At 55.7% G+C, this 57671-nt stretch carries 60 protein-coding genes (2 of these 60 cut by a window edge); 28 read left to right on the plus strand and 32 right to left on the minus strand.

Going from position 1 to position 57671, the window contains the following annotated elements:
* From JW885_10850 to JW885_10860, 3 genes are all read right to left on the minus strand, one after another.
* On the minus strand, positions 1-28 hold the start of the coding sequence (locus tag JW885_10850) for a Glu/Leu/Phe/Val dehydrogenase (GenBank protein MBN1882662.1). It extends 1112 nt beyond the left edge of the window; only the first 28 of its 1140 coding nucleotides appear in the window; the start codon lies at positions 26-28; the stop codon falls past the left edge of the window.
* A 95-nt stretch (positions 29-123) separates the two neighbouring features.
* Positions 124-1647 (minus strand): YifB family Mg chelatase-like AAA ATPase, encoded by a 1524-nt coding sequence (locus tag JW885_10855; GenBank protein ID MBN1882663.1) that lies wholly within the window; start codon positions 1645-1647, stop codon positions 124-126.
* Between the two features lie 15 nt (positions 1648-1662).
* Positions 1663-2124, minus strand: coding sequence for a cyclic nucleotide-binding domain-containing protein (locus tag JW885_10860; GenBank protein ID MBN1882664.1), 462 nt, complete (start codon positions 2122-2124; stop codon positions 1663-1665).
* 157 nt (positions 2125-2281) lie between these two features.
* Between JW885_10860 and JW885_10865 the strand changes: the two genes are divergently transcribed.
* Positions 2282-2827 carry a hypothetical protein gene (locus JW885_10865; protein MBN1882665.1) on the plus strand — a complete coding sequence of 182 codons (546 nt, stop codon included), beginning with the start codon at positions 2282-2284 and terminating at the stop codon, positions 2825-2827.
* A 200-nt stretch (positions 2828-3027) separates the two neighbouring features.
* Here the strand turns inward: JW885_10865 and JW885_10870 are convergent, their stop codons facing one another.
* The 3 genes from JW885_10870 to JW885_10880 form a co-directional block, all read right to left on the minus strand.
* The gene (locus tag JW885_10870) at positions 3028-4161 is read right to left on the minus strand and encodes a glycosyltransferase (protein ID MBN1882666.1); all 1134 of its coding nucleotides are present in this window, start codon (positions 4159-4161) and stop codon (positions 3028-3030) included.
* 86 nt (positions 4162-4247) lie between these two features.
* On the minus strand, positions 4248-5681 hold the full coding sequence (locus JW885_10875; protein ID MBN1882667.1) for an aromatic ring hydroxylase: 1434 nt from the start codon (positions 5679-5681) through the stop codon (positions 4248-4250).
* Positions 5682-5692: 11 nt separating this feature from the next.
* Positions 5693-6622, minus strand: coding sequence for an amidohydrolase (locus JW885_10880; GenBank protein MBN1882668.1), 930 nt, complete (start codon positions 6620-6622; stop codon positions 5693-5695).
* A 450-nt stretch (positions 6623-7072) separates the two neighbouring features.
* Between JW885_10880 and JW885_10885 the strand changes: the two genes are divergently transcribed.
* From JW885_10885 to JW885_10900, 4 genes are all read left to right on the plus strand, one after another.
* Positions 7073-7978, plus strand: coding sequence for an ABC transporter ATP-binding protein (locus tag JW885_10885; GenBank protein ID MBN1882669.1), 906 nt, complete (start codon positions 7073-7075; stop codon positions 7976-7978).
* 1 nt (position 7979) lies between these two features.
* Complete coding sequence (locus tag JW885_10890) at positions 7980-8783, plus strand: ABC transporter permease subunit (protein MBN1882670.1); 804 nt, start codon at positions 7980-7982, stop codon at positions 8781-8783.
* Between the two features lie 320 nt (positions 8784-9103).
* A complete protein-coding gene (locus JW885_10895; protein ID MBN1882671.1) occupies positions 9104-10663 on the plus strand; it encodes a DnaJ domain-containing protein in 1560 nt (519 codons plus the stop codon).
* Positions 10664-10875: 212 nt separating this feature from the next.
* The gene (locus JW885_10900; GenBank protein MBN1882672.1) at positions 10876-11763 is read left to right on the plus strand and encodes an MBL fold metallo-hydrolase; all 888 of its coding nucleotides are present in this window, start codon (positions 10876-10878) and stop codon (positions 11761-11763) included.
* 128 nt (positions 11764-11891) lie between these two features.
* On the opposite strand, the gene JW885_10905 is transcribed toward JW885_10900, so the two are convergent.
* Together JW885_10905 and JW885_10910 are read right to left on the minus strand one after the other, a co-directional pair.
* Positions 11892-12302: a DUF1178 family protein gene (locus tag JW885_10905; GenBank protein ID MBN1882673.1), complete on the minus strand. Its 411-nt coding sequence runs from the start codon at positions 12300-12302 to the stop codon at positions 11892-11894.
* A gap of 71 nt (positions 12303-12373) precedes the next feature.
* Complete coding sequence (locus JW885_10910; GenBank protein ID MBN1882674.1) at positions 12374-13330, minus strand: diguanylate cyclase; 957 nt, start codon at positions 13328-13330, stop codon at positions 12374-12376.
* A 365-nt stretch (positions 13331-13695) separates the two neighbouring features.
* Between JW885_10910 and rplU the strand changes: the two genes are divergently transcribed.
* The 10 genes from rplU (at position 13696) to JW885_10960 (ending at position 24163) form a co-directional block, all read left to right on the plus strand.
* Positions 13696-14010: a 50S ribosomal protein L21 gene (gene rplU / locus JW885_10915; GenBank protein MBN1882675.1), complete on the plus strand. Its 315-nt coding sequence runs from the start codon at positions 13696-13698 to the stop codon at positions 14008-14010.
* A 14-nt stretch (positions 14011-14024) separates the two neighbouring features.
* Positions 14025-14282: a 50S ribosomal protein L27 gene (gene rpmA, locus JW885_10920; GenBank protein MBN1882676.1), complete on the plus strand. Its 258-nt coding sequence runs from the start codon at positions 14025-14027 to the stop codon at positions 14280-14282.
* Positions 14283-14525: 243 nt separating this feature from the next.
* Complete coding sequence (gene obgE, locus JW885_10925; protein MBN1882677.1) at positions 14526-15545, plus strand: GTPase ObgE; 1020 nt, start codon at positions 14526-14528, stop codon at positions 15543-15545.
* 2 nt (positions 15546-15547) lie between these two features.
* On the plus strand, positions 15548-16693 hold the full coding sequence (gene proB / locus JW885_10930; protein MBN1882678.1) for a glutamate 5-kinase: 1146 nt from the start codon (positions 15548-15550) through the stop codon (positions 16691-16693).
* 104 nt (positions 16694-16797) lie between these two features.
* Entirely contained in the window at positions 16798-18063 is a 1266-nt protein-coding gene (locus tag JW885_10935; protein ID MBN1882679.1) for a glutamate-5-semialdehyde dehydrogenase, read from the plus strand.
* A 21-nt stretch (positions 18064-18084) separates the two neighbouring features.
* The gene (gene nadD / locus JW885_10940) at positions 18085-18744 is read left to right on the plus strand and encodes a nicotinate (nicotinamide) nucleotide adenylyltransferase (protein MBN1882680.1); all 660 of its coding nucleotides are present in this window, start codon (positions 18085-18087) and stop codon (positions 18742-18744) included.
* Complete coding sequence (gene rsfS / locus JW885_10945) at positions 18675-19118, plus strand: ribosome silencing factor (protein MBN1882681.1); 444 nt, start codon at positions 18675-18677, stop codon at positions 19116-19118. The genes nadD and rsfS overlap by 70 nt, the downstream gene beginning before the upstream one ends.
* A gap of 54 nt (positions 19119-19172) precedes the next feature.
* Entirely contained in the window at positions 19173-19916 is a 744-nt protein-coding gene (locus JW885_10950) for a DUF2652 domain-containing protein (protein ID MBN1882682.1), read from the plus strand.
* A 240-nt stretch (positions 19917-20156) separates the two neighbouring features.
* The gene (locus JW885_10955) at positions 20157-21707 is read left to right on the plus strand and encodes a 2,3-bisphosphoglycerate-independent phosphoglycerate mutase (GenBank protein MBN1882683.1); all 1551 of its coding nucleotides are present in this window, start codon (positions 20157-20159) and stop codon (positions 21705-21707) included.
* A 20-nt stretch (positions 21708-21727) separates the two neighbouring features.
* The gene (locus JW885_10960; GenBank protein MBN1882684.1) at positions 21728-24163 is read left to right on the plus strand and encodes a PAS domain S-box protein; all 2436 of its coding nucleotides are present in this window, start codon (positions 21728-21730) and stop codon (positions 24161-24163) included.
* A 111-nt stretch (positions 24164-24274) separates the two neighbouring features.
* Here JW885_10960 and JW885_10965 read toward each other — a convergent pair whose 3' ends face one another.
* The 3 genes from JW885_10965 to JW885_10975 all read right to left on the minus strand — a co-directional run bounded on the left by JW885_10965 (position 24275) and on the right by JW885_10975 (position 26262).
* On the minus strand, positions 24275-24970 hold the full coding sequence (locus tag JW885_10965; GenBank protein MBN1882685.1) for an MBL fold metallo-hydrolase: 696 nt from the start codon (positions 24968-24970) through the stop codon (positions 24275-24277).
* A gap of 41 nt (positions 24971-25011) precedes the next feature.
* Complete coding sequence (locus tag JW885_10970) at positions 25012-25482, minus strand: hypothetical protein (GenBank protein MBN1882686.1); 471 nt, start codon at positions 25480-25482, stop codon at positions 25012-25014.
* 129 nt (positions 25483-25611) lie between these two features.
* The gene (locus tag JW885_10975) at positions 25612-26262 is read right to left on the minus strand and encodes a DUF4013 domain-containing protein (GenBank protein MBN1882687.1); all 651 of its coding nucleotides are present in this window, start codon (positions 26260-26262) and stop codon (positions 25612-25614) included.
* 173 nt (positions 26263-26435) lie between these two features.
* Between JW885_10975 and tmk the strand changes: the two genes are divergently transcribed.
* Positions 26436-27068, plus strand: a complete 633-nt coding sequence (gene tmk / locus JW885_10980; GenBank protein MBN1882688.1) for a dTMP kinase — start codon at positions 26436-26438, stop codon at positions 27066-27068.
* 159 nt (positions 27069-27227) lie between these two features.
* On the opposite strand, the gene JW885_10985 is transcribed toward tmk, so the two are convergent.
* The 8 genes from JW885_10985 to ndk form a co-directional block, all read right to left on the minus strand.
* The gene (locus tag JW885_10985; GenBank protein MBN1882689.1) at positions 27228-27896 is read right to left on the minus strand and encodes a DUF4013 domain-containing protein; all 669 of its coding nucleotides are present in this window, start codon (positions 27894-27896) and stop codon (positions 27228-27230) included.
* A gap of 333 nt (positions 27897-28229) precedes the next feature.
* Entirely contained in the window at positions 28230-28898 is a 669-nt protein-coding gene (locus JW885_10990) for a DUF4013 domain-containing protein (protein ID MBN1882690.1), read from the minus strand.
* A gap of 120 nt (positions 28899-29018) precedes the next feature.
* Positions 29019-30563: an AMP-binding protein gene (locus tag JW885_10995; protein ID MBN1882691.1), complete on the minus strand. Its 1545-nt coding sequence runs from the start codon at positions 30561-30563 to the stop codon at positions 29019-29021.
* Between the two features lie 215 nt (positions 30564-30778).
* A complete protein-coding gene (locus tag JW885_11000) occupies positions 30779-32257 on the minus strand; it encodes a DegQ family serine endoprotease (GenBank protein ID MBN1882692.1) in 1479 nt (492 codons plus the stop codon).
* 106 nt (positions 32258-32363) lie between these two features.
* Positions 32364-33788, minus strand: a complete 1425-nt coding sequence (locus tag JW885_11005; GenBank protein ID MBN1882693.1) for a heavy metal sensor histidine kinase — start codon at positions 33786-33788, stop codon at positions 32364-32366.
* A gap of 3 nt (positions 33789-33791) precedes the next feature.
* A complete protein-coding gene (locus JW885_11010) occupies positions 33792-34460 on the minus strand; it encodes a response regulator transcription factor (protein MBN1882694.1) in 669 nt (222 codons plus the stop codon).
* A gap of 99 nt (positions 34461-34559) precedes the next feature.
* Positions 34560-35621, minus strand: a complete 1062-nt coding sequence (rlmN, locus tag JW885_11015) for a 23S rRNA (adenine(2503)-C(2))-methyltransferase RlmN (GenBank protein ID MBN1882695.1) — start codon at positions 35619-35621, stop codon at positions 34560-34562.
* A 14-nt stretch (positions 35622-35635) separates the two neighbouring features.
* Positions 35636-36070: a nucleoside-diphosphate kinase gene (gene ndk, locus JW885_11020; protein MBN1882696.1), complete on the minus strand. Its 435-nt coding sequence runs from the start codon at positions 36068-36070 to the stop codon at positions 35636-35638.
* A 602-nt stretch (positions 36071-36672) separates the two neighbouring features.
* Here ndk and JW885_11025 point away from each other — a divergent pair.
* Positions 36673-37482 carry a response regulator gene (locus tag JW885_11025; protein MBN1882697.1) on the plus strand — a complete coding sequence of 270 codons (810 nt, stop codon included), beginning with the start codon at positions 36673-36675 and terminating at the stop codon, positions 37480-37482.
* A 233-nt stretch (positions 37483-37715) separates the two neighbouring features.
* Here the strand turns inward: JW885_11025 and JW885_11030 are convergent, their stop codons facing one another.
* Positions 37716-38921: an alcohol dehydrogenase catalytic domain-containing protein gene (locus JW885_11030; protein ID MBN1882698.1), complete on the minus strand. Its 1206-nt coding sequence runs from the start codon at positions 38919-38921 to the stop codon at positions 37716-37718.
* A 169-nt stretch (positions 38922-39090) separates the two neighbouring features.
* Here JW885_11030 and JW885_11035 point away from each other — a divergent pair, with 169 nt between their 5' ends.
* Complete coding sequence (locus JW885_11035) at positions 39091-39693, plus strand: PHP domain-containing protein (protein MBN1882699.1); 603 nt, start codon at positions 39091-39093, stop codon at positions 39691-39693.
* 150 nt (positions 39694-39843) lie between these two features.
* On the opposite strand, the gene JW885_11040 is transcribed toward JW885_11035, so the two are convergent.
* The 5 genes from JW885_11040 to JW885_11060 all read right to left on the minus strand — a co-directional run bounded on the left by JW885_11040 (position 39844) and on the right by JW885_11060 (position 44019).
* Entirely contained in the window at positions 39844-40434 is a 591-nt protein-coding gene (locus JW885_11040; protein MBN1882700.1) for a hypothetical protein, read from the minus strand.
* Between the two features lie 246 nt (positions 40435-40680).
* Entirely contained in the window at positions 40681-41163 is a 483-nt protein-coding gene (locus JW885_11045; GenBank protein ID MBN1882701.1) for an OB-fold domain-containing protein, read from the minus strand.
* Positions 41164-41178: 15 nt separating this feature from the next.
* A complete protein-coding gene (locus JW885_11050) occupies positions 41179-41661 on the minus strand; it encodes a hypothetical protein (protein MBN1882702.1) in 483 nt (160 codons plus the stop codon).
* Positions 41662-41677: 16 nt separating this feature from the next.
* Positions 41678-42847, minus strand: a complete 1170-nt coding sequence (locus tag JW885_11055; GenBank protein ID MBN1882703.1) for a thiolase family protein — start codon at positions 42845-42847, stop codon at positions 41678-41680.
* Complete coding sequence (locus JW885_11060; protein MBN1882704.1) at positions 42847-44019, minus strand: thiolase family protein; 1173 nt, start codon at positions 44017-44019, stop codon at positions 42847-42849. Before JW885_11060 ends, JW885_11055 begins: the two co-directional genes overlap by 1 nt.
* Positions 44020-44477: 458 nt before the next feature.
* Here JW885_11060 and JW885_11065 point away from each other — a divergent pair, with 458 nt between their 5' ends.
* Positions 44478-44768, plus strand: a complete 291-nt coding sequence (locus JW885_11065; protein ID MBN1882705.1) for a hypothetical protein — start codon at positions 44478-44480, stop codon at positions 44766-44768.
* Between the two features lie 183 nt (positions 44769-44951).
* Here JW885_11065 and JW885_11070 read toward each other — a convergent pair whose 3' ends face one another.
* Entirely contained in the window at positions 44952-45146 is a 195-nt protein-coding gene (locus JW885_11070) for a hypothetical protein (GenBank protein MBN1882706.1), read from the minus strand.
* A 30-nt stretch (positions 45147-45176) separates the two neighbouring features.
* On the opposite strand from JW885_11070, the gene JW885_11075 reads away from it, so the two are divergent.
* Genes JW885_11075 through atpE form a run of 4 tightly spaced genes read left to right on the plus strand, consistent with a single transcriptional unit; the run spans position 45177 to position 46985 of the window.
* Positions 45177-45452, plus strand: coding sequence for an AtpZ/AtpI family protein (locus JW885_11075; GenBank protein MBN1882707.1), 276 nt, complete (start codon positions 45177-45179; stop codon positions 45450-45452).
* 16 nt (positions 45453-45468) lie between these two features.
* Positions 45469-45867, plus strand: a complete 399-nt coding sequence (locus tag JW885_11080; GenBank protein MBN1882708.1) for an ATP synthase subunit I — start codon at positions 45469-45471, stop codon at positions 45865-45867.
* A 2-nt stretch (positions 45868-45869) separates the two neighbouring features.
* Positions 45870-46541 carry a F0F1 ATP synthase subunit A gene (gene atpB, locus JW885_11085; protein ID MBN1882709.1) on the plus strand — a complete coding sequence of 224 codons (672 nt, stop codon included), beginning with the start codon at positions 45870-45872 and terminating at the stop codon, positions 46539-46541.
* Positions 46542-46598: 57 nt separating this feature from the next.
* Positions 46599-46985: an ATP synthase F0 subunit C gene (gene atpE, locus JW885_11090; GenBank protein MBN1882710.1), complete on the plus strand. Its 387-nt coding sequence runs from the start codon at positions 46599-46601 to the stop codon at positions 46983-46985.
* A 396-nt stretch (positions 46986-47381) separates the two neighbouring features.
* Here the strand turns inward: atpE and JW885_11095 are convergent, their stop codons facing one another.
* Genes JW885_11095 through JW885_11105 form a run of 3 tightly spaced genes read right to left on the minus strand, consistent with a single transcriptional unit; the run spans position 47382 to position 48866 of the window.
* On the minus strand, positions 47382-47804 hold the full coding sequence (locus tag JW885_11095) for a polymer-forming cytoskeletal protein (GenBank protein ID MBN1882711.1): 423 nt from the start codon (positions 47802-47804) through the stop codon (positions 47382-47384).
* Positions 47801-48163 (minus strand): RNA polymerase-binding protein DksA, encoded by a 363-nt coding sequence (gene dksA, locus JW885_11100; GenBank protein ID MBN1882712.1) that lies wholly within the window; start codon positions 48161-48163, stop codon positions 47801-47803. Before dksA ends, JW885_11095 begins: the two co-directional genes overlap by 4 nt.
* 43 nt (positions 48164-48206) lie before the next feature.
* Positions 48207-48866, minus strand: a complete 660-nt coding sequence (locus JW885_11105) for a hypothetical protein (GenBank protein MBN1882713.1) — start codon at positions 48864-48866, stop codon at positions 48207-48209.
* A 320-nt stretch (positions 48867-49186) separates the two neighbouring features.
* On the opposite strand from JW885_11105, the gene JW885_11110 reads away from it, so the two are divergent.
* Together JW885_11110 and hemL are read left to right on the plus strand one after the other, a co-directional pair.
* Positions 49187-49654: an Lrp/AsnC family transcriptional regulator gene (locus tag JW885_11110; GenBank protein ID MBN1882714.1), complete on the plus strand. Its 468-nt coding sequence runs from the start codon at positions 49187-49189 to the stop codon at positions 49652-49654.
* 121 nt (positions 49655-49775) lie between these two features.
* Positions 49776-51077 carry a glutamate-1-semialdehyde 2,1-aminomutase gene (hemL, locus tag JW885_11115; protein ID MBN1882715.1) on the plus strand — a complete coding sequence of 434 codons (1302 nt, stop codon included), beginning with the start codon at positions 49776-49778 and terminating at the stop codon, positions 51075-51077.
* Positions 51078-51113: 36 nt separating this feature from the next.
* Here the strand turns inward: hemL and JW885_11120 are convergent, their stop codons facing one another.
* The 3 genes from JW885_11120 to JW885_11130 are packed head-to-tail and all read right to left on the minus strand — an operon-like array spanning position 51114 to position 53202.
* The gene (locus tag JW885_11120; protein ID MBN1882716.1) at positions 51114-51872 is read right to left on the minus strand and encodes a hypothetical protein; all 759 of its coding nucleotides are present in this window, start codon (positions 51870-51872) and stop codon (positions 51114-51116) included.
* A gap of 32 nt (positions 51873-51904) precedes the next feature.
* Positions 51905-52831, minus strand: coding sequence for an amidohydrolase (locus tag JW885_11125; GenBank protein ID MBN1882717.1), 927 nt, complete (start codon positions 52829-52831; stop codon positions 51905-51907).
* Positions 52798-53202, minus strand: a complete 405-nt coding sequence (locus JW885_11130) for a hypothetical protein (protein MBN1882718.1) — start codon at positions 53200-53202, stop codon at positions 52798-52800. The genes JW885_11125 and JW885_11130 overlap by 34 nt, the downstream gene beginning before the upstream one ends.
* Positions 53203-53625: 423 nt before the next feature.
* Between JW885_11130 and dnaA the strand changes: the two genes are divergently transcribed.
* From dnaA to gyrB, 3 genes are all read left to right on the plus strand, one after another.
* The gene (gene dnaA, locus JW885_11135) at positions 53626-54987 is read left to right on the plus strand and encodes a chromosomal replication initiator protein DnaA (protein MBN1882719.1); all 1362 of its coding nucleotides are present in this window, start codon (positions 53626-53628) and stop codon (positions 54985-54987) included.
* Between the two features lie 228 nt (positions 54988-55215).
* Positions 55216-56337: a DNA polymerase III subunit beta gene (gene dnaN / locus JW885_11140; protein MBN1882720.1), complete on the plus strand. Its 1122-nt coding sequence runs from the start codon at positions 55216-55218 to the stop codon at positions 56335-56337.
* 82 nt (positions 56338-56419) lie between these two features.
* Positions 56420-57671, plus strand: partial view of a DNA topoisomerase (ATP-hydrolyzing) subunit B gene (gene gyrB, locus JW885_11145; protein MBN1882721.1) — the 5' portion only. It continues 1163 nt past the right edge of the window; 1252 of the gene's 2415 nt are visible here — the first part of the coding sequence; its start codon is at positions 56420-56422; the stop codon falls past the right edge of the window.

Consider the following 57671-nt stretch of genomic DNA (forward strand, 5'->3'; position numbering starts at 1 on the left):
GATGCACGTACGTATCTTCCTGTTTCATTATTTTCTCCTCGATCTCCCTGACAATTTCCGAAAATCCTTCGGTTCAAAGCGGAATGAGACGACACACCCTTTTTCTTCTTTCCCGTCCGCTGTTTACATCCCCTCCCGGTCCAGCGAGCGGTACTGGACCGCCTCCGCCAGATGCCGGGGGAGTATCTGCTCTCCTCCCTCGAGATCGGCGATGGTCCTTGCCACCTTTATGATCCGGGTGTATGCCCTGGCGGAGAGCTTTAACGACTGCATGACCCGCTCCAGGAGCTTCTCTCCCTCCTTTGTGACGGGGGCGAATATCGCCAGGTCCTTCTGGGACATTCCCGCGTTGAAAAAGTAGTCCCGCTCACGAAACCTGTGATACTGTATATCCCGTGCGGCGTTCACCCGCTTCCTGATGGCCGTAGACCCCTCTGATTCCCTCTCCTTCAACTCCCGATATTTCAAGGCCGGCACCTCGATATGAATATCGATCCGATCAAGCATGGGGCCCGACAGTCTCGATCGATATTTGCGTATCTGATATATCGAACAGGTACAGTCGTTGTTCGGATCGTCCAGATATCCGCAAGGACACGGGTTCATGGCCGCAACCAGCATGACCCTGGCCGGATACGTGATGCTCATCAGCGCCCGGGAGATGGTGACGGAGCCGTCCTCGAGGGGCTGCCTCATGACCTCCAGGGTGTTTTTGTTGAATTCCGGTATCTCGTCCAGAAACAGCACCCCGTTGTGTGCGAGGCTCACCTCCCCGGGAGAGGGAATCTGTCCCCCGCCGATGAGGCCTGCGTCCGAGATGGTATGGTGGGGCGATCGAAAGGGCCGTGTGGCGATGAGGGGCCTTCCGTCCATCTTGCCGGCGACGCTGTGTATCTTCGTCGTCTCAAGCGCCTCCTCGAAGCTCATCTCCGGCAGAATCGTCGGAATTCTCTTTGCCAGCATGGTCTTTCCCGAACCGGGAGGACCGATCATGATCGCATTGTGGCCTCCGGCCGTGGCCACTTCCAGGGCGCGCTTTGCGTGCGCCTGACCCCTGACGTCGGAAAAGTCGTTGTCGTACCTGTTATGGCTCCGAAACATCTCCCGGCGGTCCACGACGACGGGAGGGATCTCCTCTTCTCCCCGTAAACAACCCACCGCCTCGGGCAGAGAGCGAATCGGCACCACCGATACGCCGTCCACGACCGCCGCCTCCCGGGCGTTTTCGGCGGGCACCAGGAGCCGCTCGAATCGATTGTCCCGAGCCGCAACGGCCAGGGGCAGCACCCCCTTGACGGGCTTGAGGCTTCCGTCCAGGGAAAGCTCTCCGACCATACAGGTGTTTTCCAGTGACTGTTTCGTAATGATTCCCGAGGCGCTCAGTATCGCCACGGCGATGGGGAGATCGAAGGCGGACCCTTCCTTCTTGATGTCCGCGGGGGCCAGGTTTACGGTGATTTTTTGAATCGGAAAGTCATAGCCCGAGTTCTTTACGGCGGCCCTGACCCGATCCTTGCTCTCCTTGACCGCGGCATCCGGCAGGCCCACTGTGGAAAAATGCGGCAGACCCTGGGCAAGGTCCACTTCCACATCGACTATGTAGGCGTCGATACCCAATACCGCGCCGCTTTTCACCAATGAGAGCATACCATTGAACGCCGATCAGAAATTTCCGGCCATCTGGAGGAAGGCCTTCAGTTTGTCGTTTGTCTCCCTGAGTCGAGAAGAAAGGGTGCGCACGAATGCCCAGAGCATTTTGTATGCGATGTCTTTATCGAAGAATAACAGGTTATCAAAGTCTTTTTTGTAAATGGCAAAAAGCTCGGTTTCCGCATGTATAATTGCGTCGGCAGATCGGGGAGCGTCGTCGATGAGGGCCATTTCGCCGAAATAGGTTCCCTCTTCAAGAATGGTCAGGGCTTCCTCCCCGGTTCCGGCGATGTTCTGGCTGATCCGTACCGCTCCTTTTCGGATGATATAGAACCGATCGCCCTTGTCACCCTCTTTGAATAACATGTGTCCTTCGGGAAAGGTTTCCGATACCACTATCTCAGAAACCTTCTTTATTTCCTCCTGGGAGAGGTCTTCGAAGAGATAAATATTCTTGAGCAGCGCAGGATCCATGTAAAATCCTCATATTTGTGGTATCTAATATATAACAAATGGCGGGTGAAAACACAACGAAAATCAGGCTGTGCGGATCTCACCCGATCAACATGCAAACTCCTTTACAACAAATTCCCGCTCTGATATATTAGGTAACATGGATATCTCTCAAAAGATGGCTCTGCTGGAAAAGAAACTCAACGAGCTCAAGACCGGGTATGATAAATATTTCACGGGCGTCGAGCGCATTGAGCCGGTCCGTCTTCGGGAAGAGGTCCAGCGGATGATCCGCCAGGCCGGCACATGGCACATCACCAATACCGGCCTGAAATTCAAGCGCGATAACATCGTCGCCCAGTTCAATTCCTATACCCAGTACTGGAACCGCATCCTGCGGCGCATCGAGGACGGCACCTACGAGCGGGATGTGTTTAAAATGAAGCTCAAGGAACGAGCCGGCTCCATGAACCAGACAAAACCGGCCGCATCCGGGTCCCCGAATAAACAATCGGGCGACGGGTACGACTCGGTGTATAACGACCTGATGAACGCCCGTAAAAAGGCGGGCATCCCCACAAATTCCATGGATCGCAGCGCCTTCGAGGAAAATCTCAGACGCCAATCCGAAACCATCAAGAAAAAATACGGCGCGTCCCGGGTGGATTTCGTGGTGGGAGAAAAAGACGGCAAGCCTGTCGTCAAGGCGGTACCGAAGAAATGAGGCATCCCGTGCCGCCCCTCCCGCGGCCTTGAGACCAGATATCACACCATACCGGCACCATCGACATCTGACGTGCGGCGAAATGCGAGCCGTATCCGAATCGCCGGAGGGTATTCCGTCAACAGTGTCTCCCGTTCATCGTTATGACCCTCCCTTTTTATTATGTTTCCTTCTGCGACGACTCCATCCAGCCGGACCGCCTAAGGCTTTACGGTCCTTCCCTTCCACTGAATGGTGCCCGTGCCGGACACTTTTCCGATCGCTCGAAATATTGTCACGATCCACGCCAGCGCCGCCAGGGGCACAAGGAGCGCCCGACCGAGGGTGAGACCGTATCGTCCCGTCGCCGTCAAGTACATCACGGCCCCCAGCAACACGTTGGCGATCGGCACCATGACGCCGAAGAGGGTGTGCACGTCTCCCATGAGATACGATACAAGCTGCAGCCACGGCAGAACGAAGAGAACAAAAGAAATCGCCGCGAACGATATCGACAACATCGCCGAGCGGGACGCCGTCGATACGTGGTGCCGTATCAACCCGTCCCACAGGTTCGGCGGCGGGCCGTAGGGCCTGACCCGGCATAACGACTCCCCCGAGAGCAATCCGATCTTCCCGCCCTTCGCCTTCACCTCCCGTGCCATCACCTGGGCCTCACGTATGGTTTCGCTGGCTTTGCTGTGGCCGCCGATTCTCTTATACATCTCCCTCTCCAGCAGAAAGCAGCGATTATGTGCGTGGGCCACCAGCGGTTCCCAGGGCCAGTTCATGGCATACGCGGGGAACAACAGATAGAGGTGAAAATAGATGAACGGCGTGACGAGGTTTTCCCAGAAGCTGTCCGTGGAGAGCGCCGGGAGCATCGAAACGATGCCCGCCCCACGCTGCGTGGCGGCGGCCAGGAGCATGGCCAGGGCCCTCCGGGTCAGGATCACGTCCGCGTCCAGAAACAGGAGGTATTTCCCCTTCGCGTTCTTCAGCGCCTCGTACTGGGCGTATGGTTTCCCGAACCAGTGGGGGGGGAGCTCCCTGCCCCTGATAAGCGTGACGCTCGGCTCCGTCAAGGCGATATCCGAAACCACCTGGGCGGTGTTGTCCGTGGAGCCGTCGTCCACGACGATGATTTCGAATTTATCGAAGCTCTGGGCAAGGATTGATTTGACGCAGGCGCCGATGGTCCTGGCTTCATTTCTCGCCGGTATGATAACCGATACCGTGGGGAGAAAATCCTTCGGGATGGCCACCGTCGGCTCCCTGATGGACATGCGGTTTGCAACGACCTGCACCAGAAACACCATCATGATGACAAAAAGTATCAAGTCTACGGGATTCATGCTGTCTTTCGCTCAAATGGTTTGAATGATACGGTTTGTTATCTTACATCGTATGCACACAACCGGTCAATCTCTTTTCGCGGTCGCTATTCGTTCTCTATTCCCGCAAGCTTCTTGACCAGTCTCTTTTTTTCCTCGATGTCATAGGTCCCCATAATGGCGATGTTCTCCATCACCGGTGAGCCGCCGCCGTGCACGCCGGCATACTGAAGGACGCCCCCCAGGGCGGAAACCGTCATGTCCGATATCGCCCGAAAACAGCGATACTGGTCCTCGGACGAAATATCATCCACACGCTTGAGGTATTTTTTCAGCAGATCCCCCACCTCCGGACTTATAAATTCCGTATCATAGGGGAGCGTCGCCGGCAACCCCCCGGCCAGATCGCACAGAATCTCGTATTCATGGTAGATATTCATCCCGGCGTGGCGCCGTCCCGCATTGCAGTAGACCACATTCGGGATGCACGTTCCCGACGGGTGCGCGGTGCTTTCAACGGCCGCGGCCACTCCCGCGGCGAAGGTCAGCTCCGCCACGCTGACCATCTCCGCCAGCTTGTCCCGCACGTGGGTCGATTTCTCGATGCCGTTATATTCCGACACCAGGGCCGCGGCCCCCATCATGATGTCCGTGATCGCCGGCTTGCATCCGGTATAGCTGTGTCGGTGGAAGAGGGCGAAGAGCAGCGCCAGCTGTCCCCCGTATTCGGTTTCGCCGCAGAGAAACACCCTTTCTGAGGGAATGAATACATCGTCGAAGACGGTCATCGAGTCTGCGCCGCCGAAGAGCGTCATCGGCGCGTCCAGCTGGGGCACCCGCTCCCGCACCGTGGTGGTCCTGGTCAAAAGCTTGACGCCCTTCGTATCCGCAGGGATCGCGAAGGCCACCGCCCAGTCCCCCTCCTCGCTTGTCAGGAAACGGGTCGGTATGGCGATAATCTCCTCGGCATAGGGAGCCATGGTGTTGTGCGCCTTGGCGCCCCGTACCACGATGCCGTCCTTTTTCCTCTCGACGATCCTGAGGTAGAGATCCGGGTCGGTCTGCTGGTGGGGTCGTTTTCGCCTGTCCCCCTTCACGTCGCTCTGGGCGCAGCAGCCGACGGTGTTGTTCTCCTGAAACTCCCTTAAAAACGCCTCGAAGCGCTGATGATAATCGGTTCCTCGATCCTGGTCGCACGCGTAGGTGACGGCGGAGAGTGCGTTCACGGCGTCGATGCCCATACACCGCTGGATGCATCCGCCGCAGCGCTGGCAGAGGATCCGCGTCATTTTCTGTTTTTTCAAAAGATCGTCGGCGTTTCGGTGGATATGCGTGAAGCGATTGACGGGTTCCCCGCTCAGGTGCGATTGGGCGAACATCAGGTCGGCGATATCTTGATCCATCTGGGCGTCGAATGTGATGCTGACGGTGTTCATTCCGGGATATAGTTTCGGATCGTCCCTCCCCACCACGTCCCCCCCCAGGTAGATATTTTTCTTCATGCCGTACAGGCTTTCAAAATAGTCTTCCCGTGTCCTCATGATCTTTCTCCTTATAGATTGAATAAGGTCCGGGCGTTCCCGCCCAGTATCATGTCGATCTCTTCTGCCGTCAGGCGGTGATGCGGGTCCGGTTTCGTCTCCAGGTCGCGAATCGCCTGGACGTAGTCCGGCTCCGGCAGCACCGGCCAGAGGTATGGATTGTCGGTACCGAACAGGACCCGCTCGGGACCGAAGTGCGCCACGGCGTCCTTCACCGCGTGGGCGAATTCATGATATCGATCCCTGGCGGTGGTCTGCCACGCGGCGAGGTCGACATACAGATTCGGGCGGTTCATGCCCAGGGCGAAGAGCTGGTATCGGTGTCCGTATCCCATGTGGGCGGCGATGACCGGCACCTCCGGAAAGCGAAGGAGCATCTCGTCCAGATAGATCGGATCGCAGTACTTGCTCTTCGTGGGCGGGATGCTGGCTCCGGTGTGGCTCAGGATGGGAACGGAATGCTTCGCCGCCAGCTCCGCCAGCGCCAATGTCTCCTTCTCCTCGGGATTGAAGCCGCTCCCGGGGTGTATTTTTATCCCCCTGGCTCCGTGGTCCGTAAGGCCGGTGGCGACCAGCTCTTTTGCGTTTTTTCTCCGGGGATCCACGGAGACGAAGGGGATGATTCTCTCCGGATATTTTTCCGCCATCCGATACACGATGGCGTTCTGTTCCTCGATGTTTTTCCTCCCCTCCCCGGCGATCAGCCCCGTATCGAACAGCAGCATCACGGTCTTGTCGATACCCGCTTCGTCCATCGCCGCGATGTGACGCATACCATCGGCATCAAAATATGCGGGCATGATCGAATCGACCACCATGTCTATATCCGCCTCCACCCCCATGCGCCGGAGTATGGGCAGCGCCATCCGGGCGAAGCTTCTCCAGTAGCGGTCGGAAAAAAAATCTCTGTCAATAATATGCCTGTGAACATCAATAATCATGGTTCCTCCTTGCAAAAGGAAAAGCAGACGCGTCCCTCCCGGTGTCGGGGGATAAAATTCGCGCAGTCGATGGTGAAACACTAATCGGAATGCCCGGGCAATTGATTGAAGAGAAGAGGTGTCAATAGTGGGGAATGCATGTGTGAAGCCGCCGGGCATTATGTACCGGACGCTTCCATGCCAGTGTAAAAGACCGACTCTTCGTTGTCAAGGATTCAGCTCTTGTATGATGAAATACGCACCCTCGTATTTTTCTTGAAAACTATACATTTCTTTATTATACTTATTTAATTATGCTGTAACAATGTGACGGCGGTCATGGCCCATGTGGTCCCGGCGGTGGTATGGTTGTCGTGATATGATTGATTGACGCCGATACAGCTCCCGCTGTTTTGGGTTGTCTGCCGTTTGGCTGTTTTACCGAAATTTAGAAATGTCAGGAATAAATCTATGGGTATTATCAGTGCTCACAACCTGATCAAGGATTACGCCCGGGTCAGAGCCCTGGCCGGCGTCACCCTTGATGTACAGGACGGCGAAATCTTCGGTTTTCTCGGCCCCAACGGCGCGGGAAAAACCACCTTCGTCAAGACCATGCTCGGCTTCATCGGGATCACCGGTGGCTCCGTGAATGTGTTCGACAAACCCGCCGGCGACCGTGAGGTTCGCCGTCGGGTCGGCTACCTGCCGGAAAACATGCGCCTGCACGGCTTCCTGAAGGGGAGGGAGTTTCTGGACTTCGCCGGCAGGCTCTACGGCATGCCGAAAGACAAAAGAAAGAAACGGACCATGGAATGCCTGGACGCCCTGAACATGCTTGACGCAGCCGATCGTCCCCTCAGGGAATACTCCAAGGGGATGCTCCAGCGCATCGGCATCGCCCAGGCCCTGATCCACGATCCGGACCTGCTTCTCCTGGATGAGCCGACCTCCGGCCTCGATCCCATCGGTACGAAGGAAGTCCGGGACATTATCCTGGGCGAGAAGAAAAAAGGGAAGACCGTCTTTATAAATTCCCACCTGCTGTCCGAGATCGAGCGTACGTGCGACCGTGTGGCGATCCTGAACAAGGGAATGATCGTGAAAAAGGGTCACCTGGACGAGCTGTCATCCAAAACCCCGTCGGTGCGGGTGGAGGTGGCCAAGACCAGCAAGGCCACCGTGAAGGCCCTCGGAGAAGTGGCAAAGGATGTAAAGGTCGACGGTAATGTCTACGTTATCATCCCCAAAAATGATGAGGCCAAGGGGCGCATCCCGGAAATCCTGATACAGAGCGGCGATAAGATGATGTCCATGACCGAATCCCGGGAATCCCTCGAGGATATCTTTTACCGAATCATCAAGGAGGAGGGGTAACGTGAGAGCCATCCTTGCCATATGCGGAAATACCATTAAGGAAGGGCTCAGAAACAAGCTCTTCTATATCCTTTTGATTATCGGCCTGCTGTTCATCCTGATGGGAAGAATGTGCATGCAGGGCGATGTATCTTTCAATAGCCAGTCCCTTTCTCCCCAACAGGTCGTCGCCCTGGCGACGACGATAAGCTTTCACATCATCATCTTCTGGGGACTGACCCTTGCGGGGCTTCTCTCCATGGGCGCCGTGCTGGGAGATATTGAAACCGGTGTGATCACCGTTTTCATCGCCAAGCCTATTTCCCGTTTCGAATACCTGCTGGGTAAATTCTTCGGCGTCATGGGAGTGGTGCTGCTGAACGTCATCGTCCTGGGATGCGGCTTTTTCCTCCTGGCGTACCTCAAGACAGACATCTGGCCGTTCAAGATTTTTCTCTCCCTGGCGGTGTTCATCCTGAACCTGATGCTCCTGGTTTCCGTCGTCATGTTGGTATCGCTCATCTCCTCCCGGATCGTTGCGATGCTGATGGGAATCGTCGGCTACCTGTTCAGTGTCGGTATAGACATCCCCGTCTATTTCGACGCCCTCCGGGCGCAGATGGTCGAGAAACCGGCGGTCCTGATTCTGTCAAAGATCATATACTTCGCGTTCCCTCAGTGGGGGTCCACGCAGTTTTACGCCGCCTCGTTTCTCAGCGATATGTTTGCCCAGAAGATGTCTTTCTGGCCCACGATTCATACCGCCGGGTACATCGTGCTCGTGTGGTTGGGTATGATGCTGCTGTTTAACAAGAAGGAGCTGTAATTCGCCTTTTAAGGAGTTTCCCGCGACCGAAAGTTACAGCGTGTTCCCACATACCCGTCTCATGGGACCGCTGCAATCGTATATGTCAATGACTCTCTGATGTCCTTGGAGGTGCGTTACTCATCGGTTTTTGGTTTTCGTGTGAATCTCGACGGTATCTCCGGAATATTTTCCCGGTAATAGATAGAAAGATATTCTTGTATCTATCCACAGGATGAGTTCTGTGAGCACTCCTTCGACACTGAAGGAAGGGATTCACCAAACGATACCGACGAAAACGGTGATACTCTCATCCAGGCCGCCTCTCTCTCGGTGTTGTTATGTCCGAACATACAGTATTATTTGTGGGTAATCTCTCCGAAACGCCCTTTCCCAAGCTTCTCAGCGAGATCAACAGCATGGGGATCACGGGTCGGCTTTCTTTCGAACGGGGCAAGATAAACAAGCAGGTTTTTTTCAAGAACGGCAGACCGTTTCTTGTCACATCCAATATCCTGCAGGAAGTACTCGGACGGTTCCTCGTCAGTACCGGAAAAATCACCGAGGAACAGTATAAACGTTCTCTTGTCACGGCCAAGGAGTTCGGCAAGCTGCACGGCCAGGTCATGATTCAGGAGAAGTTTCTGACTTCCGAGGAATTGAACGAAGCGTTGCGGGAGCAGTCCAGGTTTCGGCTCTTTTCCCTTTTCAAGTGGAACGACTGCGATTACAAGTTCTTCAGAGAGGATTTTTTCCAGGAACGGGACGAATATGCGGACCTCACGATCACCGATATTATTCTCAACGGCATCAGGCAGTCCCATTCCCTCGACCGCCTGATCTCTCTCTTGGAACCCTATCGAAATCTCTACCTTTTCCCCGGCGCGGAAAACTCGCGCCTGGATGCAGACTCAACGTTCGATGAACATCAGCGCTGGCTTTTAAATCTGTGCGACGGCACCCATACCGTGGGCGACACCTTGGATCTTTCGCCGCTGGATTTCATTGAGACCCACAGAACCATTTACGCGGCCATCATTCTGAATATCATCACCATAAAGAAAGACTCCGCCTCCGAGATACAAAAGAGAGAGGCGCCGACCCCCCCCCGGCCCGAGGGCGTTCCCCTCGAAAAGGAAGCGCCGCCACCGAAAAAGCCCGACGAGGAATTCAAAGAGCTTCATACAAAGCTGATGGCCATATATCACCAGATGCGCACGAAGAGCTACTTCGACATCCTCAGGGTACAACAAGACTCTCCGGACGCGGAAATCAAGAAATCATACATCAAGATGGCAAAGAAGTTTCATCCCGATTCTTTTTCTCCCGAAGAAATCGTGGTTGTGGAAAAGACCGTCAACAAGATTTTCGACATCGTCACCCAGGCCTATCGGGTGCTGAGCGATGAAAAAAAGCGAAAGGAATATATCGCCTCCCTCGTCTCTCCGAAAGAGGGAAAAGATGCGAAACAAACCCACGATATCATGACCGCGGAGCTCCAGTTCCAGAAGGGAATGGTTTTCCTGAAAAAACGGGATTACAGAAATGCGTTCGAGTCCTTCGCCTGGGCCGTAAAGCTCATGCCCGACGAGGGCGAGTACCTTGCATATCTGGGATGGTCGATTTTCCTGTTTTCCTCGGACAAAACGGGGCCGAACTCGGTACAGGCCATCAAGCATCTCAAGAAAGCGGCGACCCTCAACCCATCCATTGAAACACCGTTTCTCTTTCTTGGAACGATATACAAGGTACAGGGGCTCAAGGACGTCTCGATCCTTAATTTTAAAAAAGCCCTCGATATCAATCCGGATTCTCTGGAGGCGAGGCGGGAGCTCACCGCCCTGGGGGTCAAACAGAAGGGTGATGAACAGAGAAGGGGTCTTTTCGGGAAGAAAAAATAGCTTACCTCTCGAACCGATGACCCACAAGGCCGAGAAGCGACACAGGGCTCTCACTCACAGTCACCCGTCACGACGCCCCGTGAAGTCATGGACACACACAAACGGCCCCCGTCTTCGTCACAACCGAAGGCGGCCCATATCGAATCAAGCCTTCCGGGCGACACGAGAGTCAGGACACTCCGCCTCCCCTCTCCATCTACACGTGAGGATGTATGAAAGAAACCCGCTTCGGTCGGATTGTCTTCATACCGGGACAAAACGACGGGAAATATCCATTCTGCAATTCCCTCTATCTCGAGGGAGACCAAAAGGTCATAATCGATCCGGGATCGAATGACGCGCGCCTCTTCTCCCTCAAGGAAGACCCGGGCGTCGATCTCGTCTGGCTTTCCCATTTTCATGAGGACCACTTCATGTTCCTCGGTCTCTTCTCCGACCGGGAACTGTGGATGCCCGGGCACGACGCCCAGGCTATGTTGTCGATGGAGCATATCCTCGATCTCTACGGCATCGACGACGCCGAAGAGAGGAAACAGTGGGCCTCCTTCATGACCGAACATTTCAATTATTCGCCCAGGGAGGTGAACAGGACCTTCGATGGGGAGGAAACCATCGATTTGGGAGGTCTTTCTGTCGTGACGATACCGGCGCCGGGACACACCGCAGGCAACACCGCGTTTTACGTTCCGGACGAGGGGCTTCTCTTCATCGGCGATTACGATCTTCTCCCCTTCGGCCCCTGGTACGGCGATCGCGATTCCGATATCGACCTGCTCATCGCGTCGGCCCGTAAGCTTCGGGAGATCCCCGCAAAGGTCTGGGTCACCTCCCACGCCGCGGGTTTTTTCACCGACGACCCAAGAGAGCTCTGGGATCGTTACCTTGCCGTGATCGACCGCCGGGAGCAGATGCTGATTGACTTCCTCTCCATACCCCGTACCATCCATCAGATCATCGACGCCCGTATCGTCTACAAAAAAAAGAAGGAGCCAGCACTCTTTTTCGATTTCGGCGAGCAGGCGCTGATGATGAAACACCTGCATCGATTGATGAAGAACGGGGTTGTGGTGATGGAGGAGGAGAGATACCGTCTTGCGTAGGAATCGGGCGCTTCTGTGCGGCTTTTAGGCCTTCATATGAAACAGCCGGGAAGAGAACCTCTCCCGGCCGTGCATCGTGTTTTTTGATTTCGCGGGGTGGGACCAGCGACGGTTTCCCCAATCATGGGTCAGCTGTCGAACCGTCGCATGGGTATTTTCATGAACGTCACTCCCTCTTCCTGAAGCTCCTGTTCTTCCTGTGGCGTGGTGGTTCCCCGGATGCTCCGCTCTTCTGTTTCTCCGTAGTGTATCTTCAGGGCTTCCTCTGCGAATTGCGGTCCCACGTCTTGGAAGTTTTTCTCCAGAAATTCCGTCATCTGTTGGAAAAAACTCTCCGGATTTATATTCCCATACGTCGTTTCAGTCTTCTGGGCGCGACCCCCGATGCCGAACGTGGATGGAGCCACGTCCACCCGCACCGTACCGCAGATCGGACAATCTATGAGGTTGCTTCTTTTCTGTTCCTCAAACGCCTGCCGATCCTCGAACCAACCCTCGAAAATGTGACCGTTTTCGCACCGAATATCATAGACTATCATGGGTATTTTGCGGCAAATTACATACAGTGACGTACCATTCACTGTCAGTATAACATAACGATCGTGTGATGTCAGTCTTTTTGCTGGGCGACCTCCAGCTTCACATCGGCATCGTTTGCCACAACGGTCTTTCCCTTGCCCGTCTCCTTCGCACGGTACAGCGCATGATCCGCCCATTCGAACATGGCGATGGCCCGACGCATTTCTTCCGGCGTGTTCTCTCCCAGTGTCGCCACGCCCGCGCTGACGGACAGGGAAAACGATTTTTTCTCTTCCGTGAATACTTCCGACTCTATGGCACCGCGGATTTTTTCGACCATCCCGAACGCCTCTTCTTCGTCGGTGTCCACCAGCACGACCACGAATTCTTCACCGCCGTATCGCGCCACCAGGTCATACTGGCGGACGTTCCTTCTGAGAATATCCGCCACCTTTACAAGCACTCGATCCCCTGCGAGATGACCAAAGGCATCGTTGATGTTTTTGAAATCATCCACATCGAGAATTACGATCGACAGCGGTTTTCTGATCCGGTTGAACTTAGTGACTTCCCGGCTGAAGTATTCCCAGAAGAATCCCGCGTTTTTCAGACCCGTCAGATCATCCGTCGTTGTAATCTCGCTCAGCTTCGCTTTTAAAATAGATATCTGATCCTTGAACTCCTTGATTTTGATCGCCGAACCGACCCGGGCAAGAAACTCCACCTCGTCAAACGGCTTCTTGACATAGTCAACGGCGCCCGCCTCCATCCCCATTTTGACGTCGGACAACGTGGTCCGAGAGGTGAGAATGATAACAGGAATGTCCTGAGTCTCCGCTCCCGACGTCAGCATGCGGCAGGCTTCCATGCCGTCGATGTGTGGCAGTACCACATCCAGTATTATCAGATCCGGCTTCTCTTCATTCGCCTTGCGGAGCCCCTCAAGCCCGTCGGCGGCCTCTATCACCTCATATCCTCTCTTGGAGAGAATCCTATTGACGAGTCCCCGTGTGAGCTCATGGTCCTCAATAATAAGGATTTTCTTCAACGATCTTCCGAAATGTATTGAAAAATTTTTATATTTAATTTAATCTTATAATACGTATCGCCGGTGGTCAACATTTTTTGACGTTTTTTGGTTTAAACATTCTGTATCTTCCCATGTGTTGGGTTACGCATTCCCCGAGTACCCGTGTAACGACATCGAACATCTGCTCACTCCGGTCCCTCGAACGAGAAAACACCGTTCTTTTTCGCCTCTCTTTTCTATAAATTCTCTTGACAATGATTGTGGTTAAAAGGTAAAATGCCAATTTACGCGTTGTGCCGTATGTGGTAAAAAGACATATACCTCCCCGGCGTCTTCCGCGTATGAGAGAGTAAAAACAGGCATGGGGGTAAAGGATTTTTCTGATGTACGCGATAATACAAACCGGAGGCAAACAGTATCGAGTGTCTCCGGGTGACAGTGTAAAAGTTGAGAAGCTCGACGGCAACGTGGGCGATACGGTGACGTTCGATAACGTGCTTATGATCGGCGGAGACAAGGACCCGATCGTCGGGACGCCCGTCGTCAAGGGCGCCTCGGTAACCGGCACCATTACCGAACAGGACAAGGCAAAGAAAGTCACCATCCTCAAGTTCAAACGCCGCAAGGGCTATCGGAAAAAGATGGGACATCGTCAGCCGTTCACCCGTCTTCGCATCGAAAAGATCACCAATTCATAAACGGAGCGACCATCATGGCACATAAAAAGGGACAGGGCAGTTCGAAAAACGGTCGCGACAGCGCCGGTCGCCGTCTGGGTGTGAAACGCTACGGCGGCGAAAACGTGACGGCCGGAAACATCATCATCCGCCAGCGCGGCACGAAAATTCACCCCGGCAAGGGCGTGGGCCTGGGCAGAGACCACACCATCTTCGCCCTGATCGACGGAGTGGTGAAATTCGAGACAAAAGCAGGCGATCGGAAATACGTCAGCGTGATCTCCTCCTCGTAACGGTTTTTAGCGAGGACGCACTCGCCGTCGTTTTTGCGTCGCATCGACGACCTGTTGCGGGTATGAATTCGACCTCTGACTGTGCCCCTCTTTATCCAAAAATGAAGAGGGTTTTCTTTTATCGACACGGATGGACAGGCCCCGACGCTTTTATCGGTTATATCCCGTGGTCGGTCGGTCTTTCAGAGATGCGAGACCGGTCTTTTATTCGCTCCCTGTTACCTCACATGGAGAAAACGGACGATGCATTTTGTCGACGAGGCCGTGATTGAAGTCAAGTCCGGCGGCGGCGGCAGGGGGTGTGTCAGCTTTCGCCGGGAAAAATACGTCCCCAGGGGCGGTCCCGACGGCGGCGACGGGGGCGACGGCGGCGACGTATACGTCATCGGTAATCCGCATATGTCCACACTGCTGGACTTCAAGTACCGCCAGCACTGGTCCGCCAAGCGCGGCGTCCACGGGAGCGGGAAAAACAAACATGGGAGAAACGGTGAGGACCTCGTCATCCCCGTGCCGCTGGGCACGGAGATCATCGACGAGGAAGGCGGCGATCTCATCGTCGACGTCACCTGTGCGGGCGAGAAAATCCTCATCCTGACCGGGGGGCGGGGAGGCCGGGGAAACGCCCGGTTCGTCACCTCCACCCACCAGGTGCCGAGGGAATACGACGAGGGAGATCCGCCGAAGACGGCCCGCATCAGGCTCGTTCTCAAGGTAATCGCGGATGTGGGCATCATCGGTTTTCCCAACGCCGGGAAATCGACCCTCATCAGCGTCATCTCACACGCGAAACCGAAGATCGCCGATTATCCCTTTACCACCCTCACCCCCAACCTGGGCATCGTCCGCCTCGACGAGGAGCGTAGTTTCGTCGCCGCTGATATCCCCGGCATCATAGAGGGGGCATCGGAAGGGACGGGGCTCGGGACCAGATTCCTCCGCCATGTCGAGCGAACGAAGGTGCTGATACACATGATCGATATGAACCCGGACACCGGGAGGAATCCCGTGGACGATTATCATACCCTCAACCGGGAGCTTCTTTCCTTCAGCCCGCTGCTTGCCGAAAAGCCCCAGGTGATCGCGGCCGGTAAAATGGACCTGACCGGGGCGGAGGAAAGATATGCCGAGCTTCAGGCGGAGTTAGCTGTTGACATTTTTCCCGTTTCTGCTATGAATGGAACTGGCATCAGGGAGCTTCTGAATCACGTGTTTCTCCGCCTTGAGAGGCTCCGGGCGGACGAAACGGACGATGTGTTGTGACAATGACCGAAGAGACCAACATCAGGGAATCGCACACCGCCGACGTCGGTCGGGTTGTGGTGAAGATCGGCAGCGGCGTGCTGACCGCCCGTCACGGCCTGAACATCGACGCCCTCGAGGGGATCGTATCCGATATTGCATCACTCTGTAAACGGGGGATCGAGTGTATCGTCGTCTCCTCCGGCGCCATAGCCGCGGGGCTTCCCCGGATGGGTATAACCGTTCGTCCGAGGGCCATTTCCATGCTCCAGGCGGCGGCGTCTGTGGGACAGACGTCCCTGATGCGGGCGTACGAGCGGGCGTTCGACCGTCACGACATCGTCGTCGGTCAGATCCTCCTGACTCACGAGGACTTGAAAAACAGGCATCGGTTCATAAACGCCAGAAATACCATTCTGGCCCTCATCGATCAGGGTATTATACCGATCATCAACGAAAACGACACCGTGGCGGTGTCGGAAATCAGGCTGGGGGACAACGATTACCTCGCCTCCCAGACCATCAACCTTGCGGGCGCCGACCTGTTGATTCTCCTGACCGACACCGACGGCTTTTTCGATAAGGACCCGCATCTTTATTCCGATGCCTCCCTTATCAGCGTTGTTCACAGCATCATAGACGAAATAAAACACCTTGCGTCGGACACGTCCACGGCGGTCGGTCGCGGGGGGATGAAGTCCAAGGTGGAAGCGGCGGACATGGCCACGGCGATCGGGATCCCCGCGATCATCGCAAACGGCCTGACCAATGGGATTCTTCTCGATATCCTCGAGGGAAAAAACGTGGGAACCCTCTTCATTCCCCGGTCCGAGGGTCTGAACAGCCGGAAACACTGGATCGCCTATACCCTCAGGGCGAAGGGGTCGCTGACGGTGGATCAGGGGGCGGCGGACGCCATCGCCGACGGCGGGAAGAGCCTGTTGCCCAAGGGAATCGTCTCCCTCTCGGGCAGCTTCAGCCCGGGGGATCTGTTGTCCATCATGGACCCCCAGGGTCGTGAATTCGCCCGGGGCCTGGTCAACTACAACTCCAAGGAGATTTCCCGCATCAAGGGGCTGAATTCCGGGGAGATCGAGGCGACGCTCGGATACAAATACTCCGACGAGATCATTCATCGGGACAACCTGGTGCTGATGAACGGCCGATGACGCGTGTGGCTGGCGTCCCTTTTCATGAAAGGAGACCTGCGGCGTACCACGGATTGAATAGAGACATACACTTTTCTTCTCAGAAAACAGTAAGGAATCGATTCATGGCTGACAGCTCGGTAAAAGGGGCGGTACGGGATGTGGCGAAACGGGCCAGGAAGGCGGGCACGACACTCGCCAAGACGAACACCCGGACAAAAAACGACGCGCTCTTGATCATGGCCGACGAACTGGAGGGACACAAGGCACACCTCAAGGGGGAAAACGAAAAGGACCTGGCGGCGGCGAGGGAAAAGGGAATCTCCGGCGCCATGCTCGATCGCCTGACCCTCTCGGATAATGTCATCGCATCCATGTCCGAAAGCCTCCGGGAGGTGGCGGCCCTTCCCGATCCGGTGGGAGAGGTCACCAAGATGTGGCGGCGTCCCAACGGCCTGTTGGTGGGGAGGCAGCGCATCCCCCTGGGTGTTATCGGCATCATCTATGAATCTCGGCCCAACGTCACCGCCGACGCCGCGGGGCTCTGCATCAAGAGCGGGAACGCCGTCGTGCTCAGGGGCGGGTCCGAGGCCATTCATTCCAACGTCGCCATCGCCGACGTCCTCAGGCAATCCTGCAAGAAAGCGGGCATTCCCGAAGACTCCGTCGGCATGATTTCGACGACGGACCGAAGCGCCGTCGACGAGATGCTCTCCCTGGAGGAATACATCGACGTGATCATTCCCCGAGGCGGCGAGGCGCTCATAAAAAAAGTGGTCGAGACTTCCATGATTCCGGTCATCAAGCATTACAAGGGGGTCTGCCACGTGTTTGTCGATGTGTCCGCGGACCTGGATATGGCCGTCTCCATCGCGGTGAACGCCAAGGCCCAGCGCCCCGGCGTCTGCAACGCCATGGAGACCCTGCTCGTGCATGAAGGCATCGCCGATTCCTTTCTGCCCCGGGCGGCGTCGGAGCTTGCACAGAAGGGGGTCGAGCTTCGGGGGTGCCCCGAAACACGGAAGATCCTACCGGACAGCACGCCCGCCACCGAGGACGACTGGTATGAGGAATACCTGGACCTGATCCTCGCGGTCCGGGTTGTAAAAGACATGGACGAGGCGATCGAGCACATCGAGAAATACGGGTCGCTTCATACCGAATCCATCGTCACCAGGGATTACGAAAACGCCCGGCGGTTTTTAGACGAAGTCAATTCGTCATGTGTGTTCGTCAACGCCACCACCCGCTTCTCCGACGGATTCGAACTGGGCCTCGGCGCGGAAATCGGCATATCCACCACGAAGCTCCACGCATTCGGCCCGATGGGCCTGGAGGAGCTGACGACGACGAAATTTATCATTCACGGCGACGGCCAGATACGGACGTAACCACGATACGGGATTGGGCCTGTGCAGGAGCGTTTCCAGGGCAAAATCGGCATCATGGGGGGGAGCTTCAACCCGATACACATCGGCCACCTCAGGAGCGCCGAGGAAGTGCGGGAGGCCTTCGGTCTCTCCCGGGTGATCTTCATCCCCTCGGCCGAACCGCCCCACAAGGGAAAAAGGGGAATGCTTGACATATACGACCGCCTTGAGCTGGTCACCGAGGCCGTGCGAGACAATCCCTTTTTCTCCGCGTCGGACATCGAGGCCCGACGGGACGGGAAGTCCTACACCGTTGACACCCTGAAGGAGATGAGGGGTCGCCTCGAAAGCGGCGGAGAGCTGTTTTTCATTCTGGGACTGGACGCGTTTCTGGAAATAGAAACCTGGTATTCCTTCCGGGATCTGTTCTTGCTTTCTCATTTCATCGTTACCGACAGGCCGACGTCCACATCTTCCAATCCCCCTCTCGTCCTCCCCGACACCCTGGCATCACTGTTCGAGGAGATCGACGGTCGGACGCTCCGCCACCCCTCGGGAAATTTGGTATACTATCACAACATCAGCGCCCTGGATATCTCCGCCACAGAAATACGGCGCCTGGTCGGCGAGCGATTATCCATACGCTACCTGGTCCCCGATCGGGTCAACGATATTATTACACAGAAAGGTCATTACCTCTGAAAGACAAAGAATCCCTCACCCCAGAACTGATCGTCGGTATCGTATCGGAGCGAAAGGTCACGGACCTGGTCGTCATCGACGTGGCCGGCGCGTCCGGATTCGCCGACTATATCATTATCATGAGCGGCTCCTCGGATCGTCAGGTCATATCCACGGCGAAGCATATCGATGAATCCCTCTCCAAGCGGCATATCCATCCCTTGGGGATAGAGGGCATGAACGAGGGCCGCTGGGTGCTGATGGACTTCGGGGATATCGTGATCCACGTATTCCTGGATGCGGCCCGGAGCTTCTTCGATCTGGAGGGTATCTGGGCGGATGCGCCCCGGACCTGGTATGATGAAACGGGAAAGGCCGTCACGGAAAAACAGTAGCCCGCGATATCGTACACCATATGAAAAACACGTAAGAAAAACCGAGAGGGCAGGATGGAAGATCACATCGAACGTGACGTTGTTCTGATGATCGCGGATATCAGCGGCTATACCAAGTTCCTTGTGACCAACCGGATGGAACTCGACCACGCCCAGATTATTATCATCGAGCTGATACAAACCATCATTAATGAGGTGAAAATCCCTCTGAAGATCTCGAAGCTCGAGGGGGACGCGGTCTTCTTCTTCGCCGTGAAAGACGGCGATTCGTCACAATGGGAGGGGACCCGACGGCATATCGGCCGGAAACTGCTTTTTTTCTTCGAGAAGTTCTCCGACAAGCTCTACGAGCTGAAGGAATCCAACACGTGCGAATGCAGCGTTTGCTCCAACGTCGATGTCCTCAATCTGAAGGTCATCGTTCACAGCGGTCGTGCGCTGTTCTATCGGCTGGACAGGTTCACGGAGCTTTCCGGCATCGATGTGATCATCGCGCACAGGCTTCTCAAAAACACCCTGAAGTCGGACAGCTATATTCTCATGACCGAGCAGGCCCATCGGGATATCCCGATCCCGCAAGACCTTGCCGTTAAAAAACACCGGGAGGAATATGAAACTATAGGAAACATCAACAGCGTGATCTTCTATCCCCACACCGCCGACGATTACTTCCATAACTATTCCTCCCTCTCAATAAAGGCGAAATATATGATAAAAAAGATGCTCACGCCGCTTCTTTTCAGGATGAAGCTCAGAAAGTCTCCTGTTTTTACCAATCTTCCCGACGTTACCCCGTAGCTTCCAAAAGACCGTTTTTCTCATCCGATCTTTCGGATATCGATATTCCCAAAAGGAGCTCTCCGATATGCTCTCTCCTGGATTATCTTCTTGCATTCTTGTCAATCCATCTATTATAATAATATGTAATTCATAGACTTTCCTCGCCACGATCGGAGAACTTCCGCCGGTATGTGGTATTTTTTGTATTTTTCTTTCTGAAGCTGTGTGACCGTCTCTCGATTCTCAAAGCGTGCACATATGAACACAAAACCGACTCTGCTGATAATACTGGATGGGTGGGGAATCAGAAAAGAGACCGATTTCAACGCAATCGCCCGGGCGGAGACACCCGTATTCGACCGTCTTATCTCGACCTATCCCTCGTCTCTGTTGGGAGCGAGCGGCCGCTCTGTGGGGCTGCCGGACGGACAAATGGGCAACAGTGAAGTGGGACACCTCAACCTGGGCGCCGGTCGCATCGTCTACCAGGACTATACCCGCATAAATCTCGCCGTCGATGACGGCTCCTTTGCCGAAAATAAGGCCCTCTCAGACCTTTTTTCCACCATCAAATCCGCCGGCGGCGCCCTGCATCTTATCGGGCTTTTGTCGGACGGCGGGGTCCACAGTCATATCACCCACATCTTCGCCGTGATACAGGCCGCTCGATCCGCCGGCATCGATCGGTTATTCATCCATCCTCTCATGGACGGGCGGGACACGCCGCCCACCAGCGGTATCGAGTATATGAAGATGCTGGTCGACTTTTTATCCTCCCACGATTACGGCAGAATCGCCTCGGTGGCGGGGCGTTTTTTCGGCATGGATCGGGACAACCGCTGGGACCGGGTACAGAAGTCCTATGACGTAATGGTCCTCGGCCGGGGCAGACGGGCGACGGACCCGGTACAGGCGATGCGGGAATCCTACGACGCGGGCGAGACCGATGAGTTCATCACCCCCACCGTCATCGTCGACGACGCCGGTCCCGTGGGGACGATTTCCGATAATGATGGGGTGTTTTTCATCAATTTTCGCGCGGACAGGGCCAGAGAGATGACCAGAGCGCTCGCCCCGTCCGACCTCGTCCCACCCTTTGATCAGTTCCCGCGTGAGATCCACCCGAAGCTATCCGGGTATCTCACCATGACCCGCTATGACGACGACTTTAATCTGCCGATGGCGTTTCCTCCCATCTCCCTGGAGCGCATTCTGGGGGGAATCGTCAGCGACGCGGGGCTTTCTCAGCTTCGGATCGCCGAGACGGAAAAGTACGCCCACGTCACGTTCTTTTTCTCCGGTGGTGAGGAACGGCTTTTTCCGCTTGAGGATCGGGAGCTCATTCCCTCGCCCCAGGATGTCCCCACATACGACCTGAAGCCGAGGATGAGCGCGGACCTGGTGGCGAGCCGGGCGGTGTCCCTCATACAGGAGCGGGACTACGGGCTGATCGTCCTCAATTTCGCCAACCCGGATATGGTGGGACATACCGGCGTGATGGAAGCGGCGGTCGATGCGGTGGAGGCGGTGGACGAGTGCCTCGGCCGTGTGGTGGATGCCGCTCAAACCCGGGGCATGTGTATCCTCATCACGGCCGACCACGGCAACGCCGAGGAAATGTGGGATTATGAAAACAACGAGCCGCACACCGCTCATACGACAAATCCTGTTCCCCTGATTCTTGTGGACGATGATCTGAAACACAGGACGTTGAAAAACGGCATTCTTGCGGATGTGGCTCCCACCATACTTACCATTATGGACGTTACCATTCCGGATCAGATAACCGGCTCTTCGCTGCTGGAATAACGCCCATCACGGTGTGGGATATGAAAGACACGGGCAGGGAAAAAAAACCGAAACGAAAAAAGTCTCCCGACTCTCTTGAGTCCGCCGACCTGAACGTCGCGGGAAGCGGGCCTCCCGGGCCCGGCGATATCGGTGCGGAAATCGGCTCCCTCATAAACCCGCAGTCGAAAACATCCTTTTCAGATATCGAGCGTCGATATCGATACCTGGTGGAACACCTCAATGAAGCGATCTTCTCCCTCGATCGAGACGGCATCGTGACCTACCTCAGTCCGGCCGTCGAAAGAATATCGAACCTCCATGTCGAAGAACTGATCGATTCGCCGTTTGACCGTTTCGTACACCCGGAAGACACTTACATCGTTCATGAACACTTTTCGGTCGCCGTTTCCGGTCGTCCCTCCTTTCTCGATTTTCGCATTATTGACAATAACGGCGACGTTCGACACATCCATGCCTCCATAACCCCGGATATTCAAAACGGCGAGGTCGTCGGCGTCCTGGGAGTATTCTCCGATATCACCGTGGAAAAAGAATCCCAGGAGGCCCTGAAAGAGAACGAAGAGCGCTGGCGGAGCCTGTTTGAAAATTCCATTGAGGGCGTCTTCACCGTCGACCTGGAGGGCAACCTGACCGCGCTAAACGACGCGTTTGTCGAACTGATCGGCGTAAGCCGGGAAGAGTCGATCGGGGCGAACTTTCGTGATTTCATGGATGCCGAAGAGGCGGGCGCCGTCTACCGGGCATACAAGAACCTGTATACCACCGGGGAGCCGATCAGGAACCTCACCTACACCATCAGGAGAAACGATGGAGAGGTGCGGAAGCTTGAGAGCTATGTCAATACCATACGACGGGGAGATCGTATCATCGGCTTTCAGGGAACCATCCGGGACGCCACCGAGAGAATCAACGCACAGACGGCCCTCGCCGAGGAAAAGGAATGGCTGACGGTCACCCTCAGGAGCATCGGTGACGGAGTTATCACCACCGATATGAAGGGGCGGATCGTTCTGCTCAATCGGGTATCCGAAGAGCTGACCGGATGGACCCAGGAAGAAGCGTGCGGAAAGCCGTTGACGGAGGTTTTCACCATTCTCGATAAAAACACGAGGCTCCCTCAGAGAAATCCGGTGGAGCGGGTACTGGAAAAAAGCCTGTCGACGGAGCTTGAACAGGAAACGATCCTCGTCTCCCGGGACGGTACCGAGCGCGTCATCGCCGATTCCGCCGCCCCTATCAAGGACGCGGACAGCAATACCATCGGAGTGGTGTTGGTATTTCGAGACGTCACCGAAAAGCTTCTGATGGAAGAGGAGCTCCTGAAGGCCCAGAAGCTTGAATCCATCGGCACCCTGGCGGGCGGCATCGCCCATGATTACAACAACCTGCTCACGGCTATTCTCGCGAATATCTCTCTGATGAAGCTGTACGTGGATGAAAGCACCAAGCTCTATCAGCGCATCGCCAAGGCGGAGCGGGCGACCCTCAACGCCCGAGATCTGACCCTGCAGCTTCTCACCTTTTCTCGGGGCGGCGCCCCGTTGAAAAAGCCGGTCCTGATCGAGCATGTCGTCAGAGACGCCGTCGACCTCGCCCTCAGGGGTACGAAGACCCGATCCGTCTTTAAATTTCCCGAAAAACTGGACCCGGTATTCGCCGACGAGGGTCAGGTCGGCCAGGCCGTCAACAATATCACCGTCAACGCCGATCAGGCCATGCCCGACGGCGGAACAGTCACCATCTCGGGGAAAAACCGCGTTGTCACCCCCGACGACGTCCTGCCCCTGGAACCGGGCGAATACGTCCACATCTCAATTCGAGACGAGGGGACGGGCATCGATTCAGAGGATCTCTCCAAGATTTTCGATCCCTATTTTTCCAATAAACAGGGGCACAGCGGGCTGGGCCTCTCCATCGCGTATTCCATCGTGAAAAATCACGACGGCCACATCTCCGTGGACTCCGAATCGGGTGGGGGGACCACCCTCTCCATATATCTTCCCACGGCCGCAGAGCAGCCGCTGACCGAGGTTCCCGAATACTACGGCCCCATCGGGGGTAAGGGGCGCATTCTCGTGATGGATGATGAAGAATACGTGCGGGATGCGTCGTCGCAGATGCTCATCGGCCTGGGATACAAGGCCGTAACCGCCCGGGACGGACGGGAGGCCATTAGTCTCTATGAAGAGGCGGCGGCCGCCGGGACGCCCTTCGATATCGTCATCATGGATCTGACGGTGAAGGGGGGCATGGGGGGAAAGGAAGCGGCAAGGCTGCTGCTCAAAAAGGACCCGGACGCACGGATCGTCGTCTCCAGCGGATATTCCAACGATCCGATCATGTCGGAATATGATTCTTACGGCTTCTGCAACGTCATCGCAAAACCGTATCGAATAGACGACCTGGGTCGGAAGCTGAAAGAAATACTCGCACCCACAGAGGACGATTCCTGACGATTCGCACGCATCCGGGATGCGACCACCCGTCGTCCTCTCGACGGCACATCACCCTCCCGGTTCTCTCTTCCCGGAAAACGCCTCCGCATCGGACAATTATTTCCCCCTTCAATACCGCGCGTATCTGTCGAGATATCCAGTAATATACGCCCGGGCTCTCTTACCCGGTCGATAGATGCCGAAGTGTCCCTCGCACAGGATATCCGGCTGCAGATCAAGAAGCTTCTCCATGGATTCCCGCCACAGGTAGATATCCGAACCGAAGGCGGGTAGAAAGGGCCCGTGGACGTCCTGGGCGAATAGAATGGTCGTGCCCTCATACACGACGTAGGGCGAGATAGAGCCGGGGGTGTGTCCCGGCGTGTGAAGCAGCACCAGCTCGACGTCGCCGCTGTTAACGGTATCCGTATCCCCGCTGAAGGTTCGATCCACCGGAGTGGGGGGGAAATCCACCCCGTACATGGTCGCCGCGGTGGCGCTGTTGTCTCCGTTTCTTACGGCATCGGCGTCCAGCTCGTGCATGACGATGGATGCGCCCAGGCGCTCTTTCAGGACCGGGACGCCGCCGATGTGGTCTATATGGTTATGGGTCAGGACGATGATGTTGATGCGCGTAGGCTCCACGCCGACGGACGCGATGTTCTCGATGATTTTCTCCGCCGACCGTCCCGCCCCGGTATCTATCAGAATCGGATCGGGCAGCGCCAGAAGAAACGCCGATGCGTCTTCTCCGTTTGTGACGCCGTCGCCCGCCACCTGGTAGACGAAGCCCTCGATGTGCATCCGTTCTCTTTTTGTGCTCATCGCTCCCTCATTTGAAAAGCGCCGTCCCAAAGAAAACCCGATTAATGCGTCTCTCGGTCCACAACCGGATATTCACGGAGAATCTCCTCAATGCCCCGGACAAACTCCTCCACCGCGTCCATGGTCACGTCCATCTCCACGGTCATGCCGGCCTGGGCCTGTTCCGTCAGGACGTTTATCTCCACCTGGGCGGCGATAACGTCTCCGCCCGGCTCCATGATCTGCATGTTGAGGTACAAAATCGGCTCGGTGAAGTCGGTTTCGATTCCCATGACGTGCTCCTGGGATAAATTCTTCAACTCCTCGAGAAAATCCTCCAGCTCGTCGGTGCGGATGCAGGGGTCTATGAAATCAATGTGCACGCCGGGCATGGTGAATACGAGGTGAATCATCATCCAGTTCCCGTCCCAGTATTCTTGCACTTCGGGGAACTCCCGTCCGGCGACCTTCATGACGAGAGAGATCGTATCGTCGCCGTTGGCAAGCCGCGCCTGGGGTACATGCTGTTTCATAACAGGTTCCCGGGATGTCATTACAATCCACCTCCGTATCGCTCATATACACCGAGGGGGGCCTTGGAGCCCCCCTCGAATGATATGGTTACGGTTTTTGATACGCCTCCCCACATGGGGCGTAATGCGTTACGCCACCTCGTAGGCCTTTTGAATCGCCATGGCAAGCAGGGTGTACATAACCACCGACACGTAGAAAATCGCCAGAATACCGACAATCCATCCCAGAATCGGTATAATGCCGATAATACCCAGGACGAAGAAGATGCCGATCATGACCACGATGGCCAGCAGGTAATCGCCGACGGCCTTGAAAAAGTTACCGATGATATCGCCGAACTTGAAGATCGCGCCGAACTCCTCGTTGTTCTTGGCGTAATGGGCCAGGGCGAAGGGAACCAGCAGTGCGACAACGAGATAGAGCAGACCGCCGATAAACATCACGAATCCGCCCAGTCCGGTCAGGGCGCCCGATTCATTGCTCGCACCAGCGGACATGATTCCAACGCCGATCATCATTATAATCCACGGAACAATTATGTAAACCAACATGATAAGGAAGACCATAAGCCCCCTGACGAACAGATCACCCCAACCTTCCCACTCGGCCAGAACCGGCTCTTCCTTGTTTAGGACTTTCTTGAAGATGTTGTACACATACCCAATGGGAATAAAGTTGACAATGGGGATAATCATCAGCACCGTGCCGATGAGAACCTTGACGATCCAGTTCTCGTCATTAAGCGGGAATTTTAACGCTTTTCCAATGTCCAAAGCCATTGTTGCCTCCTCAATATGTAAAGAATCTTTGCCTCTTTATTTTATCTATCTTATCAATTATACAATATCAGCACGGTTTTTTAAAGAACTTTTTTACTTGCCCGCGGACAATCCTGTTGCACGCCGTTGAAACCCATGATATACCTGTTCGAGCCGATGGAGCGGACGAGAAGATGAGTCACATAAAACACACCCGGGGTGTCTTGATTTGTTTTGAGGGCATAGACGGCTCCGGCAAGAGCCTTCAGGCGAAGCGCCTTGCGTCGTATCTGAAAGACGCAGGTCACGACGTCGTCTCTCTGACGGAGCCGACAAACGGAAAGTGGGGAGGAAAAATTCGCGATCAGGCGAATCGGGGCGTCCGGGAGGCCCCGGAGGAGGAATATCTCCTGTTCATGCGGGACCGACGGGAAAACGTCGCCGACAACATCATCCCGATTATTGAGAGGGGTGGCGTTGTCGTGCTGGATCGATACTACTTTTCCACCATCGCCTACCAGGGCGCCCGGGGGCTGGAGATCGAGCGTATCCGGTCGGAAAATGAGGCCTTCGCGCCGACGCCGGATCTGCTTCTGTTTCTCGACGTGCCGGTCGCCACGGGTCTTGATCGCATCTCGAAAAACCGCCGCGGCGTCACCGCCTTTGAAACAAGGGGCTATCTCACGCGTGTCAGGGAGATATTCCTCGATACCGTATCGTCCCTCGAATACGCCGTCGTCATCGACGGGACCCTGCCGCCGGACCAGGTGTTTGAAGCCTGCCTGTCCGCGGTGCGGCGAAAATTATCCCTTTTCCCCCACGACTGATACCGACCGCGGTATCCGTGCTCCGTCTTCTATCGAGGTTTTTCCCGCCTTCCATGCTTACGGACGACTTTTCATCGCCCATCGAAGGGGCTTTCACGCACGCCCGTGCCGGCCCTTTTTCATTCGCCGCGCACCCGACGCCGGTGACGCTGCGGGTATCTATTCGGCCCCGTCAAAGGCCCCAGCGCACACCGAGCCGAACAGACCGAAATAGAACAGATAGGAGAGATAGAACGTCGATACGATTGAGACAAAAAATCCGAGAAGGGGTATCATGCTGCATACCATGATGATAAAAACCATGGCGATTACAATCAGGATCGCGAGGGCGAAATCCCCCATCACCGATGTTATGCGGGAGATGATCTCTCCCAGGCGAAACGCCTCCCCGAAATTCTCGTCGTTCCTGGCGAACAGGGCCAGGGCCATGGGAGACAGCACCAGCGCCGCGAGGTACAAGAGCCCCCCCAAAAGAAAGAGGAATAATCCGATGACCACCAGCTGCTCGACGGCGGTACCCTCCTCATACAGGAAAAACGATACGATCCACAGCGCCCCCGCGGAGAATATCAACAGCATCGGGATAAAAAAGTAACAGAGGACAACGACGAACACCTTAAAACCGTTTACGAAGAGATCCCGCCAGTCGTCCCATTCCGGCATATACAGCTCTTCTTTTCTTAACGCCGCCTTGAATATCTGGTAGGCGTACCCTATCGCGAAGAAGTTGACGATCGGAACCAGGGACAGGGCGATGCCGATGAGAATCTTCAACGCCCACTGCTCGTCCTTGAACGGATACGTTATCACCTTTTGCAGCTCGATCATAGACTGTCTCCTTAACGCTCTGTTTTTACGGGTGTTATTCTTTCAGCCGTCCCTCTCGTTTTTCCGGGGTGGTACGGTTCCCCGGCAAAAAGGAGGGTCCGCGTCGATACGCACCGCCCGCTTTCAGCCGATCTCAAAATCCCGATGCCGGAACATCTCCCGCAGGAGTTCTTTCAATACACCCCCTTTATCTTTTTTTGAAATCGCCTCAAACGTCTCAAGAATCCGAGAGGGGATTACACCCGGTGATTTTCAATTCCAGAAACCCCTTCAATGCCTATCTCTCAGACGGCTCAGTGTCATTCGATCCATCACGAATTTGTACATATTATGCTATAACCATGGTGGCTGAGTAGTTTCTTGCAATATTTCCACATCCTCAAAGATCTCGGCACAGATCGAGCCAAATATGCCGGGACAAACAAGGCATATAAGGTAAAACAACGTCATAATGTAAATAATCAATCCGAGGAAGGGAATAATGTTAAATAATAACATAAAAAAGTGTATGGCGAATATAATCAGAAACGCAATAAAAAAATCTCCCAGCACGTTTCGTATATGATAGACGATTTCCTCCAGCCAAAACGCTTCTTTGAATCTCTCGTCGCTCTTTGCGAAAAAAGTCAGGGCCATGGATGAACATGCCATCGCCGCGAAATGTAGCAGTCCAGCCAGGAGAATAAAAATCAAGAGGATGATCGCGCTTGCCCCCTCACGCACCAGAATAACTGTGACGATCCTGAACACTAATGGAATAAAGAAATAACACAGGATTATGACACATACCTTGAATCCGTTGACGAAGAGATCCTTCCAGTTATCCCACTCCGGTAAAGAGAGGTCTTCCTTTCTGAGAGCCGTCTTAAATATTCGATAGGCGTAGCCCACCACGAAGAAGTTGACGATCGGCACCAGGAACAGGGCGAAGCCGATGAGAAGCTTCCGCGGCCACTGCTCGTCGTCAAAAGGATATGTTATCGCCTTTTTCAGATCAATCACAGACGGTCACCTTGATTCGTTTTGTTATGCGGTATAGTTCGCGTTTTACCGCCCTTATTCCCGGAATGTCCCGATTTCCCGGCGGAACGAGAACTCCCCGGCGACACGCGTGTGTCCCTTCTACCCGGTCTTAAAATCCCGATGCCGGAACATCTCCCGCAGGAGGTCCTTTGACACCTCCCCGGTCTCGCTTCTCGGCAGCTCCTCCATCACCTCCAGGATGCGGGGGATCTTATAATCCGCGATTTTTTGCTCCAAGAATTCCCGCAACCGTGAGAGCGTGGGCGGCTCCGGGCCGTCGGCGACGATAACCGCCATGACCGTCTCCCCCCATTCCGAATGCGGCATGCCGATGACGGCGACGTCTTTAATCCCGGGATGTCCGCCGACCGCGATCTCCACCTCCCGGGCGTAGACATTCTCGCCGCCGGTGATGATGAGGTCCTTCTTTCGGCCGACCAGGGTAACGCATCCGTCCGAATCCATCACGCCCACATCTCCGGTAAACAGCCATCCGTCCCTGATGATCTCCTTCGTTGCATCGGGATCCTTGTAGTACCCGGTCATGATCGTCTCGCCCCTGAGGGCCAGCTCCCCGGCAACGCCCGGCCTCGTGATGGTTTCGCCCCCCTCGTCTGTGAGCTTCCACTCCATGTTCACCGCGTACATGCCGCCGGAGCCGGCCTTCTGGACCTGTCTGTCCGGCGGCAGGGCAACGCCCCCGGGCCCCCCCTCTATCAGGCCGCACAGGCATACGAAATCGGTCCGTCCGAACTTCTTGAGCATCTCCCGGACCTTTTCCGCGCTCATGGGGGCCGCCCCGTACGCGAACCGGCGGATAGACGACAGGTCGTATGCTTCGAACTCCTCTTCGTTCATCAGCATCGAATACATCACCGGCGGCCCGAATACCTGTGTGATCCTCTCTTTCTCCATTAGAAGAAGGACGTCCTTGTACGGCGGCATGTTCCGCCTGATCACATGGGTCGCCCCAACGTAGGTGCCGGGATTGAGATACAGGTTCAACTGCGCCCCGTGAAAGAGCGGGGCCATGTGGAGGATGATATCGTCGGTGCAGAGCCCCAGCACGCTTAAGGCGCTCGCCGCGAGAACCATCTGGCTGTGATGGGTGAACACGGCCCCCCGGGGCGTGCCGTCGAAAGCGGCGGTATAGAGTATCTCCGACAGGTCGTCCTCATCCACCGAAACGGCCGGCTCCTCCGGCGATCCCTCCCTGAGCATGCTCTGGAGCGGATCGTAGCGGGCGAAGCGTCCCGGCCCCGAGGAATAATACTGCGTGATGCTCACCAGGTTCGGCTCCAGTTCCCGAACGATCGGCTCAAAGCCGTCGTCGAACACCAAAGCCACGGCGTCGCTGTGCGTGAAGATGTATTCGGCCTCCGGTTTCGCCAGCCGATAGTTCACCGGCACCGCAACCCCGCCCGCCTTGACCACGGCGTAAAACGCGATGACAAAGAGGTCCGAATTCTCCATCCAGAGCAGTGCCGTGTCCCCCTTTGTGAATCCCGCATCGATCAGGGTATTCGCGAACCGGTTTACCAGGTCGTTGACCTGATACCACGTATACCGCTCCTGCTCGAAGATCAACGCCTCCTTGTCGGGCAGCATCCCGGCGTTGCGCGTCACCAGTGCTCCGAGGTTCATCGAAAATTCCCCTCCTCGACGCCCCGTCCGGTTATCGATCCTTACAAAGGGCCTTCGTCTTCTTCATGTATCAGATTTCCCCCCACGAGTCAAAAAAAATCGGGGACGCGTGTTACGTCACGCGCCCCCGGTATTGAACGCCTCCCAGGACGGTGTGAGGACTCTTTCGCATCCCCACACGGCCGCCTGAAACGGCGCGGCATAGTGTGTTTTCTCTATGTGTTGATGGCGATAAAGATGGTCGTTCCGTTTCTCCAGATCAAGAACAGATATCTTCCCATCTTCTGGGCTTCTGCCATCTCCCGCGTGAAGTCATCGAGGGAGGTGATCTTCTTATGGTTGATCTCCCGGATCACATCCCCCCTCAGGATGCCCGCCCGCTCGGCGAAAGATCCGGTTTCCACCTGGGAAACGAGCACGCCGCTGGTATCCGGCAGGCCCAGGTACTGGGAAATCTCCGATGTGACTTCCTCCACGACGATGCCCACGTCCGCATCGTCCACACCCGGTCCGGTGCCGGGAGTCGACGGCGCCGCGCCTACCATGGTTTCATCGGGCATCTCCCCGATCAAGACAGAGATGTCCTTCATCACGCCTTCACGGAATACCGTGATGACGGCGCGATCACCCACCGGAGTCATGGCCACAACGGCGGGAAGCTCCTTCATCTCAGAGATGGTGACCCCGTTGAATTTCAGGATAACATCTCCTTTTTTCAGGCCCGCCTTGTCCGCGGGGCTCCCCGGCTCAATATCGGAAATCAACGCGCCGTCGGTTCCGGGCAGTCCGAAGGACTCGGCCAGCTCAGGGGTGATCTCCTGTATGACCACGCCGAGCCATCCCCGCACGACCTTTCCCTTCTTGAGCTGGGGCAGGAGAGACTTGGCCATATTCACCGGGATGGCGAAACCGATTCCCTGGCCCTGGTTGATGATGGCGGTGTTTATGCCGATCACCTCTCCGTTGATGTTAAACAGCGGGCCGCCGGAATTTCCCGGGTTGATGGATGCGTCGGTCTGTATGAAGTCGTCATAGGGTCCCGAACCGATCACCCGACCCTTCGCGCTGACGATTCCCGCCGTCACCGTTTCGGAGAGACCAAAGGGGTTTCCGATGGCGATGACCCACTCACCGACCTCGAGGTCATCTGAATCACCCAGAACGACCGTGGGGAGGTTCGTCCCCGCCTCGATCTTTATGAGCGCGAGATCGGTTTTCGGGTCGGTGCCGATGACCGTGGCGGAATAGGTGTCGCCGTTTTCAAGGGTGACGGTTATCTCCGTTGCGTTTTCAACAACGTGATTGTTGGTCAGGATGTAACCGTCGTTGCTGATGATGAAGCCGGAGCCAAGGCTCTGTGTCTCGTAGGATTCCGGAAATCCCTCGAAAAAAGGACCGAAGAAGTCATCAAAGGGCGATCCTTCGAAGGGTGAATATCCGGGAGGCATGCCGGTTCCAACGACCATCGTGGTGCTGATATTGACAACCGCCGGTTTCAGCTCCTTTGCCAGAACCGTGAAATCCGGCAGTGTGATATAGGGAACACCCTCGCCCGATCCCTCGGCTTCCCCGAATATGCCGGCCGTCGCCATTCCCGGAGAGATGAGGAGCAGTAATGCAGCGATCCCCAGAGCCAGCGCCTGGAACGCTCGGTGTTTCCTGTTTCGTGCGATATCATTTCGCATCTGATTCATATGTTGGACCTCCAGAGTGGGTATTTATATGAGATTTCTTGTACTTTTATTGTTTCAGTATTATCGGAAATTATTAGTCGCTGATTAGAACGATGTTAAAATCTTCTTAATCTCCGCTTTCGCCGTCCTCGTATATGGGGAGCGTGACCGTGAACGTGCTCCCTATGCCCGTGTTGCTTGACACCTCTATGGTTCCGTTATGAGCCTCGGTGATGAAGCGGCATATCGAGAGGCCGAGCCCGGTGCCGCCCTCCGCACGCGATCGATGCTTATCCACCCGGTAAAATCGATCGAAAATCCGTTTCTGATCGTCTTCCGAAATACCGATGCCGTTGTCCATCACCTTTACCCGCACCGTTTCTTCCTGAATTTGGGCGGACAGGTCCACCCGCCCGCCGTCTCTGGTATACTTGATGCCGTTGTCCAGCAGGTTGAGAAAGAGCTGCCTGATTCTGAGGTCGTTCCCGAGAATCCGGACTCCGTCCAGGTCCTCCACGTCGAGCACCAGCTCCATCCCCTTCATGTCCGCCAGGACCTTTCCCATGTCGTAGACCTCCCCCAGAACGGCGCTCAGGGCGATGGGATGCATCTCCATGGGCATCTCCCCCATGTCCGCCCGGGCCAGCACCAGGAGGTCCTCGATGATGTTGCTCATGTGGTTGATCTCCTCGAGGTTGCTGGTGAGGATTTCCCTGTAGGCGTCCATATCCCTGGCGGAGCGCAGCGCCCACTCGGTTTCCCCCTTGAGGATCGTCAGGGGGGTCCTTAGCTCGTGGGAGGCGTCGGCGCTGAACTGCATGACCCGGGAGAACGATTTTTCGAGGCGCTCGATCATCTCGTTAAAGGTGCCCGCCAGCTTTCCCAGCTCGTCCTTGGTGTTTTTCACGGAAATCCGCCGCGACAGATTCATCGCGCTGATTTCCCGGGCGGTCGTGACGATTTCTTTGACCGGATCAAGGGTCGCCTTGGCCAGGAAATATCCCCCCATGCTGGAAAGGAGCAGTATCAGGGGAACGATGATGAGAAGCGTTCGCAAAAGCCGGGAGAGGGTCTCCTTGACGGACTCCAGGGACGTCCCGACCTGAACCAGCGTCGCCAGCTCGCCGCCCCTCATGACCGGATAGTTGATCATACGTATCGGGTAGGTATCCAGCCCCATGAGCGTTTCGTAAAAGGGCTCCCCCTTTTTCGCCAGGCGGACCGTATCTGCGGTGATGGGGAGCTTCGTGGGGAGGCTTCCGTCCGAGTCGTAGTTCAGGTCCCCGGATTTATCCATGATCTGGATATAGTTCGCCGACGGCTTGAAACCGAGGAACTCCTCCATGTAATCGGTCAATCCCTCGGGCTCGGTGGTGATCCGGGCGTTGGAGTCCGCCGTCAGCTCCGCGATGGTGATGAGTTTTTTGTCGATGCTCTCGTACAGGGCCTTGGCGAGAAAGACGTAGAGGAGACACGAAAAGGCGACGAGGGTTACCATCAGGACAAGGGTATACCACGCAACGAATTTTACGCGTATTGAGGTGAAAACCATCTCCTAACCCTTGATCATATACCCCACACCGCGAACGGTGTGAAGCAGTTTTTTATCGTGCCCCTTGTCGATCTTGTTTCTGAGATAGCTGATGTATACGTCGATGACGTTGGTGTACGTATCGAACTTTATATTCCAGACGTGCTCGGATATCATCGTTCGGGTCAGCACCCGCTCGGGGTTTCGCATGAAGTATTCCAGCAGCGAATATTCCTTGGCGGTCATGGGTATGTCGGAGCCGGCGCGGGTGACGGTATGGGTGACCGGATCCAGGACCAGGTCGTCCAGCACCAGCTTGAGGCTTTCCTCCGGCTTTCCCCGTCTCAACAGCGCCCGGATCCGTGCCAGCAGCTCCTCGAATGCAAAGGGCTTGGTCAGGTAATCGTCGGCCCCCATATCCAGCCCCTTGACCTTGTCCTCCAGCATGTCCTTTGCCGTTAACAGGATGACGGGCATGGAGTTGTTTTTCTTTCTGATATGCGACAGAACGCTGAGGCCGTCCCGCTTCGGAAGCATGATATCGAGTATGGCGAGATCGTATTCATACACATCCACCATGTCCACGCCCTCTTCTCCGTCGGACGCCACGTCCACCGCGTAATGCTCCTCTTCAAGCCCCCTTTTGATGAAAGAGGCCACCTTTGCCTCATCTTCCACTACCAGGATTCTCACCGTTCACTCCTTCGTCCGATAAGACGGTTAGAGATGAAATTGTATGAGTACCGATATGTATCGTATAATTTTACCCGAGTGCCGCCCTTTTTTCAAACGCTATTTCACCCTTCTCTCACATGTGGTCGCGTCTCTTTCCGGCTCCGACGTTACCAGCTGCCCGCACGCGGCCGACACATCGCCGCCGGCGCTTTTTCTGATTATCGCATTGATATGCGAGTCGATGAGCACCTGCTGAAACGCACCGATCGCCGTCTCCCCCGGCCTCTCAAACTCCGCGGTCGGGTACGGGTTGAACGGAATGAGGTTCACCTTGGTCTTGAGGCCCTGGATGAGCCCCGCCAGCCTTCGGGCGTCTCCCGTCGAATCGTTGACGCCCCCCAACATTACGTATTCCAGGGTGATGCGCCTCCCCTTTTTCAAGGGATACTCCCGAAGAGATGCGAGCAGCTCCCCCAGGGGATGCGCGCGGTTTACGGGCATCAGCCGGCTTCTGGTTTCGTCGTCCGCCGCGTTGAGGGAAACGGCAAGGTTGATGAGCCGGTCTCTCCCCAGGGTCCCGATCATCTCCGGTATGCCTGCGGTGGAGAGCGTCACCCGTCTCCATGAAAATCCGAAACCCCACTGGGCGCAGATGACGTCCAGCGCCCGGCTCACCTCCGGATAATTGAGCAGCGGCTCCCCCATGCCCATAAAGACGATGTTCGTGATCCGCCCCCCGACATCATGAAGATATCGTTTCGCCAGGAGCACCTGCCCCAGGATCTCACAGGATGTCAGGTTCCTGAGGAAACCCATCGTCGCGGTCTGGCAGAAGCGGCATCCCAAAGAACACCCCACCTGGCTCGATACGCACAGGGTCGTCCGGGGCGGATCGAATATCAGCACCGATTCCACCTTACGGCCGTCCGTTAGGACGAGACGGAACTTGACGGCGCCGTCCGCGGCAGTCTTGACAACATCGATTGTGGGGACGTCTATCCGAGCCTGAGACGAGAGGACCTCACGAAACGACCGGGAGATATCCGACATGGCACAGATGTCCGTCTCTCCCTTCCGATAGATCCATGAAAGGAGCTGTTTCGCCCGGTAGGGACGCTCTCCCAGCGAGACGACGAATTGTTCCATCTCTTCCGGTGTGAGACCCAGGAGGTCCCGCATGGCTCTCTCCGTTTTTACTCCCGCTCGTATGAGAATCTCTCAATGGCGGGAAAGAAGTACGCTGTTTCCACGGCGGCCGTTTCCGGGGCGTCGGAACCGTGAACGGTGTTGACCTCGATGGAGCTGGCATACAGTTTTCTGATGGTTCCCTCGTCGGCCTTGGCCGGATCCGTCGCCCCCATGATCTCGCGGTTTTTCGTGATGGCGCCTTCGCCTTCCAATATCAGGACGACACAGGGGCCGGAGCTCATGAAATCTGTGAGGCTTGAGAAAAACGGCTTTTCGCGGTGCACGTCGTAGAACCCCTCCGCCTCACGCTTGCTCATGTGAATCATTTTCATGGCGACGATTTTCAGGCCCTCTTCCTCGAACCGCCTGATGACATCCCCGATCACACCCTTTTTTACTCCATCCGGCTTGATAATGGACAGCGTCCGCTCGATCATGATCTCCTCCTCGAGTAAATAGCGGCCGGTACGTTCGGCCTGCTGGTAACGATCCTGTATTGTATGTGTCGTGTGATGATTTACTTCGCGCCGCTTTCACACAGAGAGAGAAAGCGGCCCGACACCCCGATTTTTTTTAAATATTTTTCTCGAATAACGAAGTAATCAATAATAGTACCAACATGATACGGCCCTGTCAAGACCCGTCTTGATGCCGGTCTTGAACCGTTTTTCCGTGCCCGTGTATCGGTCGCTCCGAAACCCCGGTTGACAGGACGTCCCCAATCACCCCGGACGCCTTGGAAACATATTCCGGGGCGCCTCTTTTTTTGACACCATCCACATCGAATCGTTCACAGGACCCGCGATTCGGGCATTCTCACATGATGCAACACCGGATGCCGAGGATCGTTTCGCATATCTCACGGCAGCATTGGATGTTTTCGTTGCATTCCCGACAAAAGTGTGTTTAAAATGTGTGTACATTTTGATATACTGACGAAGAAGTTTTATCTATTTCACCACTCATTCATCCGGGGAGCGGCGGAATGTCCGGATGATGCATATTTTCCTGTACTTCCGATGAAACGAAGAGAGAGGCGTACATGAACATTCTTGTGGTAGACGACGATCAGTCGATTCGTGATTATCTCGAGAAGGCCCTGAAAGATATGGGGCATTCCGTTACGGTTGTCTCCGACGGCTACGACGCCATCGATTACGCCCGAGAGCATGACGTCAATCTGGCCTACATCGACATCAGCATGCCGGGCATCGACGGATTTGAGACCCTCAAGCGACTCAGGGAGATCGATCCGAAGATATCCGGGGTCATGATCAGCGGGCAAAGCGTCGAAAAAATCACGGACGCCCCCCTGGAGAGCGGCATCTATGTGTGCATGAACAAGCCCTTTTCTTTAGAGGAAATCGAGGAAATCAACACCTCTTTTGAAGACGTCAAGGGGCCGCTCGAGTTCATCTACGAAAACCCTTATGGACTTGACCTGGTGAGAATATCCAGCGCGGGGATTCTGGTTGCCGACGACGAAGAGGAGATCGTCAGCATCATCACAGAAAGCCTCGAGGAGGACGGCTTTACCAACATCGACCCCGCCTATGACGGCAGGGAGGCAATCGAGCTCTTCAATGAGAAGCGTCACGATGTCGTCATCGTCGATATCGTCATGCCCCACAAGAGCGGTATCGAGTTGCTCCGCCACGTAAAGGCGTTGTCATCCCATTCGCAGGTCATCATCATCACCGCCAACGCGGACAAGGACTCGGCCGTACTGGCCCTGAAGCTGGGGGCGTATGATTTTATCGAAAAGCCTTTGACCCTCGACGTGCTTACCCGCATTACCCGGCGGGCGGTGGAAAAGAAGCTCCTCCTGGACGAACAGAACATGTCCGTATAATCGAAAAACACATTCGTCTCTCCCGACGTGCCGTCGCCGGCGAATACACGCCGCGACACACAAGAAGCGTCATCCGCTTCGGCCGTATCGTCGTCGTCCGTGATCGAACGACGAGGCATTTGTCCCGACGTCGGGCTGCTTATATCAAGAAACCAGGAAACGGGGTGTCTGCGTATGTCGCACACACCCCAAACTTTTTGTCTCCCGGACGCCCCCGCCGCCGTTTTCTTCCCCTACATGTGGGTCAGGGCTATCTTGACCGCCCGGTGTTCCCCCTTTTTGAAAAACACGTCGATGGCCTTTCGGTATTCCTCCATCGGAAAGGTATGGGTGAGAAAACCGGTGAAATCCAGCGCCCCCTCCCGATAGAGCGTCAGCGCCACGTCAAAGGAGCTCATCTGTCCTCCGCGAAATGTCTCCATCCCGTGACAGTCTATCCCTTTAACTTCCACCTCCTGATACCATACGGGGGAATAATCGAGACGCTTCGGGGAAAAATTGATCCCCACCAGGACGACGGTGCCCTCACCCCGAACCCACCGGAGGGCGTCGGCCAGGGTGCCGTCGTTGCCGACGGTATCGTAGATGACGTCGAAACCGCCGATGATCATCCTGTTGCCGAAGGGCGCATCGAAAAGCTTACCCCCGGTGATATCCGCCACCTCCCGGTACACATCCCTTCCTGTAATAACGCCGGCGGCTCCCAGTTTTTCCGCCAGCTCCGTCTGGTGGGGATACCGGGACACGATATAGACCTCGACGTCGGGGACCAGGGCCTTCAGCACCGCAAGCATGTTCAGCCCGATGGAGCCGGCGCCGACGACGAGCACCCGCTCCCCCGGCTCAGGGAGCCGCTTGAGGGCGGCCCGCACCGAGCAGGCGGTTGGCTCGATAAGAATGGCGTCTTCATCCGGTATGTCGTCCTCTATCTTCACAAGCTGGGAGGTATGGGCCACCATGAAGTCGGAAAAGCCTCCCCCCTGGTTCAGGGGCAACCCCTCGGCCCCCGGCTTCTCGCACAACAGGTAGTTCCCCTTTTCGCACTGGGGACACATCGGGTCCGTCTCCTTCTGGTGGCAGCTCGGCCAGTCGATCTTCAGGATCACCCGGTCTCCGGTCTTGAAATTCCGGACGCCTTCTCCGACCTCCACGATCTCCCCCACCATCTCGTGGCCGATAAATTTCCGGGGTATCGATGGAATCGCCGCCGGGGCGACCTTCGGGGCTATCTCCAGGAACATGAAGTGCACGTCGGACCCGCACAGACCGCACATCCTGTTTTTTATCCGCACCCAGTTCGGGCCCGGAAGCTCCGGGTCCGGGACCTCCCCGTAGGTGACCGGAGAGATAACGGAAAGCGGAGCGTTCTTCCAGAAGGCGCTGAGCGCCTTTATCATAACAATCTTCTTTATATCCGGCTCAAAGTACAACCCTTTCATGTACCGTATCCTTTCTTCCGGTAAAATCTGTCTTTTGACCGTTATAACACGCGCCGGGCATCGAGAAAAGTCATTTTTCTCCCGGTTTCGGGTACGCAATTTGGCTTTGATTTTACGCCCCGGCGTGATAGTATTGACTCTTTGGCCTGTATAATTCGATGTGTTTGTCATGTCATATCTCAAGGGGAACCTCCACATCCACACCCTCTATTCCGACGGCCATTTCGAGCCTCGTGATATGGCCGGGTTCTATCGCGACCTGGGGTTTGATTTCATCGCCGTCACCGACCACGAGTACATGGTGAAGCAGGCCTATTTCGACCTGTTTCCCCTGGAAGTCCCCGGCATTATGATCTTCGAGGGGATAGAGCTGGAGCCGGTCTACATCTATTACCATCACACGCTCCAGATCAAGGGCGAGAATGAGGTGCTCCACGTCCTGTGCCACCCCGACTCCTACCGCATCAGCATCCGGGAGGTGAACAAGCGCATCGCCCTCTTCAATGAAAACGGACCGGGGAAGATCGACGCCGTCGAGGTGACCAACAAGGGATTTTACACGAAGTTTTACGACACCGACGAGATACCGCTCCCCAAAATCGCCTCCGACGACGCCCACGACGAACACTCCTGCGGCCTAACCTGGATCGAGGTGAACGCTATTCGGGAAAAGGACGCCATCCTCCGGGCCGTCAAAGCCGGTGATTTCGAGCTCGGTTTTATCTCGGGAAAGAGAAGACGGAAAAAGGTATCGGTCGTCTCCGGCGGCTGACATGCAGGGTCGTCCCTTCGATCGGGCGGTTCCACCCCTCCACCCCCAAACACCTCAGAATCCCCACACCGCATCCCTGGGGAGTCACAGCCACCGCTATAATGGCTCCAGGCGCTGCCTGCCCCCGCACCCGGGGGGCCGTTTTTTCTATCACCCGCAGTCGTAATTTCTGCCGGTGTTCTCCTGACCGCCCTCAAAGGGAGACGCGCCCTTCACAAAAAGCATCAGCACATCCCCGGACGAGAGTGTCGGCATATCGGTGAAAGAGACGGTTCTGTGGGCGTAGTCGATGATCACCGGCCGGTCGAGGCACGTTACGCTTCCATCCCGGTCGACAACGGCGGCGTCGCACCGCACACCACCGTCCACGGGCCGCGCCGTGGTGAAATTCAAAGACGCCCCCTTCTCGACCGTCACCGTGAGCGATGCGACATCCGTACCGATTGCCATATCCGGCTCGTAGCAGCGGACATCGCTTCCCTCTGTGATACTCAGGGCGCAGCAGTCCGCGAAGAGGCGGGGGTTTTCTTGAGGATCGAGGCCCGCTATAAAGCCGATATCCGTCAGATCTCGGGAGACGTCCTTCGGGAGTCCGTCGAGGTTTACCACCCGGAGGGACGGCGGCCCCTCCTGGGAGAAGCCGAGGGCCGCAGGGAAGAACGCCATAAGAGTCACCGCCACAGTCCGGGCGAGCCGACCGGCACGGCGCATCATGTTTTCAGCTTTTGTGGAATCGATCATCGTCTCGCTCCGGAATGAAAAATCCGCCTGCCGTTCGTCCCCCGCTCTCCGCATCCCCCCAACCGTTATACCCGTTCTTCTCCCATAAGACATCTTCTTTTGGGCGATGCGGGGACTGTGCCCTCTATATCACATGACGAGAGGCGAAATCAAGAGGCAAAACCGAAGGGTGGTGCACAAAAAAGACGGGCGGTGCTTCTTGTCGCGCCGCCCGTCTTGTTTCTATTCTCTTCCTTTTTTGTGCCGTCAGACCTTCTCGAAGTACTCGATGTCGGTGATCATGGCGTCCCGCTTGTCATCCGGCGCCCACTTCGGTTTCACCCGATCACCCCGCTTCACCGTGTCCCCGGGGATACGGTGCAGAAGCTTCGTGTCCGCGCCGTCCAGCTTGATGAGCGCCATGGTATAGGGGATCTCCAGCATGGGACAGAACTTTTTGAAGTACTCCTCCTCGTAGTTGACCACCGTGAACTCCTCCACCACGCCTTCCGGGCCCACCTCCACCAGCTCCGTGATCTTCGTGAAATCCCGCTCGCACCGGGAGCGGGGCGGCACGAAGACCTTGTGGCACGTGTCGCACCGGGCGCCCAGGATTTTTTTCTCATCCCTCAGGGCGATGAGGGCCTCGGAGAGAAAGAGTCCCGCAAAATAGCGGTACGGGATACTCATCAGTCCCCGCTTTCCGAAACAGTCTTTCTGATCCAGCGGAAGTTTTTCTGCTGTATACATTATTCTCTCCTCTCTTTACTCTTTATCATCGGCCAGAACAAAACCCTCGAGGTCCGACGGGGTGGCCTTCCGATCCTCACTCCAGACCGGCACCACCTTCTTGCCGGGGGCCAGCTTCTCCGGATCGTGCTCCAGGCAGAAGTGGAAGAAGCCGCCGCCGCTGGGCTGGGCCACGATCAGCGTGGTGTACGGCACCGGGCGCATCTCCCCGGTCAGGGGGTTGACGGTCGGAAAGTGAACCACGTCGAAGGTGGCGATGTATCCATAGTCGTCCAGCTTCACCCACTCGGTCGGCTCCTCGAAGCACTTCGGACAGACGATCTTCGGGGGAAACATGATGTTCTGACACTTCCCGCAGCGGTTGCCCCACAGCTCCTTGTCTTTCAGCTTATTAAGCATATGTCCCATGATGGGACCCGTGGCGAAAGTGCCGGGGATGCCCATCTCGTATCTGATCTCGACGATTTCTCGCCCCTGTTTATCTGTTTTGGTACCCATGGGTAACGCTCCTTTCCTATTTGTCCGGCCTGTTTTTGCCCAGAAGCAACAGCACCGTCCAGAAGGTGCCCCCGAATCCTGATGCCAGGGCGAGATCCACTTCCTTCGGTACCTGGTGATCCCCGGCGTTCCCCCGTATCTGCAGCGCCGCCTCGGCGACCCTGACGATGGCGGTGGCCCCGATGGAATTTGAGGAGACCACCCCCCCCGATGGATTGAGCGGGAACTTCCCGTCGATGGCGAAATCTCCGTTGAGCACCATATCGATCTGCTCACCGTTTTCTAACATCAAGAACTTCCCGATCCAGTCCAACGCCCACCAGCTCTGGGGGTCGTACATCTCGAAGACCCCTATCTGTTTGATGGGATTGATGATGCCGTTTCTCGCATACAGCACCCGGGCCGCCTCGCCGTGGGTATCCAGGTCTCCGATGTTGACCAGGTCAAACGTCTCCTGCCGGTGGACGGTGACATGATCGTGCACCCAGACCGGCTTCTGGGGGAGTTTTTTGGCCTGTTCTTCCGATGAAAAGAGCACGGCGCAGGCGCCGTTGGACTCGGGACACATGTGAAGGAGCCTGAGCGGCCACGCCAGCACCCTCGATTCCAGGACGTCCTGTCTGGTGATGTCGATCCTGAGATGGGCCTTGAAGTTCTTCCGGGCGTTCTGGGCCATGAGCACGCGAAGCTCGGCCGCCGCCTGGTTGGCGGGCTCGCCGAATTTGTTCATCATTATCACGCCCTGGGTGCCCGTGATGGCGCCGGTCTGTATCTCCCGCTCCCAGAGGGGGTCGGCCATGTTCGTGATGCCGGTGGTGGTCATTCCCTCTTCCTGTTTTTCCCATCCGATGGCCAGCACGTTTTCATACATGCCCGACGCCACCAGATGGTCCGCCGAGCAGGCAATGGTCGCCCCGGTGGTGCCGCCGGTGGTAATGCGATAGCCCGATTTTCCATAGGCGCCGTCCCCCAGGACGTGCCACAGGTCCGGCTGGTGTATCCCCTCGAAGAGCTCCATGTTTCCGTGTACGATACAATCGATATCCTTCAAATCTATCCGGGAATCCGCCAGGACCTCCTCGACGGCCTCGCTGACCAGTTCCATCATGTTAACATCTTCCCGGTGTCCCCGGTGCCTGGTCTGGCCGATCCCGGTGATTGCAACGTTTCTCATCCGTTTGGTCATCAGTTGCCTCCCTCATCGTTTTCCAGTACCAGGACGGCGTGAAATTGTCCCGCCGGCCCCACAGTGCCGTGGGCCAGGGCGCGCGTCGCCCCCTTTACCTGGTGTTTTTTGGCCTCTCCCCGAAGCTGCAGGAAACATTCCGTCGTTCTTACGATGCCCGAAAGCAACAGTGGGTTTCCACAAAGCTGTCCGCCAGAAGGATTGACCGGCAGCTTCCCCCCCATATCGGTCTGTTTGGATTCAAACAGCTCCATCCCCTTGCCCGGTTCGGCAAAACCCAGACCCTCGTACCACATCGGCTCCTGGTAGGTGGCCTGCACGCTGATTTCGGCCAGATCCAGCTGTTCCATCGGGTCTGTGATGCCCGCATGCCGATATGCGCCCCATGCCGCCTTGGGAAGGCTCATGGACTCCCAGAGGTTTCGGTCGCCCATAAAATAGGAGTCGTAGCAGTTGCCGTACCCGGTGATCCAGACCGGCTTGTCGGTGATCGCCCTCGCCTTCTTTTCTTCGGCCAGGATCATGCACACCGCCCCGTCGCTGACCGGATACAGGTCCAGCTCCTTGATGGGCGTGGTTATCACCTTCGATCCTAAAACGTCCTTCGCGGTGATCTTTTTCGTGCGCTGGGCGAACGGATTATTTTTTCCGTTTTTCGCCGCCCGGACAGATACCTCCGCCAACTGCTGTTCGGTGACCCCCCACTTGTGCATGTACGATTCCGCCTGAAGACCCAGGGCCTGTGTATAATCCATTCCAAGAAACCGGGTATAAAACGGCTCGAACGCGTGAAAGGTGACGATATTTCGTGAATCGACCTGGGATTCCTTCGCGTGAGCCAGCACGATGACGATGTCATAGTGCCCCGAGGCGATACCCGCGGCGGCGTACATGACGGCCATGGCGCCGTCCGTTGCCACCTTTTCCTCGCCGCCCCAGCGTCCCGTTCCAACCAGGTCCCCCATGGGGCCGTCGGAGATGGTGCGCTGATCGAAGAAATCGTCTGAGCTTGTGATGCCGAAATCGATTCCCCTGCCGGGGACAAAATCGAGGCCCGTCTCCTCCAGACATTCCTTCACCAGCGGGTAGCACATCTCCTGAAAGCGCTCGTCGCTCTTGTTTTCTTCGTATTTCGTCTGACGAGCACTGACGATGGCTACTTTGCGCAGCATACTGTATACCTCCATTGATGTATGGAAAACAAACCGGTGGTGTTGCCACATCTTTCGTGAACGATCTCAATATGTGTTTAATCCCGGGTGTCGATGCGAGGTGAGTACCATCGGATATGACACCACCCTCATAGCATAGATTGACCAGTCAGTCAAGAAAAACCGGTCGTTACTCCTTTTTTTCTCGTCGTTCTCTCCCGGCGCGTCGGCGACGCGACACACCTCTATGGGACGGCCGAGAATCGGTCCCGCATACAGGATGTTGTGCTCATCTCCGCTTTCACGGGATACGGATTGTATCTGGATGACGGGTTTATTTTTTTATTGACAAGCGTGCGTCTGTCCGATACAAAAGAAAAGACTTCTTTTTCTTTGTCCTGAAAACGCCTAACCCCCTATTTTACTAATCACACAAAAAGGTTGTGTCGGCGTTGACTGTCGGCACAAAAGCGTTTGTCATGAAACACTGTTATCGGTGCGGTGAGCTGATCGTGTCCGACTACGTCTCCGTCCGGGACACCTGTCCCAATTGCGGTGCGGACCTGCACGTCTGTCTCAACTGCGTCTTCCACGACCCTATGAGCTACAACGAGTGTCGTGAACCCCAGAGCGAGCTGGTCTCTGATCGGGAACGAAACAATTTCTGCGACTACTACCGCTTCAAGACGGAACGTCGTGAAAACACCCCCCCAAACAAAACGGAACTCGCCAAGGCGAAGCTGGAAGCCCTGTTCAAAAACGGCGGTTGAGGTACCGGGGTCGTTTCCCCCCGTATCCCGAACATTCATCTCTCTTTCCGTCGGGTCCCGGATTACCACATCTCGACATGCCGACGCGTCTTCTTTCGCCCCCGTTCGTCACGCCTATATTCGGAATGTCTCTTTGCCGGATTGTGAATCACTTTACATTTTCTCTTGACAACCCCGATTTCATTATGCTATGAATACCAGTTTGAATGAGTATTCATTCAGAAGCGAGGGGCCTGGGGTGACGGCGGCCGATACGGAGAGGGTCGAAAACATCGCCCGTTCCGTTTGGCCGACACGTTTCCGGAGCGGGTGGTCGTCAGAGGCCGTCGTACCAAGAGAGTATGTCGAGATTAAAAGCCCCGGTGCTTTTTTCTCCATCGGAAACGCTCCCGAGGGTGTATTGCGAAGATGAGCGAGGAAAGAAAAAAGCTGCTCATGCGGCTGCTGCATCTGAGCAGTATCGGTATCTCGATGGCTCTCGCCATTGTGTTCGGACTGGTCATCGGCGTGTACCTTGACCGATGGCTGGGAACGAAGCCCTGGATGACCCTCGTGTTTTTGCTTTTCGGCATCGTCGCCGCCTTCAGAAACATGTTTCACATCGCTCGGAAGTACGGCTACCCCGAAGAAGAGACGGACGATCAGGCGAATAATGTCAGAGACGATTCAAACCCCGGTACCTGAACGGAAAGAGTACACCGTGTCCGATGAGGCTCTCGCCCGGCTTTCCTGGGTCGGCGGCATTCCGCTGCTTATCGTGATGATCATCCTCACCGCGATCTTCGGCGGCCGTGAGTTCCTGGTGGGTGTATGCGCCGGCGGGTTCGCGATTATTCTCATTCACGCAGGCGTGTATCGTTCCCTCAAGAACATCCTTTCCGGCGCGGCGGACGGCCAACAAAAAGACGCTTTTGCCGTCGTTCTTGGATTCCTGCTGCGACTGCTCGTCTCCGGAGCGATTCTTGCGGGCCTCCTCCTGTATGGATGGGCTCATCCATTCGGCATTGCGCTGGGGGCGTCGGTGGTCTTGATTAACAATCTCTTTCTCGCGGCTATACTCGCGACACGAAAAAAACATACAGAACTTGGGAGCTCGTAGCAATGGAACATCCGTATCTCTTTATGGATCTGATAAAGATCCCCGGTTTCGAACACTCCCCGCATGTCACCTACACCTGGATGATCATGATATTTATCGGGCTTTTGGCCTATCTTTCCATGCGAAAGGTCTCGGTCGTCCCCAACCCGATTCAGAACGTCATCGAAATGGTGCTCATGGCCCTCAATAATCTGATCAACGATACAATGGGGGAGCGGGGCCGGGCGTTCATGCCCCTGTTGGTGGCGGAAGCCCTCTTCATCTTCACGGCGAACATAATCGGCGTCATCCCCGGTTTTCACTCTCCCACTGCGGATCTGAACACCACCGCCGCCATGGCCCTGGTGGTATTCGTCATCACCCATGTTGTCGGGGTATGGAACCACGGTTTCAAATATATCAAGCAGTTTCTGGGACCGGTTTTGTGGCTCGTTCCCCTGATGTTTCCCATCGAGGTCATCAGTCACCTTTCCAGGCCCCTGTCACTGTCCGTCCGGTTGTTCGGTAATATTCGAGGCGAGGATTTGGTGCTGTTTGTCCTGTTGATTTTGATTCCCTATATTCTGCCGCTGCCGTTCTTGTTCCTTATGATCCTCACCAGCGCCCTGCAGACGTTTGTCTTCATCTTGTTGACGATGCTCTATATCAGCGGCGCCATGGAAGAGGCCCATTAACAATACACACTTTAAAACAGATGGAAACGATACTATTCGGTTGAAAGGAGTTCTCTCATGGTAAAAAAGACACTGATAGTGCTTTGTGTCTTCGCAGCACTCTGCCTTGTCGGCACGTGCCTGGTATTGGCCCAGGAACACGGCGACGAAGAGGCTAGTGATACGGTGACACTGCTTGACAAAGGATACGTGGCATTCTTCGCAGCCACGGTGGTCGCAGCCGGGCTCTCAATCGGTCTCGGGGCGAACGGTACCGGTATCGGTATGGGAAGCGCCGTGAGGGGCGCCGTGGACGGCGTTGCGAGAAATCCGGATACCTACGGTCGTATTCTGACCACCATGATGATCGGTCTCGCGATGATCGAATCAAACGCGATTTACGCCCTGATCATCGCGTTGATTCTCCTGTTCGCCAACCCGTTTACCGCCTTGTTCGGCGTGTAGAATCACGGCATATACCACACGTATTTTTTACGGCGGCGAGGTACGATCACCTCGCCGCCGCTTTTTTACATGCGTATTCCCTCCCATCCCCTCCCCGTCGGTCCGTCTTTACCCCTTCCTTCCCAGACGCACGACCGTGTGCGACATGTTTTTTGTCGGTCGCAATGAGAATCCGTGTTCGCCGGGATCTTTCAGTCTTCCGTGTAGGGGAGCGTCCGATACCGTCTTGAGGGAACGAACGGCCCGCAATTCATTTTATGGTGCTTTTGTTCTACGATGGCTGGGTGATGTGTGGGGTGTGAGGTGTCATCGGTCCTGCGGCTCGATGCTTTTTTAAGATGAGGATGATCGCACAGCGTGTGCCCCGTGCGCGTGCTTGGGGGGGTGGGGGTTTTTTTACTGGTTTTCCGGTGTTGCTTTTTTCTTTTTTCTTTTCCCCTTCATTTTTATTTTCGCATTCATCTTCGCCCCGGTTTCCACCGTCAAACCCTTTTTTGTGTAAATATCTCCGGAAAATCGCGCGGTGGCGGTCATCGTGACCCTGGGGGCTTCAATGCTCCCCCGCATTTTCCCCGCCATGGTGACGTTCTTGCCTTCCACTTCCCCGTCCACCTCGGACTGCGGGCCGAAGTACAATTGCCCGGCACCGTCGGTAGCGGTTATTGTTCCCTTAAGAGAGCTCCCCATGATCACGGTCTTTCCCGCAAATGTCATGGTGCCCGAAAGGTCGTTTCCGGGGCCTATGTACGAGGTCAGTTCCGGCGCCTCATTTTCCTGTCTAGGCGCCTCGTGATCTCGGTTCTTTTTTTGCTCCATCATCCATTTCCCCGTTTTTCACGGGCCTCGGATTCGGTCTTGCAATGTATACACAGCGTTGTGACCGGTCGGGCCTTGAGCCTCTCTTCAGAGATCTCCTCGCCGCATTCATCACAGATACCGAAAGTGCCGTCTTCGATTCGATCAAGAGCGCTCTTTATTTTCATGATGAGCTTGCGTTCTCTGTCTCTGATACGAAGCACGAAGTTCCTGTCCGATTCATGAGACGCACGATCCGTGGGATCCGCAAAATCTTTTCTGGAATCGGTCATATTCGAGACGGTATTGTCCGCCTCATTCAAAAGCTGCTCCAGCCAATCCTCCAACAGCTTCCTGAATTCCTGGAGCTTTTTCTTTTCCATCGTATCTCCTCCCAACATCCCGATGAGCTCCATTCTTCACCGGTTATCCTGCGAACCGTACGGCGATCACCGCCGCGAACACGAGGGCCGCCATCCATACATTAATCAGATCCGATTTTCTGCGATGTCGTTCCCGTGGCATCTTTTTCAACGCATCGCTGGCGGCGTCCTCCCCCGCCAGGCCGATAACGGCTTCGGTTAATTCTCCGAAGCGATCGTATGAATTTGAGACGAGGAGGGGTCTTTTCCCTTCCGTCTCCACAACGATAAACGTTCTGTCTTTGACGTCCGCACGCCCGGCCCGCGAAATCGAAGATGCATCCACAACGCGACGGGTGCACAGCGTTTTTTTAATCAGCCGCTGATCGTCTACGATGATTCGTCTGAATAGTATCTCCAAAAAAACGTAGTAAAACGGTATAAGAACGGCAACCAGGGCCGCCAAACGCGGTGTTGGATCGTTATATGCAGCCGACTGGATGAGCATCACCACAGAAAGCAGGAAAGCGGTGATGGATGAGGCGATGAGTGATGTTTTAATACGATACGTGTTATTTTTTAGGGACGTCATGATCGCCCCTCCCGTTCTTTCGTCCGACGCCGATCTGTTTTTCACCTCAGGGCCCTTCTCTTCGCCGCTCCATGATCCCTCGCATCCCCCACCCTCGAATCGTCCTGCGGCTATCCCATCCCTCACCCTCATCCCTTCTTTTCCCGCCCCCCCTCTCTCTTCCGTCCCGTCTCCCCCCTCGATCCCTTCCCCCTTATGCGCCCCCGGCACCCCTTGCCGATGGAAAATATAATATTTTATAAGATATGCGATGATACGTCAATAGAATTTTTAAGAGGGGACTTTCCCCCTTTCGGGGACTTTCCCCCTTTTTCTCCGGAAACGACTCGGACAGAGGTGCGTTTTGTTCTCCCGAACATTCGTCACCCTCGACAGACGCCCATCGAGATGGGAACCTTCTTCCCTGATTCGCCTTGACAGATACGCGCCCATGCCGCATAATTTACCCTGATATGGACGAGACAACCAAAAAAGTCTTGGCCGTCGCCTCGGGGGACCTTCCCATCGAGCGCCGTCCCTTTGACGAATGGGCGGATGAAGCGGGCATTCAGACCGAACAACTCCTTGCGATCCTCTCACGGGAGAGAGACAACGGTACGATCCGCCGCTTCGGGGCGGTTCTGCGGCATACCGAGAGCGGGTATGTGAAAAACGCCATGGTGGCATGGAGCGTGGACGCCCGCCGTGCGGACGACGCCGCGGGCGTCATGACGGAAAGCGATGCGGTGAGTCACTGCTACCTGCGGGAGCCGACCCCGGACTGGCCCTATACCCTGTACACGATGATCCACGCGACGTCCGACCGGGAGCTTAAGACGGTCATCGAGGACCTCTCCCAAAGGTGCGGGCTCTCCGATTACACCGTGCTGGAGACGATCCGGGAGCTGAAAAAAAAGAGCCCCCGGTACCTCTCTCCGTGAGCGGTGTTCGAGGGGGGATGTCCTGGGATCGGGAAACGGCTTTCCGTGGGTCCCTCCCCATTCATGTCACTGGTTTTTTCAAAAAAGAAACGCCCTTTAACAACGGAGGTTCACACAAATCATGACCAGCGATGCCACCTCTTCGAAAACGCTTCTTTCCAGGGCCGAGAAGATCATTCCCGGCGGCGTCAACAGCCCCGTCCGGGCGTTTCGGTCCGTGGGAGGCACGCCGCCCTTCATCAGCCGGGGAAAGGGCTGCCGACTGTTCGACGTCGACGGTCATGAGTACATCGACTATGTTTTGTCCTGGGGTCCTCTGATCCTGGGGCACGCCCACGAGGCGGTAGTGGACACAGCAATTGAGGCGGCCCGGGGAGGCTCCAGTTTCGGCGCCCCCACCGAGGCCGAGGTGCGGTTCGCGGAACTGGTGGTGTCGTTTTTCCCCTCCATGGAGATGCTTCGGCTGGTCAGCTCGGGCACCGAGGCGGCCATGACCGCCATTCGCCTGGCCCGGGGATACACCGGCCGGGATATCATTATCAAGTTCGAGGGGTGCTACCACGGCCACGTGGATTCGCTTTTGGCCGCCGCCGGCTCCGGAGCCGCCACCCTCGGGATCCCCTCCACCCCCGGGGTCACCCCCGGCACCGCCCGGGATACCGTTACCGTGCCCTTCAACGATCTTGAGGCCCTTGAGGGGGTCTTCACTGAGTATGCCGAAAAGGTCGCCGCGGTGATCGTGGAGCCGGTGCCGGGAAACATGGGGGTCGTCCCGCCTGTGGAGGGGTATCTCCCCGGCATCCTGAAGCTCGCCCGGAAAAACGGCGCCCTTGTGATCTTCGACGAGGTAATGAGCGGATTCCGGGCGGACCTGGGCGGCGCCCAGACGCTCTTCGGTCTCGATCCCGATCTGACAATGCTCGGGAAGGTCGTCGGCGGCGGGTACAACCTCGCCGCGGTGGGGGGCCGCCGGGACATTATGGAATCCCTGGCGCCGGTGGGGGACGTCTACCAGGCGGGGACCCTCTCCGGAAATCCGGTGGCGGTGGCCGCAGGGCTTGCGACGCTCTTGATCCTCAAGGAGCCGGGTCTCTTTTCCGGCATCGTCGAAAAGACCGAGCGCCTCGTTCGGGGAATCCTCCTATCGGCGGAAAAAGCGGGCGTCCCGATGTGGGGGGCGCAGGTGGGGACCATGGCGTGTCTCTTCTTCACGGACTCGCCGGTACGGAACTTCGTCGACGCTAAGAACGCCGACGGAGAGCGGTTCAAGAAATATTTCCACGCCATGCTGAAGGGCGACGGAACCCTCGGGCACTATTTCGCGCCGTCCGCCTTCGAGGCGCTGTTCGTCTCCGCCGCCCACACCGGTGAGGACATAGAGACGACCATCCGGGCGGCGGCCGAGAGCCTTTCGGCCCTGTAGGCGCCCTCACGCCTCACAGGACGCTCGAATCACCCTTCAATCGTCCAGGGGGGCTTCCCTAACCACCACCGACGCCTCTGTATCAAAGGGATTCAGGCGGACCGCCAATGAAAAGAGGTAGGGATAGTTTTTCCTGAGGTGTCTCATATAGACCACCCACTCCTTGAGCAACAACAGATACGCCCGCTTGATGTCCAGCGTCAGGTGGGCAAGATCGCTTTTGGGGAGGATTGAGAAGTCCTCGCGGAAGTATAACTCCTCCTGGAGGTGCGACACCGCCCAGAGGAGATCGGTGAAGGTCTCGTGCTCCAGCAGGTTCGGGTTTTCCAAAAGTCTCAGCAGAAACTCCCGCTTTCCCAGCAGAAATTCCTTGAGGAGCGGCAGGTTGCACATGCCGATTTCAATGTCCGGGAAGTATGAATCCAGTATCGCCTTGATCCTCCCAACCTGTGAATCGGACCAGTCGTGCCCGGTGAGAATATCGTCCCGTATGGCGTCGATGCTCAAATCGATGGTCGAAACGGTCTGTATCAGGGAAATACCCATCTCACTGTAAAAGGCGCCGATGACCATGTTGAGCTTCGTCATCAGGGCACCCCGCTCCCGCATCTGGAGCATCCGGTGGATGATGAGCGTGACGACAAGGACCTCGATGGGCATGACGGCGATATCGCCCAGCATGTAGATGAAGATGTGGTGCGCGTCATGAAAAACGAAAAAGTGAAGGGTGTAGAGCGCGCACGACGTTAGAATCAATGAGGCGATTAATATGATCTGAAATCGATCCAGCCGCACACGCGCGGCCGGTGTGACGATCCTGTTTCGAATCATTCGTATACTCCCCTCTTTTCCCACGAGTCGTCGATATGCGGAGCGAACCGGGCGATGAACCGCCGGGGGTTCTCCCGTGTGATCATGCGAAGGAGGTCATCAGTAAGACCGAACGACGTGAGGTCGTCATGGATCTCCCCCAGGCCGCCGATCCCCGCCGGATGATCCGACCCGAAGAGCGTCCGGTGACCGAACCTCTCCATCAGCGAGCGAAATGTCTCCTCCGGTTTTTCGATGGCGCCGCCGCCCGTGTCGTCATTCGCCGTATGTCGGAAGATCCTGAGCGCCCCGAAGACGTTCGTGGCGTCGAGTAACACCTGTGGAAATCGCTCCATGATTGCTTCCGCGTCCCGAAACTTCGGAAAGAGTACGTGGGAGAGCACCAGCGGCAGTCCCGGAAACCGCTCCAGAATCGTCTCGATGCGATCGGCCGGAAGTGCTTTCCCGTAAAACTCGTCGAATCCGGTATGAATGAAGACCGGCTTTTGATACTCCTCCATCAACCCGTAGACCTCCATCATACGCTCATCGGCGGGATCGAAATCCTGTATGAACGGGTGAACCTTGAGGCCCGTGAACCGATACTCCTCGATGAGTCGTTTGACAACCCCCCGCTTGTCCGGCGTCTCCACGTGAAGAGATCCGAAGGGCGCGGACTCCGGCATCCTGACCGACAGATCACGGCAGAATTCGTTGAGGGAATCGGTCTCCTGTGGGGAAAGGGGATAGACATGGTTGAAAAATCCGCGAACGCCGTGTGCGGCGAGATCCGCCCTGATCCCCGCTTCATCGATATTCACAGGAACCGGGTGGTCCGGAAAGCTTCTTGTTATCCACCGCATCAGTCCCCGGAGCCTGGCCCGGGGGAGGATATGTACATGGGCGTCGATCATCCCCCGTCTGTCGCCTCCGAGCCCTTGCACGTGACGATTATCTCCTCCCCGTCGGAGACGTCGCCAAAGCGCATCGCGTCCCCCACAACTCGTCCGAATATGTTGACGGGGCTGGCCGCCCTGATCTCATCCCCCCTGCTGGCGGGGGTTTTACCGAAGAAGATACAAAATGCGTTTCCGTCCGGCCAGTATCCCAGCTCCCCGGCTCCCACAACGTCCCGGGCGCCGGCATCTCTCCCCATCTCCATCGGTATCTGAAAATAGATCTCCTCCCCCCACCTATTGACCTTTCCCGTGATCGGCAGGCACGAAACGACGGCGCGCGCCGTCTCGGTATCAAGAAGCTCAGCATCCATAGATACCGTCCCCGCCCTTATGGTAATCCGCACATCGCCGGTCATCACGACACCTCGAATGAATTCCTTACGTATGGTCTCAATAGTATGGTTTACCCCCGTCGGTTGTCAAGATCATTCCAAAAACCGCTTTCAGGGGAGAATCTCCTTGACAACATCTCGTTCTTTTGTTTTAATACTTTTGTTTTCGCACGTCTCTACGTGCTACTATTCTGCTCGCTCGGGCGGAAATCGCCATCCTCAATTCCACGGATTATGAGATGTAAAAAGAAAAAGCTCTTACACCACCGGTTTTCTTTTTTTCGAGAAAAGAACGTTGAGTTTTCCACACCTGTGAGCAAAACTGTGGAGAACTCAATTTTTTTTTGGTATAACCCTTTGTTTTTCCTGTAATTTTGGTTTTTCCACATTTTTTCGCCATGTAACCTGTTGTTTTTTCTTATAAAAATACTTACGGAGTCATCATTAATGGAAACGGTCTGGGAAGAAGTCATAAAAACCATTCAAAAGAAAGTACCGGAGAACACCTTCGACCTCTGGTTTAAATCTCTCAAGCTCAAAGAAATAAAAAACGGCAGTATTTACCTGGAGGTTCCCAATAAGTTTTTCCGGGACTGGATAGACGAACACTACCACGACATCATCATGGAGAGTCTCACGTTATCGGGAATGGACGGTCATTCGGTACGGCTGACAATCTCCCAGGACCTTGTGGAGGTCGACGCTTTCGAGGAGCCGGACCTCGTCGAGGAGCGTCGTCCCGTCGTCTCTTCCGACTCCACCAGCGGCGTGTGGCGCCAGCGCCTGAAGTCGGAATACCTTCTCGGTGAATTCGTGAAGGGCCCGTCAAACGAATTCGCCAAGGCGGCCTGCGAGAAGGTCGTTGAAAATCCGGCGAGGGATTACAACCCTCTTTTCATCTACGGCGGCGTGGGGCTCGGGAAAACCCATCTCCTCAACGCCATCGGCAACGGCATCCTGGATAACTACCCAAATATGAAGGTGTTCTACGTCACCTCCGAAGAATTCGTCAACGAGCTGGTTCGGTCCATCCGGTACGAAAAGATGCACGAGTTCCAGAAAAAGTACCGCGGAATGGACGTGCTCCTGGTGGACGACATCCAGTTCTTCGCCGGCAAGAAACAGACCCAGGAGGAATTTTTTCACACCTTCAACGCGCTGTACGAAAGTCAAAAGCAGATCGTTCTCACCAGCGACAAGATCACAAAAGAGATCGCGGGCCTCGAAGAACGGCTCAGATCACGATTCGAGTGGGGTTTGATCGCGGACATCGACTATCCGGACATCGAACACATGGTGGCGATCCTGAAAACAAAGGCGGAAAAACAGCACCACCTCGAGATATCCGACGACGTCGCGTTTTTCATCGCCTCCATCGTCAACGACAAGCCGAACATCCGTGAGCTGGAGGGCATGCTCACCCGGCTCATCGCGGAATCCTCCCTCGACGGCAGCGAGATCACCCTTGATTTCGCCCGAAGCGCCCTGAAGAACTTCATCAGGGACAAGGATCATCCGGAGAGCATCGAGAACATTCAGAAAATCGTTGCAAAATATTACAAGCTGAAGGTGTCGGACCTCAAGTCCCAGAAGCGTCTGAAGGCGGTGGCGGAGCCGAGACAGATCGCGATGTACCTCTGCAAAAAGATCAACAAGGCGTCATACCCGGAGATAGGAAAGAGATTCGGCGGCAAAGATCACTCCACCGTCATTCACGCGGTGAAGAAGGTGGAACGAAAGATAAACGAGGACAAGCAATTTCGCCACAACATTTTTTCCATAGAGAACCAGATCAAGCTTTTGGGGTAAAAAACTGTGAACAACTCCTGTTGAAAAGATGTGTATGATCGACCGGTATCCTTTTTTACCGGTTTTTCCACCTCTTTCCACTTTCTTTCCCCATGTTTTTTATTTGAAAAAGCGTAATTTTGTTATATACTTAATTAATTTATCAACAGTCCACAGGACATACTACCACTACTATTTTTATTAATAACATTGTATTATCTTATTAGGCCGTTCCCAAGGAGTTGATATATGGAATTCAAGATTGCTCGTGAGGAAATCCTCAGAGGACTGGGATTGACTCAAAGCATTGTTGAGAAAAAAAACACCATACAGATTTTGTCAAACGTTCTGTTAAAATCGGAACAGGACGTCCTTACCATAGAAGCCACTGATCTCGAAGTCGGGATACGGGATACCTACACATGCGAGGGAATCATCGAGGGAGGTATCACCGTTGATGCGAAAATGCTGTACGAGGTGGTACGCCAAATCCCGGACGGGATGACGATTCATTTCAAGAAACAGGAAAACAACTGGGTGGAGATAAACGCGGGCAGGTCGGTTTTCAACCTTGTGGGACTGTCTTCCGAGGATTTTCCAGAAGTGCCCCTGTTTCCAGGGGACTACCAATGGTTCATGGAGCCCCCGGTTATTGAAAGTATGGTCGATAAGACCATATTCGCCGTATCTCATGAAGACGTCAGGTACAATCTCTCCGGGGTGTACTGTGAGGCGGTGGAGGAGAGCGGGGGAAAGACGCTTCGTATGGTGGCGACGGACGGGCATCGGCTGTCTCTTGTGGAGACGGCTATCGACGGGGAACTGCCCGAGGTCCTGAAAAAGGGGATCATCCTGCCGCGAAAGGGATTGAGCGAGCTGAAAAAGATGCTTGATGAGGGGGAAGACGCGATCGGCATGAGGGTGGAGGAAAACAACCTGATGGTGCATCGGGACGGCACGACGTTGGTAATGCGGCTGATAGACGGGAGATTTCCCGATTATCGACAGGTCATTCCCCAGTCCAACGACAAGGTGATCACCTTTCCGAGGGAGGAATTCATCAGGACCTTACGGAGGGTCTCGATTCTCTCCTATGACCGCGTACGCATGGTGAAATTTCATATCTCCCCGAACATGGTGGAGATCAGCTCAGAGAGCCCGGAAATGGGAACCGCCCGAGAGGAGGTCCCGGTGGAATACTCCGGAAATGAGTTTGAAATAGGATTCAACGCGAACTACATTCTTGATATTCTCAACGCCGTTGATGATGACGTGGTGGTTTTTCGCCTCCTTGACGATTCCAGCCCCGGAGAAGTGCGACCCGCCGAAGAGAAGGGGTATTTCTTCATCATTATGCCGATGAAGATTTAGTGGATTGATTCTGTAAGATATGATATACTAGTACGGATGAACTGAGATTTACTACGTTCTGTGGAGGAGTGCGTTCAAAACGATGGGAAAAGAATACGATGCCGACAGAATAAAGGTTCTCGAGGGTTTTGAGGCGGTCAGGAAGCGCCCCGCCATGTATATCGGCTCCACGGGAGCGGCGGGGCTTCACCATTTGGTGTTCGAGGTTGTGGATAACTCCATAGACGAGGCCCTGGCGGGATTCTGTACGAAGGTAAAGGTCTTCATCCATATAGACAATTCCATCACCGTCATCGACAACGGCAGGGGAATCCCGGTCGATATGCACAAGACCGAAAACAAGCCGGCCGCGGAGGTGGTGATGACGACCCTTCATGCCGGGGGCAAGTTCGACAGCGATACGTATAAATACTCCGGCGGCCTGCACGGCGTGGGCGTGAGTGTAGTCAATGCCCTCTCCAAAGAGCTGGAGATGGAAATAAAGAGGGAGAACAAGGTCTACTACCAGAAATATGTATACGGAAAGCCCCAGGCGAAGCTCGAGGTGATCGGCACCACGAAGCGCCGGGGGACGAAGGTCAAATTCAAGCCGGACGACACCATTTTCGAGGAGACGAAGTACTCCTTCGACATCCTGGCGGAGCGCCTGCGCGAGCTCGCCTTTCTCAACAGGGGAATAGAGATCTCCCTCATCGATGAGCGGACGGACACGGAAGAAAAGTTCATGTACAAGGGGGGGATCGTCTCCTTTGTTGAGCACCTGAACCGGAACAAAAATCCGCTCCATCCAAAGCCGATATACATTGAGATTGAAAAGGAGAACATGCTCCTGGAGTGCGCCATACAGTACAACGATTCCTACAAGGAGAGCATGTTTTCCTTCGTCAATAACATCCACACCCGGGAGGGGGGAACCCACGTGGTGGGATTCCGCTCGGCCCTGACCCGGACGATAAACAACTACGCCCAGAACAACGGTCTCTTGAAGAACCTGAAAGAGAATCTCACCGGCGATGACGTTCGCGAGGGAATGACCGCCGTGCTCTCCATAAAGATATCAAATCCCCAGTTCGAGGGACAAACGAAGGGAAAACTCGGAAATTCCGAGGTGAAGGGTATCGTAGAGGCGCTGATAAACGAGAGGTTGTCGGCGTATCTGGATGAAAACCCGACGGTCTCGAAAAAGGTGGTCAAGAAGGCGGCGGAGGCGGCGTTGGCCCGGGAGGCGGCCAGAAAGGCCAAGGAACTGACGAGGAGAAAGGGGGCGCTCGACTCCACAACGCTTCCCGGCAAGCTCGCGGACTGCCAGGAGCGGGATCCCTCCCTGAGTGAGC

Source organism: Candidatus Zymogenaceae bacterium (assembly GCA_016931225.1).
Classification (GTDB): domain Bacteria; phylum Desulfobacterota; class Zymogenia; order Zymogenales; family Zymogenaceae; genus JAFGFE01.

Bases quoted from the DNA above. Each gene is read 5' to 3' on its own strand.
- JW885_10855 (MBN1882663.1), bottom strand. From the start codon at position 1,647: ATGCTCTCATTGGTGAAAAGCGGCGCGGTATTGGGTATCGACGCCTAC.
- JW885_10860 (MBN1882664.1), bottom strand. From the start codon at position 2,124: ATGGATCCTGCGCTGCTCAAGAATATTTATCTCTTCGAAGACCTCTCC.
- JW885_10865 (MBN1882665.1), top strand. From the start codon at position 2,282: ATGGCTCTGCTGGAAAAGAAACTCAACGAGCTCAAGACCGGGTATGAT.
- JW885_10870 (MBN1882666.1), bottom strand. From the start codon at position 4,161: ATGAATCCCGTAGACTTGATACTTTTTGTCATCATGATGGTGTTTCTG.
- JW885_10875 (MBN1882667.1), bottom strand. From the start codon at position 5,681: ATGAGGACACGGGAAGACTATTTTGAAAGCCTGTACGGCATGAAGAAA.
- JW885_10880 (MBN1882668.1), bottom strand. From the start codon at position 6,622: ATGATTATTGATGTTCACAGGCATATTATTGACAGAGATTTTTTTTCC.
- JW885_10885 (MBN1882669.1), top strand. From the start codon at position 7,073: ATGGGTATTATCAGTGCTCACAACCTGATCAAGGATTACGCCCGGGTC.
- JW885_10895 (MBN1882671.1), top strand. From the start codon at position 9,104: ATGTCCGAACATACAGTATTATTTGTGGGTAATCTCTCCGAAACGCCC.
- JW885_10900 (MBN1882672.1), top strand. From the start codon at position 10,876: ATGAAAGAAACCCGCTTCGGTCGGATTGTCTTCATACCGGGACAAAAC.
- JW885_10905 (MBN1882673.1), bottom strand. From the start codon at position 12,302: ATGATAGTCTATGATATTCGGTGCGAAAACGGTCACATTTTCGAGGGT.
- rplU (MBN1882675.1), top strand. From the start codon at position 13,696: ATGTACGCGATAATACAAACCGGAGGCAAACAGTATCGAGTGTCTCCG.
- rpmA (MBN1882676.1), top strand. From the start codon at position 14,025: ATGGCACATAAAAAGGGACAGGGCAGTTCGAAAAACGGTCGCGACAGC.
- obgE (MBN1882677.1), top strand. From the start codon at position 14,526: ATGCATTTTGTCGACGAGGCCGTGATTGAAGTCAAGTCCGGCGGCGGC.
- proB (MBN1882678.1), top strand. From the start codon at position 15,548: ATGACCGAAGAGACCAACATCAGGGAATCGCACACCGCCGACGTCGGT.
- JW885_10935 (MBN1882679.1), top strand. From the start codon at position 16,798: ATGGCTGACAGCTCGGTAAAAGGGGCGGTACGGGATGTGGCGAAACGG.
- JW885_10950 (MBN1882682.1), top strand. From the start codon at position 19,173: ATGGAAGATCACATCGAACGTGACGTTGTTCTGATGATCGCGGATATC.
- JW885_10955 (MBN1882683.1), top strand. From the start codon at position 20,157: ATGAACACAAAACCGACTCTGCTGATAATACTGGATGGGTGGGGAATC.
- JW885_10960 (MBN1882684.1), top strand. From the start codon at position 21,728: ATGAAAGACACGGGCAGGGAAAAAAAACCGAAACGAAAAAAGTCTCCC.
- JW885_10965 (MBN1882685.1), bottom strand. From the start codon at position 24,970: ATGAGCACAAAAAGAGAACGGATGCACATCGAGGGCTTCGTCTACCAG.
- JW885_10970 (MBN1882686.1), bottom strand. From the start codon at position 25,482: ATGAAACAGCATGTACCCCAGGCGCGGCTTGCCAACGGCGACGATACG.
- JW885_10975 (MBN1882687.1), bottom strand. From the start codon at position 26,262: ATGGCTTTGGACATTGGAAAAGCGTTAAAATTCCCGCTTAATGACGAG.
- tmk (MBN1882688.1), top strand. From the start codon at position 26,436: ATGAGTCACATAAAACACACCCGGGGTGTCTTGATTTGTTTTGAGGGC.
- JW885_10985 (MBN1882689.1), bottom strand. From the start codon at position 27,896: ATGATCGAGCTGCAAAAGGTGATAACGTATCCGTTCAAGGACGAGCAG.
- JW885_10995 (MBN1882691.1), bottom strand. From the start codon at position 30,563: ATGAACCTCGGAGCACTGGTGACGCGCAACGCCGGGATGCTGCCCGAC.
- JW885_11000 (MBN1882692.1), bottom strand. From the start codon at position 32,257: ATGAATCAGATGCGAAATGATATCGCACGAAACAGGAAACACCGAGCG.
- JW885_11005 (MBN1882693.1), bottom strand. From the start codon at position 33,788: ATGGTTTTCACCTCAATACGCGTAAAATTCGTTGCGTGGTATACCCTT.
- rlmN (MBN1882695.1), bottom strand. From the start codon at position 35,621: ATGCGGGACCTCCTGGGTCTCACACCGGAAGAGATGGAACAATTCGTC.
- JW885_11025 (MBN1882697.1), top strand. From the start codon at position 36,673: ATGAACATTCTTGTGGTAGACGACGATCAGTCGATTCGTGATTATCTC.
- JW885_11030 (MBN1882698.1), bottom strand. From the start codon at position 38,921: ATGAAAGGGTTGTACTTTGAGCCGGATATAAAGAAGATTGTTATGATA.
- JW885_11035 (MBN1882699.1), top strand. From the start codon at position 39,091: ATGTCATATCTCAAGGGGAACCTCCACATCCACACCCTCTATTCCGAC.
- JW885_11040 (MBN1882700.1), bottom strand. From the start codon at position 40,434: ATGATCGATTCCACAAAAGCTGAAAACATGATGCGCCGTGCCGGTCGG.
- JW885_11045 (MBN1882701.1), bottom strand. From the start codon at position 41,163: ATGTATACAGCAGAAAAACTTCCGCTGGATCAGAAAGACTGTTTCGGA.
- JW885_11050 (MBN1882702.1), bottom strand. From the start codon at position 41,661: ATGGGTACCAAAACAGATAAACAGGGGCGAGAAATCGTCGAGATCAGA.
- JW885_11055 (MBN1882703.1), bottom strand. From the start codon at position 42,847: ATGACCAAACGGATGAGAAACGTTGCAATCACCGGGATCGGCCAGACC.
- JW885_11060 (MBN1882704.1), bottom strand. From the start codon at position 44,019: ATGCTGCGCAAAGTAGCCATCGTCAGTGCTCGTCAGACGAAATACGAA.
- JW885_11065 (MBN1882705.1), top strand. From the start codon at position 44,478: ATGAAACACTGTTATCGGTGCGGTGAGCTGATCGTGTCCGACTACGTC.
- JW885_11070 (MBN1882706.1), bottom strand. From the start codon at position 45,146: ATGGAGAAAAAAGCACCGGGGCTTTTAATCTCGACATACTCTCTTGGT.
- JW885_11075 (MBN1882707.1), top strand. From the start codon at position 45,177: ATGAGCGAGGAAAGAAAAAAGCTGCTCATGCGGCTGCTGCATCTGAGC.
- atpB (MBN1882709.1), top strand. From the start codon at position 45,870: ATGGAACATCCGTATCTCTTTATGGATCTGATAAAGATCCCCGGTTTC.
- atpE (MBN1882710.1), top strand. From the start codon at position 46,599: ATGGTAAAAAAGACACTGATAGTGCTTTGTGTCTTCGCAGCACTCTGC.
- JW885_11095 (MBN1882711.1), bottom strand. From the start codon at position 47,804: ATGATGGAGCAAAAAAAGAACCGAGATCACGAGGCGCCTAGACAGGAA.
- dksA (MBN1882712.1), bottom strand. From the start codon at position 48,163: ATGGAAAAGAAAAAGCTCCAGGAATTCAGGAAGCTGTTGGAGGATTGG.
- JW885_11105 (MBN1882713.1), bottom strand. From the start codon at position 48,866: ATGAGGGTGAGGGATGGGATAGCCGCAGGACGATTCGAGGGTGGGGGA.
- JW885_11110 (MBN1882714.1), top strand. From the start codon at position 49,187: ATGGACGAGACAACCAAAAAAGTCTTGGCCGTCGCCTCGGGGGACCTT.
- hemL (MBN1882715.1), top strand. From the start codon at position 49,776: ATGACCAGCGATGCCACCTCTTCGAAAACGCTTCTTTCCAGGGCCGAG.
- JW885_11130 (MBN1882718.1), bottom strand. From the start codon at position 53,202: ATGACCGGCGATGTGCGGATTACCATAAGGGCGGGGACGGTATCTATG.
- dnaA (MBN1882719.1), top strand. From the start codon at position 53,626: ATGGAAACGGTCTGGGAAGAAGTCATAAAAACCATTCAAAAGAAAGTA.
- dnaN (MBN1882720.1), top strand. From the start codon at position 55,216: ATGGAATTCAAGATTGCTCGTGAGGAAATCCTCAGAGGACTGGGATTG.